This is a genomic window from Aquamicrobium lusatiense (genome assembly GCF_014201615.1).
In the GTDB taxonomy this organism is placed as follows: Bacteria; Pseudomonadota; Alphaproteobacteria; order Rhizobiales; family Rhizobiaceae; genus Mesorhizobium; species Mesorhizobium lusatiense.
This window is the reverse complement of sequence record NZ_JACHEU010000002.1, coordinates 111,960-168,291: the sequence shown is the minus strand read 5'-3', so window position 1 is coordinate 168,291 and position 56,332 is coordinate 111,960. Positions and strand designations below refer to the sequence as shown.

Below are 56,332 nucleotides of genomic sequence, written 5' to 3'. Positions count from 1 at the left end.
CAGCTTCTTGCGCAGTTTGGAGATGTGGCTCTCGACCACGTTCTCCTCCACCTCGTCATCGAAGATGCCGTAGATGGCGTTGAACACCTGGGTCTTGGTGACGCGCCGGCCGCTGTTGGCGGCCAGATATTCCAGAATGCGGCGCTCGCGGCGCGGCAGCGGCAGGGGCTGACCGTCGATCTCGGGATCGCGCCCGTCCATGAAGATGCGCATCCGGCCGACCTCGGTGTAATCGGGCTCGGTCTCGGCACGGCGGCGTATGGCGCTGATGCGCGCCAGAATCTCGCGGATGTGGACGGGTTTGCGCACCACATCGTCGACGCCGGATTCAAACAGCTTCAGGGTATTTTCCAGCGAGTTGTGTTCGCTGAGCGCGATCACCGGAGCGCCGGTGCGGCCACGGATCTGGCGCGGCGATACGCTGCCTTCGCGGCAATCGCCGATCAGGAAGGCGCTGACGGAGCGAAGGTCATCCTCCCGCGCACTCGTCACCCACTCGTCGAAGTCGTCCGGCGCGAAGCCCGTGCAGGCAACGCCTTCCCTGTCAAAAAGTGAGTTGAAGCCCGCAGTTACGAGTTCGCGTTCGTCCACGACAACGATCATCGGCCCGCCTTCCGAATCAATTTCAATAACCCCAAAAAAAGGGTTAACGGCCGGTCTGAATCCTGACCAACCTTCAATTTTTGCGACCATAATTTTGGGGAGTGATAAACGCTGAGGTTGTGGCGTTATTTTTGGGATTTTGACCCGTTTCAGCGCAATTTCGACCAGAATGCCCTGATCGGCTACAACTCACTGGCGGCAGAAGCTGCGTGCGTTGTCCGTCCACTTGCCGAAGCCGACCGCCACCATGTTGGTGATGACACGGCAAATATAGGTCTTCTGCGCGGGGTCGTTATCGGGGCCGGCATGGTAACGCGCCACCGCCATCGACCAGGTGGAGTGGCGGGCATGGAGGCTGAGCAGAAAGCGGGCGGCGTAATCCACGTTGCGGCGCGGATCGAGCATGTCCTCGATGCTTCTGAACTGGTTTCCGTGGTAATGATGATTGATCTGCATGCAGCCCAGATCGATCAGCCTGCGCCCCTCGCGTTTGGCTTCATGAAAGGCCGAAACGGCTTCGGTGCGATTTTTCGGAAACAGCGCTTTCCCTTCTATATTCAGGGCGTTGGGTTGCAGGCTGCCCTTTCTTCCGGTCTCCGTCAGCCCGACGGCATAGAGGATGCCGGCGGGAATATCGTAGCGTTGCGAGGCCCGCAATATCTCCTTCTCGCAGGAGTTCGTGGCTGCTTTTGCCGGCGCAGCCGACAGATCATATATAGAGATCGCCAGCATTGCCGCCGCGAGAAGACGCAGCTGGCGTGCCGATTTTCTCATGTCTGTCTGCATTGTTTCCGGATGCATGTCGTTCCCCCCGGGAGCTGTCATGGCCCGATTGTCCGGACTGAAAATCAGAAGTTTGCCGATCCGGCATGTTCATTTCCGCAGGGCGACCGGCAGGTGTCGCTGTTGCGGAAGGCTGCAAGATCGTCACCTTTCCGATGTCGAAGCCGAGATCGCGCATGGCGCGCGTGATGGTTTCACTGTCCGACGAAAGCCGATGCCATCCCTCATGCGTGTCGGGAATGATTTCAACCATGAGTTGATTTCCCGACAGATGCAGGCGGGCGCTGATCATGCCGAGTTCAGCCGGATGCAGCTCGATCCGCAGGCTTTGGGCCGGGCCTGAGGGTTTTGGAGCGGAAAAAGACGCCGCCGATTGCAGGGATTGGGTCTGCCGAACACTTTCTTCGCCCGCCAGCACCTCGACCAGAGCCGCAACCGTTGGGTTTACGTTTACGGAAGCAGGAGCGGCGAAGGTCTGCACGGACGTTACCGTCACGCGCTCGGGACGTGTTTCGTGGAGAGTTTCGTCGGGCAGCTGATCGGGAAGCGATGCGGACAGCTCCGGTACAGGTTTTCCGGCAGAAGTCGGGGCGCTATCGGTCGTGCCGCCATCCATGATCAGCGCGGCGCGTTCAGGTCTGGTGTCCGTGCGGATGCCGGAAACCGCGCGTTCCGGTTGGTCGGGCTTAGGCGCTTGCGTGATCCCGATCCCGTCTTCCGGCACTGTGTCTGCGGGGAGGTTTTCCTCGCCGGTCGCGGCCGCACGTTCGACGTCACGCAGGCTGATCAGCAATGGCAGACAGTCGCCTATTGCTCCGACATGGACCGGATAGCCCTGCGGTCCGGCGGGAGAAACTGTGTCGATGGAGGCTTCGCTGTAGGTGTCTGCGATATCCTCCGCGGCGTCGGATTTTTCCGGACCGGGAATAGCTCTGGCCTTTGCTGGAGAGCCGGTGTCGTTCCGCGCCGAACCATTGCCGGCGTCGATCAGGCCGTCAAAGGAGCCGGTCTCTTTTGCTTCACCCTTTTTGGGTGCCGCGGTGGGGTGAGCGGATGGCGCAACCGTGGTTTGACCTATGCTGGTATTCATAGCGGGGCTGTTCCAAGCAACTGGTCGATCTTTCCAATGGCGCGTCGCGTTCTGGAGATTGCCTCATCCGTCTGGTCTGGTTTCGCAGGCGGCTGCGCGTCCAGTGCGATGGCGGGGGAGGCCGCTTCAGACGGTGCAGGGGCAGGCGTGTTTCCGGCTGATGCCGGTTCGGGCATGATGCCTTCAACGAGCGGCAATTCAGCCTCATCCTGTGCGGTGATCGCATGAGGAGCGGGTGTTGCGGGATTTTGCTTTGCCGCCTTTGCAGGAGGCGAAGCAAAGACACCAGCCGGCGGTGCGATCACTTCGCTGGTGACGGTACGCACGGCATCGAGCAGCATCCGATCGCCGGGGGAAAGCTGGTTTCGATCGATGCCGCGCAGCTTCTTTGCCAGGTCTTCTACCGGTTCGTCCGCCACTTTGGACAATCCGGAATAGAGCTGCGTGCGGGCATCGTTGCTGCCTGCCTCGCCCTTGCCGGATTTCGCTTTTGCGGCGGAGAAGGCCGACAGCTGGGCAAGCCCCTCGATCGCTGCTCCGCGTGCGATCCGCAACCAGATCACATGCCTGCGCTCCGCATCCATCATCGAAACGATTTCGTCGAGCTTGTCGCGGCCGATGACGGCATCGAAAGCGACCGCACCGGTCACAAAGGAATCCGCAAACTGGCTCGCATAGGGCGAATGCAGGAAACGCGCCACATACTGGGTTGAAGCGCGGGTGAAACGCTCCGCATCCGACATGCTCACCGCGATGGCGATGGAGCGGCGCAATGCGGCTTCCTCGACCAAAGTGCCGGGAGCCAGAAGCCGCGCCCGGTCGAGCAGTTCCAGCGCTGTTTCCGGCTGTTCCCGCGCCAGAAGCGATCCTTTGACGAGGCACACGAAGGTGACGATGTCATCGGAAAGCGCGTTCATCTCGATGCTGTCGAATGCTTTCAGGGCGGCGGCCGGGTCGCCTTCCAGATAGGACATTACCGCATCCGCCAGCGCCCGATCAGCCTTGTCGAGAGTGAGGCGGGCAATGGCTTCCTGCAAGGTGGCGGGGTTGCCGCCGCTCATGCCGTAGACCAGAAGCGCGCGAAAATTGCGTGGTTCGGAATATGCATCGGTGCCGGCCTGCCGCAGGCGCGCGTCGGTGAGTTCGAGCAGCTTGGCCTGCATCGGCAGTGCGGCATGGTCGCCGCCGGCGATCCGGTCCTGCACCAGCTGCAATGAGCGCACCAGCTGGAAGGGCTGCAGACCTTCGTTTGCAGGCGCTGCATGGGCAGGCAGGGCAAGACCGATACCCGCCGCGCAGATCAGCCAAAGGGACAGGCGAAACCTTCTCATCCCTCAGGCTCCAGAAGGATGGCGATGCGGCGGTTGACGGCTGCGAAAGGATCGGCGGCGTTTCGCGGCATTCTGTCGGCAAAGCCGGAGACTTCCTTAATGCGCTTTTCGTCGATGCCGCCTCGCAGCAGCATGTAATAGGCGGCGTGGGCGCGTGCCGTCGAGAGGCGCCAGTTGTCATAGGAGCCCCTGCGGAACGGGCGGGCGTCGGTGTGGCCCTGTATCGAAAGTTTGCCTTTCTGTGCGCTGAGGATCTTGCCGATCTTGTCCATGGCGATCACCAGTTCGCGCCGGGGCGTTGCGGCGCCGATCTCGAACATGCCGAAATCGAGCTGGTCGGTTATGGTGAGCACCACGCCGCCCTCGGTGGCTTCCACGGAAATGCCGTCGCCGATCTTGTCGCCCGAGCCGAAAGCCTGTTCGATCTTGCCGCGGATTTCGGCTGCCGCCTGTTCAGCCTGCTGCGCGCGGTCAGCTCCCGCCTCGGCGGCCATGGCCGGAGCTGCCGTTTCCTGCAGAGCTTGCTTTGAGGCTGTTTCTGCGGGACCTTCGTCACTGCTTTTTGGGGCTGCAGCGTCAGTCGGGGCTTCCCGCTGTGCCGTCTCCGCTTTCGGGGCCTCCGCGCTTGCCTCGGCCAGCGGGTCGGTCATTTCCTGAGACCAGAAATCGGGAGCGAAGGGATCGCGGTAGAACTCGCCGCCGGAAGCGCCGGAGGCTGGTCCCGCATTCTGCCTGCCGCCATCGCCTTTTTCGCTGACGTTCTGCATCTGCCCGGTTTCGGCCGCGATTTCGGCCAGCACGGCATACGGGTTGGCAAACAGGGCTTCGTCCGGTGACAGCAGAGCCGACCCCGGGCCTTCCATCTCGTTGCGTTCGGCAGACGAACCGGGATTGCCTACACCTTCGACGCCTGTCGTCGCATGGGCTTCGAGAGGATCGTTTTCCGCCCGTCCCGAAGAACCGGGACCGGTGCCGAGATCTTCAAGGCCCTTGCGGTTGGCGTTGCGGTCGATCAGCTTGATCGGGTTGAAGTAGCTCGCCACCGCTGCCCGCGTCTGTTCATTGGCGGCATTGATCAGCCACATGACCAGAAAGAAACACATCATCGCGGTCATGAAATCGGCGAATGCGATTTTCCAGACGCCGCCGTGATGCGCTTCGTCCTCATCGTGCCTGCGGCGCACGATGATGATTTCCTGCCGTGGTTCGGTGGTTTCGTTGCTGCTCATGACAGCATTCCGGAGAGTGCCGCCGACCATTCGTTCATGCGGGTTTCGATGACGGTTTCATCGATGGAAACGGTCAGGTCGAAGCCGGGGGCTTCGGTGAAGGCCAGCCTGCCGGCGCGTTCTCCCAGCATCTTGCTGAAGGTTTCAAACAGATGGGCGGGGCCGCGCACCTCTATGCGTATGGCCTCTGTGTCGGCAAGCGTGGCGGCGACCGTTCTGGCAAGCTCGGCCAGCGAGCGCTCGCGCAGCGTTTCGGTGAGCACGCCGCCTATGGTGCGGGCAGCAGCAGCGCCCATCGCCTCGCAAAGCTGATCCTGCAACTGGTCCATGCGCGCCGAGACAAGTTCGCCGAGGTCCGTGCCGAGGCTTTGCAGGAGGGCCTGCGCCTCAAGCGCTGCGTTTTCGCGTTCCACTGCCAGCTGGGCCGCATGTTCCTGCGCCATGCGTTCTCCAAGCTCCGCTTCCGCCCGGAAAACTGCCTGAGCGATCAGCGCATCGACGTCCGGCGCGGCCACTCGCGCTTCGGCCGAGGCATGGACAGGTTCATGCCGGGCGTTGTCATTGGACCGGCCGAAATCGGGCAGGAAATCCCAGAGAGCGGCTGCGGACATCAGGCGGCAGCCTCTGAAACGGTGGAAGCTGCTTCAGCGGCAGCCCATTTGCGCAGAATCTGGGCGGTGCGTTCTTCATTGAGGTCGACCATACGGGCAAGGCGCTCCTGCGGGGCGGGGCGAAGCCGGCGGCTGATGTCGTCGATCGGGGCAGGGGAGGTTGCGCCCATATTGGTGAGCGCGGGCGGCTCTTCTGCGCCGGCGGCCATGTCGGGCGTCGGCAGCGAGCGCTGCACGTCCTCGAAGCTTGGGGCTGCAAGGGCTGTCACAGGCTTCGCAGTCAAGGCCGCCGCCATGGGCCGAAGGCCGAAGAAGGCGACGAGGAAGGCAACGGCCACAAACGCCGTCGCATTGATGAGGGTGCCGGTATATTTGCCCATCGCGTCCATGACACCGGGCTGAGGCAGCGCTTCGCCGTCGAGACCATCGATGAACTCCACCGCCGACACGTCGATGACGTCGCCGCGCTTTTCATCAAAGCCGGTGGCCGATGCGACGACCTTGCGGATTTCCGCCACGCGCTCATCAAACTGCTGCGGCGTTGCATTTTCTCCGAGAATCGACAGCAGCCGGTGCTGGTTGACGACCACAGCGACCGACATGCGGTCGACCGTATAGCCGTTCGAGATGGTGGCGACGCGGCGCGAATTGATCTCGTAATTGGTGATTTCCTCGCGCCGGTCGTTCTGCGAGCTGGACTGCGGCCCGTCGGAGCTGACCGCCTGCGTTTCGGGCAGGTTCTGCTCGACGCTGGTGGGCGAAGCGGTCTGGCGCTGGCTGCTCGCTTCGTTATTGCGCACGCTCTGAACCGAACGCTCCACGCGCGAGGCCGGATCGAAGATGGTTTCCTCGATCTGTCGGGTGTCGGTGTTGACGTTGGCTTTCACGCTGGCGCGGAAATTGTCGGTGCCGAGATAGGGGGTCAGCGCGCGGCGGATGTTGTCTTCGATCTGCGCCTCTACGGTCTGCTCCACGCCAAGCGAGCGGACGGCGCTGGTGTTGGAAGGATCGTCGCCGGCAGCCAACAGGTTGCCGGCAGAATCAAGCACGGTCACCTTTTCCGCGCCCAGGCCGGGAACGGCGGCCGCAACCAGATGACGGATCGAGCGCGCTGTCTTGCTGCCGTCGGTTCCGGCGTAGCGGATCACTACCGAGGCCGATGGCTGCTGCTCTTCGCGGCGGAAATTGGCGCGCTCCGACATGACGATATGAACGCGCGCCGCCTTGATGCCGGCCAGCGACTGGATGGAGCGGGCGATTTCACCTTCCAGTGCGCGAACGCGGGTGATCTGCTGCATGAAGGAGGTGAGGCCGAGCGACCCGACATTGTCGAACAGCTCGTAGCCGGCATTGGCGCTGTTGGGCAGGCCCTTTTCGGCCAGCAGCATGCGGGCGCGGGCGGTGTTGCCGGATGCCACCAGAACGCTGGTGCCATCGGAGCCCACATCGAAGGCGATGCCGGCTTCGCCCAGAACCATGCCGATCTGGCTCACGTCCTGCCGCTCCAGCCCGACATAGAGCGTTTCGTAAGCGGGGCGGTTCAGATAGATCGAGCCGACCACGATCGTGGCCATGATCACAGCCGCCATGGCGCCCATCAGCGTCAGGCGCTTCGTGCCAAAACCCTTGAGGTTTTCGATGATTGTCTGGATCTGTTCCGGCACTGCCCCACGGCTCCCGCATATTGGCCCGTTCAGAGCCTAGCTGCCGAAGCTTGTGCGAAAATGAAATCGGGCCGCCTGTGCAGCGGCCCGTTCATGCCGGAGTGGGGGCGCTTACCGTCAGCCCTTGAACAGGGCGAGGATGTTCTGCGAATTGGTGTTGGCGATCGAGAGCGACTGGATGCCGAGCTGCTGCTGAACCTGAAGCGCCTGAAGGCGGGTCGATTCCTTGTTCATGTCGGCATCGACAAGCTGGCCGACGCCCTTTTCGATGGAATCCATCAGCTTGGACACGAAATCCTTCTGCATGTCGATGCGGGCTTTGGCAGCGCCAAGCTCTGCCGCCGCATTGGTCATCTTGCCCAAAGCCGATTCGATGTCGGTGAGCAGATTGTCGAACTTGGTGGATTCGTCGGCACCGGTCACGCCGGCAAGGTTGTTCAGGTCGATGTTGAGGATCGACACACCGGAGGCGGTGCCCGTGGTGTCGAGGATGCCTGTTCCCGCGGCGGGTGGCGTCACGCCGGAATCGATCAGCCTGATATTGGTGAATTCGATGTCGATGGTGGTGGTGGAGACCGCACCGCCGGAATCACGGTTATAGGCCGAGATGATCGAAACCTTGCCGGTGGCGCCGGTCGTCTGGAGAAGATTGGAGCCGGCATAGGAAGCGCCGCCGATGCTGTCACGCAGCTGGGCGACGTAGGTGTCGATCTCGGCCTGGATCTTGGCGCGCTCCTCGACGCCCGAAGCCTTCGCGAGCAGCACCTTCTGCTTGATCTTGTCGACAACCGTATGGGCGGAATTCATTGCTGTATAGGCGGTGTCGACCTTGCCGGCTCCGAGGCCCAGTGCATCCTGAACCACGGAATTGGCCTGATTGTCGGAGCGCATGGTGGTGGCGATCGACCAGTAGGCGGCGTTGTCGCTGGCGTCGGCGACGCGATAGCCCGTCGATATACGGGCTTGTGTCTGCTCGAGAGCCTTGTTCGTCGCGCTCAGGCTTTGCAAAGCCGTCATTGCGGATGCATTCGTCATGATGCTCGACACTGGTGCTACCCCTCGGTCAACAGGCGTTCCGTTCGCCACGTGGCGAAACTTTCGGTTAACCATAATTACGAATTCGTGGTTAACAGACGATTAAAGCGGGCGGCGTGGGGTGGCAGAAAAAGAAAGGCCGCGCTTGCGAAGAAGCGCGGCCCTTCAGTTTTCAGAGTTCCGGCCGTGGCCGGACTGCTTTTAGCGGAACAGCGACAGGATCTGCTGCGAGTTGCCGTTGGCGATCGACAGCGACTGGATACCGAGCTGCTGCTGGACCTGAAGGGCCTGCAGACGGGTCGATTCCTTGTTCATGTCGGCATCGACGAGCTGGCCAACGCCCTTGTCGATCGAGTCGGAAAGGCTCGACACGAAGGAGGACTGCAGGTCGATGCGGGCCTTGGCGGCGCCGAGTTCGGCAGCACCGGTCGACATGGAGCTGAGAGCTTTTTCGATGTCGGTCAGCATGTTGTCGAAGGCTGCCGACTCGGTCGAGACGTCGCCGGCCGTGTAGCCTGTGACACCGGTCAGATCGGAAACGCTCAGGTTGAGGATGCTCTTGGTCGAGGCCGTTCCATCCTTGTCGAGCGTGCCGGTGCGGGCATCGGCAGCGGTCGGGTTGCTGTCGATCAGGCGGGTTTTGCTGAAGTCGACGTCGATCGTGCCGGTGGTGACGGCGCCGGTGTCATCGCGATTGTAGGAGGTGATGACGTTCAGCTGGGTGGCAGTGCCGGCGGAATCGGTCTTCAGCAGGTTGGAGCCGGCGTAGTTGGCGCCGCCGATATTGTCCTTGAGCTGTGCCTGGTAGGTGGCGATCTCGGCCTGGATCTTGGCGCGGTCTTCCGTGCCGGCTGTCTTGGCCAGCAGGACCTTTTCCTTGATCTTGTCGACCACCTCGATGGCCTTGTTCATGGCCGTGTAGGCGGTGTCGATCTTGCCGGCGCCGAGGCCGAGCGAGTCCTGAACGACCGAATTGGCCTTGTTGTCCGAACGCATGGTGGTGGCGATCGACCAGTAGGCGGCGTTGTCGGAAGCGGTGGCGACGCGGTAGCCGGTGGAAATGCGGCTCTGCGTGGTCTCGAGCGCCTTGTTGGTGGCGTTCAGGCTCTGAAGCGCGGTCAAAGCCGAGGAATTGGTCATGATGCTGGCCATGGATACACATACCCTGATTTTACTGGAAATCTGACATACCGGGTCGACCGGTATGACGGTACGGCATCATGCCAATGATCTGCTAAGCGCGATCACCCGCCATTTCCGGAACTATGGCGGAAAGTTGCTTCGAAAAGCATAAGCAACATGGTTAACAGATGGTAAGTGCTGCTTTTTTCGGTTCAGCTGAACGATCGCACCAGCGAGCCGACAAGCAGGTTCCAGCCATCGATCAGCACGAAGAACAGAAGCTTGAACGGCAGGGAAACCACCGTGGGCGGCAGCATCATCATGCCCATGGCCATAGTGATGGTGGCCACGATCAGGTCGATGACGAGGAAGGGCAACACGATCAGGAAACCGATCTCGAAGCCGCGCCTGATCTCGGAAATCATAAAGGCCGGCACCAGAATGCGCAGATCGACCTCTTCGCGCGAAACGGTCTGTCCGCGCTCGCGGGCAAGGTCGGCGAACAGGTCGAAATCCTTGTCGCGCACATTCTCCAGCATGAAGGTTCGGAACGGATCGGCGATCTTGCCCATCGCCTCGGCCTGTTCGATCCGGTTGTCCATCAGTGGCTGGACACCTTCGTTCCAGGCGCGGTCGAAGGTGGGCGCCATGACATAGAAGGTCATGAACAGCGACAGCGAGATCAGGATCAGGTTGGCGGGGGTGGATTGCAGGCCGATGCCTGCGCGCAGGATCGAGAAAGCGATGATGAAGCGGGTGAAGCTCGTCACCATGATGAGCAGGCCGGGCGCCACCGACAGCACGGTAATCAGGCCGAACATCTGGATGATGGTGCCGACCGTGGAGCCGCTCATCTGGCCGATGCCGCCGAGATCGATCTGCTGCGCCAGCGCGCTGCCGGTCATGACAAACAGGCCTGCGACGGCCACAAGAACTGTGCCGGCAAGTGCCGAAGGTTTCACTCGAACAGGCGTTTTCATTCGAACACGAGCGTCCTGATCAGCACGTCGCGGACCCTGCCGTCGGTGCGCAGCATGGCTCTCTCACGCAGGTCCGCCTTGAGGTGCTGGAGTCCGCTCGGGCCTTCCGCCTGATGCATCTTCAGGGTGCGCATGAAGGCCAGAAGATCCTGATGGACTATCGCGGCCGTCTCTGTCGGCAATTCCTTTTCGATCAGCAGTGAAACGTCCATGCGCACCCATATGTCCATGGGGGCGGCCATGTTGGTGGTGATCGGCGGCAGGTCCTGCGTGATCAGCTTCAGGCCGGACGTGGCGATAGCCGGCTGGGATGCCGTCTGCGCGGCGGGTGGTTGCGGCGCCTGTGGCTGCTGGCTCTTCAGATAGACGCCCGCACCCCAGCCGATGCCGAGCGCCGCGACTGTGAGACCGGCCAGCATCGCGATCTGGAGGATGATCGACGGACCCTTCTGCGTCGGTGCGGGTGCGGTATCTGCCATCGCCATGGTGTTTTCCCTAGAACGGCAGGACCTGATCCAGGATCTGCTGGCCATAGGCCGGCTGCTGGATCTCGGAGATGCGCCCGCGTCCGCCGTAGGAGATGCGGGCTTCGGCAATGCGCTCGTAGGAAATGGTGTTCTTCGCGCCGATGTCGGATGGGCGCACAATGCCGGCGATATGCAGGACGCGCAGCTCGGCGTTGACGCGCACTTCCTGCGATCCCTTGATCATCAGATTGCCGTTGGGCAGCACTTCCGTCACCACGGCGGCGACGTTGAGCGTAATGGTCTCCGACCGTTCGGTCGCGCCGTCCGCATTGGTGACGGTCTTCGATTTCAGGCTGCCATCGCCGGAACCGCCGGTCGAGGATCCGTCCCAGCCGACATCGGCCTCGAAACCCAGTGTCCGGCTGGCGGTGCGGCTGCGGTCGTTCTGGTTCTTGAAGCGGGCGCGGTCGTTGATCTTGATGTTGACGGTGAGAATGTCGCCGGCGCGCAGCGCGCGCGGATCGGTGAACAGGCGGCTCTGGCGATCGTCCCACAAGGAGAAGCGCTTGACCGGCTTGGCCGGCGTTTCCGGATACTGGTAGACCGAGACGCTGCCGCCCTCGATGCCGGAACCGACCGGCGACAGCGCCGGTTCCTTGTTGACCTCGCGCAGGTCCGTGGCGCAGCCGGCCAGCGCCGAACAAGCGAGGATGAGTGCGAGCCTTCGCATCATGAGGGGTCCGTCCTGCGTGCTGCGCTGGCCATGACGCTGGTGAGAATGGCCGCGGCCTTCTGGTTCATTTCGTTGAGGATGACGCTGGCCTTGCGGGCATCCAGCTTCATCAGGATCGCTGCGGCCAGATCCGTCTCGACCATGGCGAGACGCTCGGCGGCGGCATCGGGCTTCATGCCGGCATAGATGGAGACGACGCTTTCCTCAGCGCGGGCGAGAAACAGCTCGCGGCGCTTGAGCCATGTCTCATATTCGGCCCGCTTCTCTTCCAGCGCCCTGATGCGCTTGTCGACCTCGCCCTGCAACTGCTTCAATTCTTCGGCCTGCAGCGCGTAGCGGCGGTCGCGCGCGGCATCGGCGATGTTGGAGCAAAAGCGCTGCACCTCGCTGGCGTCCCGGTCGAGGTCAGGGGCAGGAGTCGGTGCGGGGGACAGTGCGGTCGCGGCGGCGGGTGATGGGGCAGCCTCACGCTCCAGTTCCTGAGGTGCGACCGTCTCCGGCGCGCCCGGCAGCACCTGACGGATTTCCGCCGCTGTCGCCGGAACAATCAGTGTTGCGGCGAGCGCTGCATAGAGAAGGAGAGAACGGCGGGGTTTGATCACGGACATGGTCACTGCACCACGAGATCGGCCTGAAGGGCGCCGGCAGTCTTTATGCCTTGCAGGATGGCGATGATGCCGTCGGGCTTCACACCAAGGCGATTGAGCCCTGAAACGAGTGTTTGCAGATCAGGCCCGTCAAGCATGGCGACCCGCGCATCGGGCGTGAAGATGCCGATCGCGGTGTCCGGTTCCACTGCCGTGACACCCTTGGAGAAGGGTTCCGGCTGGACGATGCGCGGCGCTTCGGTGATGCGCACGGTCAGCGTTCCGTGGCTGATGGCGACGCGTGAGATGCGCACCTGATTGCCGATGACGATGGTGCCGGTGCGCTCGTCTATCACCACGCGTGCCGGGGTGTCGGACTGAATGACGAGATTTTCGATCTCCGCGTAGAAGCGGGCGACCGATATGTTCTTCGGCTTGCGGATGGAGACGGTGCGTGCATCCTGCTCGGCGGCGACGCGAACTCCGAAACGCTGGCGCGTATAGGCGTTGATGGCGTCGGCGATGCGCACCGCGGTCGAGAAATCGGGATTGCGCAATTGCAGGGTAAGAATGGCCTGATCCCCGAATTCGGCTGCCACCGAGCGCTCGACGATGGCGCCGTTTGGCACGCGGCCGGCGGTCGGAACGCCCTGCGTCACCTGCTCGGCCTGCCCCTGCGCGTTGAAACCGGAGACGATCACCGGACCCTGACCGACCGCATAGATCTCGCCATCCGCCGCTTTCAGCGGGGTCATGATCAGCGTGCCGCCGGCCAGCGAGGTGGCGTCGCCCATGGATGAGACGGTCACATCGATGCGCGCGCCGGACTGCACGAAGGGCGGCATGTTGGCGGTGACGATGACGGCGGCGACGTTGCGTGCGCGTGCGCTGCCGCCTTCGGTGGCGATGCCGAGATTTTCCAGCATGGCGCGGATCGACTGCTCGGTGAAGGGCGAGTTGCGCAGCGTGTCGCCCGAGCCGGCAAGGCCGATGACGAGGCCGTAGCCGACGAGCTGGTTGTCGCGGGCGCTCTGCAATTGCGCGACGTCCTTGATGCGCGCCGCGATCTGTCCCGGCGGCAGATTGCTGGGAGCGGGCGCGACCTGAAACATGCGGGCGGTCTCGGCCGGATCGTAATCGTCGTCTATCGGCCCGCCTTTCTGGGCGGCGATGGCGCGTTTTTGCTCCCGCGTCAGCCCGTCGGCCATCAGCGGCTGCAACGGCATCAACACTGCCAGGGCAAGGATGACGGCGCGCTTCATGCGTCCACCCTGACGCTGCCGTCTTCCATGACCGTGCCGGTCAGCACCTTGCCGCTGTCGATGTTGCGCACCTTCACCACATCGCCGGGCGAACCGGGTTGCAGGGTCACGGCGGCAATCGAAATGGTGAGCCCGCCCGCGACGAAGCTCACCTGAACCGTCGCCCCTTGCTCAAGCATCCAGGCGGAGCGCACCGCGGAGACGGGAATGTAGCGACCGGGCAGCAGGGTGCGGCGGGCGACCTTGCCATCGAGCTCGGGAAGCGTGGTGGCAACGGCGGCGGGCTTCACCTTGCCCGGAACCAGCGTCACCTCTTTCAGGGTGCCGGCGCTGATCGTCTCGCCCGGATAGATCACGCGGTTCGGGATCAGCACGACCTCCTGCGCCCGTGCCGCCGTCCAAGCAGGCACGCAGGCCGCCGTCGCCATGGCGGCGGCGATGATGGTGCGGCGAAGGGCAGACGAGGATGAGCGCGTGGCAGGCATGGCAGCTTACCTGAGGTTCTTCGAAACGGTCGAGGCCATTTCGTCGGCCGCCTGAATGACCTTGGAGTTCATCTCATAGGCGCGCTGCGCCGAGATCAGTTCCGTGATTTCCTTGACCGGATCGACGTTCGAGCTTTCCAGATGGCCCTGTTCGATGGTGGCGAAGCCCGGATCGCCGGGAACGCCGGTGATGGCCTGCCCCGAAGCGGGGGTTTCCTGAAAGAGGTTTTCACCAAGCGGCGCCAGACCGGCTTCATTGGCGAAATTGGCGATCTGGAGCTGGCCGAGTTCCTGCAGGGCGGCCGCATCCTCGAACCGGGCGAAGACCTGTCCGGTCTTGTTAACGATGATCTCGACCGCATCCGAAGGCACGTTGATGGCCGGGATGACCGCGGCGCCGTCCAGCGTCACGAGCTGTCCCTCGCCATTGGTGTTGAAGGCGCCGGCGCGGGTGTAGAGCGTGCCGCCGTCGCTGCCTTCGATCTGGAACCAGCCCTTGCCGACGAGCGCGAGGTCGAAATTGTTGCCGGTACTGGTGAGCGGCCCCTGTATGTGAACATTGCGTACCGCAGCCGTCTTGACGCCGAGGCCGATAGACACGCCTTCCGGCACGATCGAAGCGTTGGCGCGGTTCGGCACGCCGGGCGCGCGGTCGACCTGATAGAGCAGGTCGGAGAACTCGGCGCGGGCGCGCTTGTAGCCGGTGGTGTTGATGTTGGCGATGTTGTTGGCGATGACTTCCAGATTGGTCTGCTGGGCGTTCATGCCGGTGGCGGCGATGGCGAGTGCTTTCACGGTGCGGCTCCTAGATGCTCATCCGGCTGACTTCGAGATAGGCGCTGACGATCTTGTCGCGGATGGCTACGGCGGCCTGCAGCGTCTGCTGGGCGCTCATCACCGCATCCACCACCTGACGCGTGTCGGCATTGCCCTTCAGTGCCTCGACCGACAGTGCTTCGGCGTTTTCGAGCTTGCCCACGGAACTCGACGCCGCCTTTGCCAGCGCATCGGCGAAGGAAGCGCCGGCGGTTGTGCCGGACTGCGAAAGCGAGGTCGCGGATGTTTCGGAGGTAAGTGCGGGCGTGAGGCGAAGCGCCCCGACAGGACCGATCATCACGGTGTCCTCATCAGGTCGATGGTCATGGAGATCAGGTCGCGGGCCTGACGGATGACCTGAAGATTGGCCTCATAGGAGCGGTTGGCTTCCGTCATGTCGGCCATTTCGATCAGCACGTTAACGTTCGGCAGCTTGACGTAGCCGTTCTCGTCGGCAGCTATGTTGCCGGGCTCGAATTCCAGCCGGAAAGCGCTCGGGTCGCGGTCGATCGCGCCGACGTCGACCAGCGATCCGCCGGATACGCGGTCCAGTTCCGAAACGAAGGTGACGGTCTTGCGCTGATAGGGATCGGCACCGGGAAAATTGCCGGTCGACTGGGCGTTGGCGAGGTTTTCCGAAACCACGCGCAGACGCTCCGACTGGGCACCGAGACCCGATGCGGCGATCCTGAGGGTGGCGGTAAGAGCGTCCATGTTCGTCAACCTTTCGAGACGGACAGGAGCATGCCGTGGAAGGCCTTGACGATCGCCGTGTTCATTTCAAAGGCGCGGCGCACCTCACCGGCTTTCATCAGCTCGTTTTCGACGACGACGGTGTTCTTCGAGGGCAGGAGCGCGCCGTTGTATTCCTGCGCCTGCGTGCGGAAGGAAGCTTCAGTCGCGCCAAAGCCCATATGGCCGGGCTGGGTCGAGCCCAGCGTCATGCCGGTCCGGTCCAGAACCTTCTCAAATGGCTCGACGTCACGCGCCAGATAGCCCGGCGTGTTGACGTTGGCGATGTTGCCGGCGATTGCGGTCTGACGCACGGCCAGCCATTGCGACTGCCTCGTGGCGAGATCGAACAGGTTGACGGGCTCCATGGGGCTCTCCGGTATTCTTGCCCATGGTAAGCATCCAGTCTTGCGCGGGCCTTGCGCCCGGCGGTCAGTTGGAAAGCTCGATCACCTGGTCCCTGCTGGTCAGCAGGACCCATTTGCCACTCCGGTTTTCAATGGAAGCGACGCGGCTGGAATCCGGAAGCCGGGAGCCGGCCTGCACCACCCACAGGCCGGCATCGTCCTCGATCATGGCCCGCCCGTTGGCGACGTGGACCAGCCGGAACTCGGTGGCTGCGCCCGGAAATGGCTGCTCATCAGGGCCGGGCGGGTCCGCGATGGCATCGGAGGCGATGGTGGCAGTGCTAAACATGTCGATATCGCCGGGCAGTTCAACGATGTCGCGCAGGGGCACAACGGGGTCGGCGTCGGCGACCAGCCTGCCGGAATTGCTGCCCTGTCCGCCAAGCCTCATGGCCCGGACGCCAAACTGTTCCTGATTGAAGAAAATGTACCAGGGAAACAGCGCGCAGGTCAGGCCGAGCGCAGCGCCCAGCGCGGCGATGATGAGGTCGCCGCGCCGGTCGGGCCGCTCGATTCTGGGAAAGGCTGCGGGTGGCGGAGCAGGCCAGCTCTCGGGGATTTTGACAGGCGCTTCGGCCGGTTTCCTGCGCCGTGAGAACAGGCCGTTAAGCAGTGAGGCGCGGCTGGCTTCCGCTTCCTCCTCGGCCCTTGCTTTGGCCAGCAGGTTTTGCAGCAGGGCTTCGGTGCGCTGGCGCTCACTGGGCATGGCTGCCTCTCAGATGGCGCGCCAGATCGGAGAAGGCATCGGCGCTGGCCGGATCGGAGGGCGATTGCCGCAGCGCCTCGTAGATCACCGGCACCTGCGTGACGGCGAGGTCCAGTTCCGGATCGGCGCCGGCCTGATAGGCACCCAGCAGGCGGATGTCGCGGGTGTCCTCGAAGCGGGCGATCATCGCCTTCAGCTGCGTCACCAGCACGCGCTGCTCGGGCGTCCATGCCCGTCCGGCAAGCCGCGAGATCGAGGCCAGCGGATCGACGGAGGGCAGCCGGCCCTGTTCGGCGATGGCGCGGTCGAGCACGACATGGCCATCGAGAATGCCGCGCACGGAATCGGCAATGGGGTCGTTGTGATCGTCACCGTCGACCAGCACCGAGATGATGGCGGTGATGGAGCCTGCGCCCTCGGCGCCCGGACCGGCGCGCTCCAGAAGCCGGGGCAGTTCGGTGAACACGGAGGCGGGATAGCCGCGCGCCACGGGCGGCTCGCCGGTGCCGGTTGCAACCTCACGCAAGGCATGGGCGAAACGGGTGATCGAATCCAGAATCAGAAGCACCCGGTCGCCGCGATCGCGGAAATATTCGGCCACGCGCATGGCCGTGTCCGGCGCGCGGCGGCGCATCATGGCGCTTTCGTCGCTGGTGGCTACGACCGCCACGGTCTTGGCCATGTTCGTGGCGCCCAGCGTGTCCTCAAGGAATTCACGCACCTCGCGCCCGCGCTCGCCGATAAGGGCGACGACCACGGTGTCGAAGGCATCCGCGCCGGCCAGCATGGCGAGCAGGGTGGACTTGCCGACGCCGGAACCGGCGAAAACGCCGAGGCGCTGGCCGAAGCAGAGCGGGGTGAAAATGTCGATGACGCGCACGCCGGTGTGGAAGCCGGTGCCGACGCGCTGGCGCTCCATCGCACCCGGAGTGCGTTCGGGGCCGCCGGCGTCTTCGGACCCGCGCAACAGGGGTGCGCCGGCATCGATGGGGCGGGCGAGAGCGTCGATCGCGCGTCCGCGCCACGACGGGTCGGGTACGATGGCGAGCGGCCCGCGCCGGAACACTGCGTCGCCGATGCCGGCATCCGCGTTGCGCTCGAAGGGGGCCACCACCACCTCGCCGCGCGCGATGTGGACGACCTCGCCCAGTGAACCACCTTTCCGGCCACGATGTTCCACCAGATCGCCGAGCCGGGCCAGTTCGCTCAGGCCGCCGACCTTGTAATGAGTGGAGGAAACCTCGCTGATGCGCCCGCCATGGCGGATCAGTTCCGACGGCTCTTCAAAGCGTTTCCAGATGTGTTCGAGCAATGCCAGCTTGTTGACGGGCGAGGGGCCACGTTCGGAAAGCCTGACGAGTGCATGGTCCTGCCTCATATTCGGTGGCCGCTACTTGGGACCGAGGGCCTTGATCGCCTCGTCGACGGAACTGCCCGCCTCGCGGATCATGGCCGACATGTTCTCAAAGGCGCGCTGCACCTGAATGAGACGCATCATTTCCAGCATGGGGTTGACGTTCGACTGTTCCACGAAGCCCTGCGCCACGCCCACATCCTGTCTGTCGACGATGGGCTGCGGTGCAGTATGTGCGAGGATGCCGGAATTTCCGACACGCTGGAAATCGGCCCCCGGCTCGAAGGCAAACAGGCCAAGCGCTGCCACGAGGCGTCCATCCTGCGTGAGGGTGCCGTCGGCACCGGCTTCGGGCGGCCCATCGTTGGGATCGAGCTGGATGGGCGCGCCACCGGCATCGAGCACCGGATGGCCTTCCACCGTGACCAGCGCACCGGAATTGGCAAGGGTGAAGCGTCCGTCGCGGGTCATCACCGTGCCGGCCGGCGTTGCGATGCCGAACCAGGCATCGCCCTGAATGGCGAAATCCAGCGGATTGCCGGTCTCCACCTTGCTGCCATTGGACGTGGACATGAAGGTGGTGCCGGAGGATGCAAAGGAGACAGACCGGGGACCGGTGCCGGAAACGACATCCTCGAACTTCACCCCGCTGGCGCGGAAGCCGACGGTGGAGGCATTGGCGACATTGTCGGCGATGGTGTTGAGCCGCCGCTCCAGCGCAACCTGCGAGGAAAGGGCGACATAGAGGCTGTCCTGCATGGCGTTCTATCTCGACTTCAGCTGTTGCATCGCCATCAGCAGGTCGGTCGAGACGCCGATGGTCGCCGGCTGGGCGAACAGGATGCTGGCGGCACTGACCGCGGTGGAGGGGTTGGCGGCGTCGTGCAGGCTGGTGAAGCGGGTGAGGAACTTCTCCAGCTTGGCCGGGTTGGCGAAGTCCTCGATGTTCATTCTGGACTCGAACAGCTTCACCTGCCGATCGATATCGGCCTTGGCGAAGGATTCCGGCAGGCCGAAAGCCGTGCGCACCACGCTTGCCAGCGCCTTGTCGGCCAGCACCTGATACCAGTCGGTGATGTCGCCGGCCTTGCGCTGGAAATAGAGCGCCAGCCGCACGCCCTCATTGCTGTTGCCGGCGTCTTCCTCCAGCGTCTGGCGCAGATATTTGTCGACGACATTCTCCTGCGTTGGCACCCATGTGGTGGCCTTTTCACCCAAGCCGGCGAAATCGAACGCGCTGGCAAGGGCAGCGTAACGCTTGTCTTCCATGGTGTTGGCAAAGCTCGCCGGATCGGACGCGCCGCCTTCCAGCACCTTGCGGATGGTTTCCGGGCTCTCGGTTTCGGGATCGAGCGCATAGGCGCGCAGGGCATAGTCATAAAGCCTTGCATCGGCGAAGAGATCATCGATCGACTTCACGTCCGCGATCTTGCTCATGTAGTAGTCGGTCTCGGCCTGGACGATCTCCGGATCGACGCTGTCGATGCTGGCCTGAATGGCATAGTTACCGGTCGTTGCCTGCTGCGCCTTGTTGTAGATCATCGCTGCATCGCCGTGCTTGGCGAAGTTGAAGGTCGAGACGAATTCTGCGTAGCGCTTGTCGGTCAGCTTGTTGGCGAAGCTGTCGGGATCGGTGACGCCTTCCTTCAGCGCCTTGACCATGAAGGCGCGGGCGTAGCTCATGTCCTGAAGACCGAACGCCTTCATGGCATATTTGAACAGCCGGTCGTCCTTCACGAACTCGTCGATCGAGCTGACCTTGCCGATGTTTTCAAGATAATATTTCGTTTCGCGGTCGACCGTCGGCTGACGCTCGATGCGGTCGATCGCCTTCGGGATGTCCCGCGCAATCAGCTTGTAACTGACGAAAGTGCTCAACACGACATGCCTCCGGCCGAAGCTGCATGGCATGAAGAGTAGGCGCACTTCCTTGCGCGAAGCTGAATCGGCTTTTTCGCCGGTCTGACAGCCCGTGCGTCACGGATTCAAGCCTCACACAAGGCACGCGCGCTAATCAGTGTGCCTGATGTGAGAAGCGGAAGGACGAACCGTGGGCATTCTGATCGGATTTGTGGTCACGCTCGGCTGCGTTCTGGGCGGCTTCATGGCCATGGGCGGTCATCTCCATGTGCTCATGCAGCCGTGGGAGCTGGTCATCATCGGCGGTGCTGCGCTCGGTGCGTTTCTCGTCGCCAATCCCATGAAGACGGTCAAGGACACCGGCCGCGCCATCATGGAAGCCATCCGGCAGTCGGTGCCGAGCGAGCGCGAATATCTGGAGACGCTGGGCGTTCTGCACAGCCTGATGCGCGAGCTGCGCTCGAAGTCGCGCAGCGAGGTCGAGGCTCATATCGACAACCCGGAAGAATCGGCGATCTTCCAGGCATTTCCCACCGTTCTGAAGAACAAGGATCTCACCAACTTCATCTGCGACTACTGCCGCATCATCATCATCGGCAATGCGCGCTCCTACGAAATCGAAGCGCTGATGGACGAGGAAATCCAGACGATCCGCGCCGACAAGCTCAAGGCCTATCACTCCATGGTGGCGGTGGGCGATGCGCTGCCGGCGCTGGGCATCGTCGCGGCCGTTCTGGGCGTGGTGAAGGCGATGGGCGCGCTCGACCAGTCGCCCGAGATTCTGGGCGGGCTGATCGGCGCGGCGCTGGTGGGAACCTTCCTCGGCATCTTCCTCTCCTATGCCGTGGTCGGCCCCGTGGCCTCCAAGATCAAGGTCGTGCGCGAGAAGCAGAACCGCCTCTACATCATCGTCAAGCAGACGCTTCTGGCCTACATGAACGGCTCGCTGCCGCAGGTGGCGATCGAGTTCGGCCGCAAGACGATTTCTTCCTACGACCGTCCCTCCATCGATGCGGTGGAGCAGAGCACCATGAATGCTGTCATTGCCGAGAAGAAGGCAGCCTGATGAACAGCTTTCCGAGCGAGACGGCATCATGAGCAGTCCGGCAAGCCCGGCCGGCACCCGTTCGCTGATCCTTGAGCGGCTGCTCGGCGACAGCGGCGACGCCGGGCAGGTCATCGGCGCAGGCCGCTCGATGGCCGAGCGCGCGCTGCCCTTCGTCATGAAGCGGCTGGCCGAGGAAATCGGCGCGCCGGTGACGGTCGACCTGCAATCGGTAGAAGTGGCGCGGGTGGCGGAAGCGCGGGCGGTATCAGGCTCCTGCTATGCCATGACGACCGTGGCATCGACGATTTCCTCCGATGCCATGACCATGGTGATGGATGCGGTGGCTGTTTCGGTTCTGGTCTGCACCCTGTTCGGCGGCGATCCCGAGCAGCCGGTGGCGACGATCGACAGGGATTTTTCCCCGGTCGAAATCGACGTGGCGACGCTGGTTTTTCAGGAACTGGCCACGGTTCTCAATGGCACCGGACGGCGTTCGCTGGAACTGAAGCTGCCGGTTCCGCGCGCCGTGACGGGGCTGGAAGCGAGCCGGCGGGTGCTGCGCGACGGGCCGGCCGTACGCATCGTGTTTGCGTTGTCGACACCGGCGGAGCGGGGCACGGTTGTCATCACCATTCCGCAGCGCGTGCTGTTGTCGCGCAACCCGGCCGAGGTCGATGCGGAAGACAATTCGCGCTGGCAGGCGCATTTCTCCGAGGAGGTGAAGCGCTCGACCATTTCGCTGGAGGCGACGATGCCTCTGGCGCGCCTGACGCTCGGCCAGCTTGCGGGATGGCGTGTCGGCGATGTCATCGAGCTTGGCGATATGGCGCAGACGCAGGCCCGCCTCGCCACCCGCGACCGCACCCTGTTCGTATGCGAGTTCGGCAAGCTCGGGAACAATTACACGGTGCGCATCAAGCGGCCTCACGACGAGGCGCAGGATTTCATGGATGGGCTCGTGCAGGAGTGATCCGCGCGGGCAGCAGGAGACTATGAGTATGACGAAGGCCAATGCAGAAGCCCTGAACCACGGCCAGAATCCCGGTCAGGACGAGCAGCTCGACCGCGCCATCGAGGAACTGCGCGGCGTGCTTCAGCAGGAGGAGCAGGAACCGCAGGCGGCCTCTTCCACGGCCGCTGCTGCCAGCAGTGTCATCATGGACATTCCGGTGGAGGTGCAGATCGTGCTTGGCAGCACCGAAATGTCCGTGTCCGAGCTGATGACGCTGCAGAAGGGTTCCACGGTGGCCCTGGACCGACGCATCGGTGAGCCGATCGATCTGGTGGTCAACGGTCGCCGCATCGCACGTGGTGAGATCACCGTTCTGGAAAACGACTCCTCGCGTTTCGCCATCCGCCTGACCGAAATCGTCACCACAAAGGGCTCGTGAGGACGGGCATGGGGCATCGCGCCGATAGCAGGCAGGAAGGGACCGCATGACGATGTCGCTGACGCTGACCCGGCCCCAGAAGGCGGCGGCCATACTCGTCGCCATGGGCAAGCCTGCCGCCGGAAAACTGCTGAAATTCTTCAAGCAGGAAGAGCTGAAGTCGCTGATCGATGCAGCGCGCCTTCTGCGCACCATCCCGCAGGCCGACCTCGAAAAAATCGTGGCCGAGTTCGAGGCGGAATTCACCGAAGGGGCCGGCCTGCTCGACTCGGGCGACCAGATGGACACGCTGCTCAACGAGACGCTGTCGCCCGAAGAGGTGAGCGCCATCATGGAAGGCAGGCAGGAGAACAAGCCTGCCGGACCTCTGCCGGTCTGGCCACAGGTGGAGAAACTCGATGCCGCGCGCATCGGCGCCTTCCTTGCGGGCGAACATCCACAGACGGGCGCTCTGGTGCTGTCGCGATTGTCGTCGCCGCTCGCCGCGCAGGTTCTGCTGACACTGGAAAAGCCGCTGCGCTCGGAGATCATGAAGCGCATGGTCACCATGGCCAGCGCCCCGCAGGCGGCGATGCGGATCGTAGAGAACCAGATACGCGCCCGGCTGCTCGACGGCATGTCCGGCAAGGACACGTCGACCGGGCAGGCACGGCTTGCCAGCGTGCTCAACGAGATGGACAAAGCCCAGCTCGACGAGGTGATCCAGGATCTGGAAGCGGCAGGCACGCCCGATCTCGCGGGCGTGAAGGCACGAGTGTTCTCATTCGATGACATGCACCTGCTCACCCAGAAGGCGCGGGTTCTGGTTTTCGACGGATTGTCGAGCGACGTGGTGACGCTGGCTCTGCGCGGCGCGCCGGAAGAGCTGACCGAGGCGGTTCTTTCGTCGATCGGCGCACGCACCCGGCGCATGATCGAATCCGAGCTTTCAATGGGTTCAGAAGGGATCCCGCTGGCCGACATCATGCAGGCGCGCAAGACGATTGCTTCGGCCACGGTGCGTCTGTCCCGCGAAGGGGCTTTCGAGCTTCCGGCAGCACAGATCCCCGGCGAAGAGACATGACTGGCTGAACCATGGCCGAGGGCGTCGACAAGGATTCCAAAACCGAGGAAGCGACCGAAAAGAAGATCCGCGACACCATCGAAAAGGGCAAGCTGCCCCACTCAAAGGAAACGGCGATCTTCGCATCCTTTGTCGCGATCCTTGCCTTTACCGTGTTCTATGCGCGCGATGCGGCGATGGAACTGGGCATGTTCCTGTCCATGTTTCTGGAAAAGCCGGATGCCTGGCCGCTGGCCACGGAAACGGATGTCATCGAGCTCTATCGCTCCGTGATGATGGAAATCGGCCGTGCGGTGGCCGCACTTCTGGTGCTGCTTGTCGTGGCGGGCATCGTCGCTTCCGTCGGCCAGAACATGCCGCGCTTCGTGGGCGAGCGTATCCGGCCGCAAGCCTCGCGCATTTCGCTCGTGCAGGGCTGGAAGCGGATGTTCGGCGTGCAGGGCTTCGTGGAGTTCCTCAAGTCGGTCGCCAAGGTGGGCTTTGCCATTCTGGTTCTTGTGATCGTGCTCTCCGACAGCGTCAGCCGGATCTTGTCCGGCATGCTCACCAATCCTGTCGAGTTCGCCTCGGTGATCCGCGGCTTTGCCGTCGATATTCTGATCGCCATCGTTTTCGTGATGGGGGCGATCGCTGCCGCCGACTTCATCTGGCAGCGCTTCCACTGGAAGCAGGATCTGCGCATGACGCGTCAGGAGGTCAAGGACGAACTGAAGCAGTCCGAAGGCGATCCGATCGTGAAGTCGCGCATCCGCTCGGTGGCGCGCGACCGGGCGCGGCGGCGCATGATGGCGGCCGTGCCGCGCGCCACGCTGATCATCGCCAACCCGACCCACTACGCCATTGCGCTGAAATATGTGCGCGAGGAGGATTCCGCTCCTCTGGTTCTGGCCAAGGGGCAGGATCTGGTTGCGCTGAAGATCCGCGAACTGGCCGAAGCCAACGGTATTCCCGTGTTTGAGGACGTTGCGCTCGCCCGCTCCATGTACAAGCAAGTTTCAGTGGATAGCGTGATCCCGCAGCAATTCTATCAGGCCGTCGCCGAACTGGTGCGGATCGTCTATTCCAACAAGGCCAGACCCCGGCAGGTGACATGATCAGGCAGCCGCACGCAGAAACCCGCGAAAGCATCGTCGCCAGAGCGATCCAGCAGGTCGTCGGCGAACTGCGCCTCGTTGATGTCGCCGACTACATCGCCTTTATCCGGCTGGAACAGTTTGGCTGCGTCTCCGATCTCGTGGATTCGGCTGCCGAACTCTACTTCATGCCCGGAACGCTCAGGCTCGGCCACGGCGGCGAGGCCTTTGTCGACTGGGGCGGCAGTCCGCGCATCGTGCTCGATCTGGAGCTCAGGCCGGCCGGGGTGACCGTGTATTTCCAGCTCACGCTTGAAGAAAACCACGCTTCCGTAGTGGTCAACTACGTCGCGTTCGAGACAGCGGCGGAGGATCCGCAGATCAACACGGAAATGCTGCGCAAGGCGGTGGAGCAGGCGCGTATCAGACCCGCGCTTGCGCTCGATGCAGAAGAAGGCCGATCTATTCGATAAGGCCGAGCCTGAGGGCCTTGGCCACTGCCTGCGTGCGGCTGACGGCATTCAGCTTCTGCGCCGACTGCGTGAGATACTGATTGGTGGTGTGCACCGAAAGCTTGAGAATGCGGGCGATTTCCTCGCTCGTATAGCCGTTGGCGGTGAGCTTCAGGCATTCCAGCTCGCGGCGTGTCATTGCCCGGGTCAGGCTGGCGGAAGCGGGGCGCAGGCGGGTGACTTCCGAAAACAGCGAAAAGCATTTGCTGTGAACTTCGAACAGCAGGTTCTGATCGATATTCGTGCAGGGGCCGGCAAACACCACCAGCCCACACTGGTTCCGCTCGGCGTGGACGGGGAAGGCAATGCCGGAGGTGCCGGCTATGATCGGTTCGATCTGCGTAACCCAGCAAAGCGCGCCGAGACGTTCCGCGGCCGGGCTTTGCGGTCCTTCGCTCCACCACAAGGGCTCCGTCGAGGTGCGGACATGGCGCACCAGATGCTCGATATTGCCGGTTACGCTCTTCGCGAAACCGGCGCCCGGATGATCGGAATCGAGGCAGGGAACCAGCTTTGCCCGCTCCTGCATGAGCGGGGCGAGAAAGACCGCGAATGAGGTGGCGTTGATCTCCTGTGCCATCCATCGGCAGCGCCGCACGGCATCGGAAATCGTCAGCGCATGCTCGCCACCCTGCGGCCAGACGATTGCCTGACGCCCGGGCTGGTCGTTAACAGGGGTTGCGTCGATCGGTGTAAGGGCTGCGTGGATCAAATGATGCCGCTCCTGATCGCGGTTGCGATCGCCATCGCCCGGTTGCTGGCCGAGAATTTCTGAATTGCGTGGGTGATGTAGCTGTTGACCGTGTTGGACGACACGCCAAGAATAACTGCGACTTCATCCGTCGTCTTGCCTTCCGAAACCCAGAACAGGCATTCCCGCTCGCGGTCGGAGAGAGGGTCCTGTGCCGTGTCGCCGGTCACGAGATGGGCCGCGCGCGACAGTGCATAGCAGCATTCCATCTGGGTGCGCGCCAGCGCGGCCAGATCGATCTGCCCCGGCTGCTCGGAGGAAAACAGGATGAAAAGGCGCTGGCTGCCCACATTGAGGGTCAGCGAATAGATTTCCGCATGGCCGAGAACGGTGAGCAGCTTTGCCTCTTCGCCGTTGATCAATGCGCCGGTTCCGGGCGCCGCGGCAGAAATCAGGGCCGAAGGGCGCATTCCGGGCGTTGCGGTCCATGGTCCCTGCGCCAGCGTGGCAATAAGCTGCCGGCCGATCAGTTCGATGACGTCGAATTTCCAGTTCGAGGCGACGATGCGGGCCTGATTGCGCGCTTCGCCATGGGAAATCGCTACAAGCATGTAGCTGTCAGCGCCGGTATTGGCGGCGGCATTCATGAGGAAACCGGTCAGTTCCCCGCGCGAGGTGAGGCGGCCTTTCAGCGTGTCGGCTTCCGAAGATGCAACGGCTTTGTTCATGACAGTCTTCTGGCCAGAATCGGTCGTTCGCCGTGGAGGAAACACGGCGGGCGGATACGCATCACAATCACGTTGGACGCCGGAATTTGGGAACACATGCTGCCGGGAACGCACTGGGCACCGGCAATGCCCGACCGGGCGACTCCGTCGGGGGACGCGAAGGCCATCGCGCCTTGCGGCAGGCATTTCGCCCGCTGCTTCAGACTTCAGATTGCTCGCCCCGCCCCCGCAGGATCGACTGATTCGTGGTTAATCTACCCCCAGTTGAATCCCACATCAAATGGGAATTGACAAAAAGTCGCTTCGGAGTCCTCGCTGCGACTCGCAAGGCCTTCATTTGCGGATTCATACCGTCCGGGAACGTCGGAAAATCGCTTGCCGGGGTGTCTAATGCACCGCCTGACGAGGCCGCTTAACGTCGCCTGGGGAACTTCGTCATTCCAGCCGGTACGGCACTGGTGAGCGCAGATCGTGATCGACGTGCAGGCGCCGTTTGAAGGGCGGGCTGGCGCGCTGGTCGCAACTGGCGCGCTCGCAGATGCGGCAGGAAATGCCGATCGGATCGAAAGCGGCACGGTTGTTCAGATCGAGGCCGTCCGCATAGACAAAGTCGCCGGCATAAGCGACCTCGCAGCCGAGCGCGATGGCGTAGCGCCTTCGCGACGCGTTGAAGCCGCCGCCGGACTTGGCGATTTCGGTCGCCACGCACAGATAACGCACGCCGTCCGGCGTCTCGGCCAGTTGCCTGATGATGCGGCCGGGCAGCTCGAAGGACTGGTGCACGTTCCACAAGGGGCAGGCGGCGCCAAAGCGGGCGAATTGAAGCTTGGCGGCGCTGTGGCGCTTGGTGATGTTGCCGGCCCGGTCGAAGCGGGCGAAGAAGACGGGCACGCCTTTCATGCCGGGGCGTTGCAGCGTGGAAAGGCGGTGCGCCACCTGTTCGAGGCTCGCGCCGAAGCGGGCGGCCAGCAGTTCCAGATCGTGGCGCAACTCGCGCGCGGCGGTGACAAAGCTCTGGTAGGGCAGGGTGACGGCCCCGGCGAAATAGTTGCGCAGGCCGATGCGGCAGATTTCGACTGATTCCGGTGAGCGGAATTCGGCGCGGCGCGCGATGGTGTCGATCTCCGTCTTCAGTTCCAGCGAGGCAATCTGGTAGGCCATCTGGAAATGGCGCGTTGACGCGGGCGAATAGGCGTTCAGGTAGAGAAGCCTGGAAGCGGGATCGTAGCGGCGCAGGACTTCCTCGCCTTCCGCCGCCTTGAGGATGCGCACGCCGTGGCGCATTTCCAGATGGGCGGCGAGTGCCGCACCCGTTTCCGCCTCCGGAATGCCGATTGAGTGGGCCAGCTTCTCGCCGGCCATGTCAATCTCGTGGATGTAGTTGTCCATGAAATGGAAGAAGTCGCGCACTTCCTCGTAAGGCGTGGGGTCGGCCAGTCCGCTGGTGCGCGACATCTGGTCGAAACCGGCAAGCTGTTCGCTGTTGCGGCGATAGGCCTGATGGCAGGCCACCAGCGCGTGGGCGAGGCCCGGCGCATTCTGCACCACAAGCTTGAGTTCCTGCATGCCGGGCGAATAGTTTTCAAACAGCGGATCGGCCAGTGCTTCGGAAAGCGCGGATAAAAGCCGGTCGCTGCTGCCGGCCGAAAGCTCCGACATCTCGATCTGGAATTTCTCGGCCAGCGCCAGCAGCACCGTGGCCGAAACCGGGCGCTGATTGTTCTCGATCTGGTTCAGATAGCTGGTCGAGATGCCCAGCCGTTCGGCGAAGGCGGCTTGCGTGTGGCCGTGGGCGAGGCGGGATTCGCGTACCTTGCGGCCGATATAGAGCTTGCCTGTTGACATGTTCGCATTTTCACAATTCGCAATTTGCAAAATTCTATACTATGCAAATCCACCCGTTCCAGCATTTTCTTGGGGAGCGCCTGGCTCTATCGGAATGGAAACAAAGCCGGCTCAGGCTGCCGGCGAGGGAGAGACCATGCCGACACCGCTTTTCGTGCCTGTTCTCCGCAGCTTTGGGGAGGGCCACTGATGCGCAACGTTCTCGAGCAACTGGAGGCGCGCCGCGCCGAAGCCCGTCTTGGCGGCGGCCAGCGGCGCATCGATGCCCAGCACGCCAAGGGCAAGCTGACGGCGCGCGAGCGCGTCGAGGTTCTGCTGGACGAGGGCTCCTTCGAGGAGTTCGACATGTATGTCACCCACCGCGCCACCGATTTCGGCATGGCGAGCCAGAAGGTGGCGGGCGACGGCGTGGTGACCGGCTGGGGAACCATCAACGGCCGGCTGGTCTATGTGTTTTCGCAGGATTTCACCGTGCTCGGCGGTTCGCTGTCGGAAACCCATGCGCAGAAGATCTGCAAGATCATGGACATGGCCGTGAAGAACGGCGCGCCGGTGATCGGCCTCAACGATTCCGGCGGCGCGCGCATTCAGGAAGGTGTTGCATCGCTCGCCGGCTATGCCGACGTGTTCAAGCGCAATGTCGACGCGTCGGGCGTGGTGCCACAGATTTCGGTGATCATGGGCCCCTGCGCTGGAGGCGCGGTCTACTCGCCGGCGATGACCGATTTCATCTTCATGGTGCGCGACTCGTCCTACATGTTCGTCACAGGGCCGGACGTGGTGAAGACCGTTACCAACGAGATCGTGACGGCCGAGGAACTGGGCGGCGCGCGAACGCACACGCAGAAATCCTCCGTGGCCGACGGCGCGTTCGAGAACGATGTCGAGGCGCTGGAGGGCGTGCGCAAGCTGTTCGACTACCTGCCGCTCAACAGCCGCGAGAAGCCGCCGGTCCGACCCTTCCATGACGATCCGGCGCGCGTCGACATGAAGCTCGACACGCTGGTGCCGGATTCGGCCAACAAGCCCTACGACATGAAGGAGCTGATCGCGGCGATTGCCGACGAGGGCGACTTCTTCGAGGTTCAGGAAGCGTTCGCGAAGAACATCATCACCTGCCTGATGCGCATCGAGGGGCAGACGGTGGGCGTTGTCGCCAACCAGCCCATGGTGCTGGCCGGCTGCCTCGACATCGATTCCTCGCGCAAGGCCGCGCGCTTCGTGCGCTTCTGCGACGCCTTCAACATCCCGCTCCTGACGCTGGTGGACGTGCCCGGCTTCCTGCCCGGCACGGCGCAGGAATATGGCGGCGTCATCAAGCATGGCGCGAAGCTTCTGTTCGCCTATGCGCAGGCGACCGTGCCGATGGTGACGCTGATCACCCGCAAGGCTTATGGCGGGGCCTATGACGTCATGGCCTCCAAGCACATCGGCGCCGACATCAACTATGCCTGGCCGACGGCCGAGATCGCGGTGATGGGCGCCAAGGGCGCGACCGAGATCCTCTACCGCTCGGAACTGGGCGATGCGGAAAAGATCTCCGCGCGCACGGCCGAATATGAAGAGCGTTTCGCCAATCCGTTCGTCGCAGCCGAGCGCGGCTTCATCGACGAGGTGATCATGCCGCATTCCTCGCGCCGCCGCATCGCGCGTGCCTTTGCAGCACTGCGCAACAAGCGCGTGGAAGGTCCGTGGCGCAAGCATGACACGATGCCTCTGTGAGAGCGGGGCCGGAGGAGCGATGAACAAGCCGAAGCTGACGCCGGAGGCGGCCCGAAAGGACCACTGGCAGATGCTGCGCTTCATGGCGCTGAACGCAGCGCTTGGCGCGCTGATCGGGGCGCTGACGGCCATCGCCATCATCTGGCTCGACATTGGCGGCATCGGCGCACGCATAGACCGGGCGGCAAATCCGGTCATCCCGATATTGCTGCTGGTTGCGCCTTTCGCCTTCGTGTTCGGCGGCGTGGTCACCGCTTCCGCACTTCTGACGATGCCTTACGAGAAGAAATTCAAAGACTGATTTGGGGACTGGAGACGGGCTGATGTTCAAGAAGATCCTCATTGCCAATCGCGGCGAAATCGCCTGTCGGGTCATCCGCACCGCGAAGAAGCTGGGTATCAAAACCGTCGCCGTCTATTCGGACGCCGACCGCGATGCGCTGCACGTGCGTCAGGCCGATGAGGCGGTGCATATAGGTCCCGCGCCCTCGTCGCAGTCCTACATCGTCATCGACAAAATCCTCGAAGCCATCCGCAAGACAGGCGCTGATGCCGTCCACCCCGGCTATGGCTTCCTGTCGGAAAACGCGGCTTTCGCCGAGGCGCTGGAGCAGGAAGGCGTCGCCTTCATCGGCCCGCCGGTGAAAGCCATCGAGGCGATGGGCGACAAGATCACCTCCAAGAAGCTGGCGGCGGAAGCGGGCGTTTCCACCGTGCCCGGCCATATGGGGCTCATAGAGGATGCCGATGAGGCGGTGCGCATCGCCTCCCAGATCGGCTATCCGGTGATGATCAAGGCCTCCGCCGGCGGTGGCGGCAAGGGCATGCGCATCGCGTGGAACGATGCCGAGGCGCGCGAGGGCTTCCAGTCGTCGAAGAACGAGGCGAAATCCTCCTTCGGCGACGACCGGATCTTCATCGAGAAATTCGTCACCCAGCCGCGCCATATCGAGATTCAGGTGCTGGGCGACAAGCACGGCACCATTCTCTACCTCGGCGAGCGCGAATGTTCGATCCAGCGCCGCAACCAGAAAGTCATCGAGGAGGCCCCGTCGCCCTTCCTCGATGAGGCGACACGAAAAGCCATGGGTGAGCAGGCCGTGGCACTGTCGCGCGCGGTCGGCTATTTTTCGGCCGGCACGGTCGAGTTCATCGTCGATGGCGACCGCAATTTCTACTTCCTTGAAATGAACACCCGCCTTCAGGTCGAGCATCCGGTGACGGAGCTGATCACCGGTATCGATCTGGTGGAGGAGATGATCCGGGTTGCGGCCGGCGAGAAGCTGCGCATCGCGCAGGGCGACGTGAAGCTGAACGGCTGGGCCATCGAAAGCCGCCTCTATGCCGAAGACCCCTATCGCAACTTCCTGCCCTCCATCGGCCGCCTGACGCGCTATCGCCCGCCGGCGGAAGGCAGAAGCGACGATGACACCATCATCCGCAACGACACCGGCGTGTTCGAGGGCGGCGAGATTTCCATGCATTACGACCCCATGATCGCCAAGCTGTGCGCGTGGGCGCCGGATCGCCTCGGCGCCATCGAGGCCATGGGCCGCGCGCTGGACGATTTCGAGGTCGAGGGCATCGGCCACAATCTGCCGTTCCTGTCGGCGGTGATGGATCAGCAGCGCTTCCGGGACGGGCGGCTGACCACCGCCTACATCGCCGAGGAATTTCCCGACGGTTTTGGCGGCGTCACCGCAGGCGAGCGTCAGGCGCGCCGGCTGGCGGCGGTCGCCACCTTCATCCATCTGCGGCTTGCGCGCCGCGCGGCGCAGATTTCCGGCGTGCTCGCCAACCATCCGCGCAGCATCGGCGCAGACTGGGTGGCGACAGTTGCCGATCATGAATTCGCGCTCGCCGTGACTGAAGGTGCCGCCAGCGACACGATAGCCTTCGCGGATGGTGAGAGTGTCGCTGTTGCGAGCGAGTGGCTGCCCGGCTCCACCCATGCGGTTTTCGTGGTGGATGGCGAGGTGATGGGCGTGAAGATCACGCTCAACGGCTCCTCGATGCACCTGCGCTGGCGCGGCATCGATGCGAAAGCCTATGTGCGCAGCCCCCGCGTCGCGGAACTGGCCAGGCTGATGCCGGTCAAGCTTCCGCCCGATACGTCGAAGATGCTTCTGTGTCCGATGCCGGGCGTGGTCACCTCCATCGCCGTTCACGAAGGTGACGAGGTGCAGGAAGGACAGGCGCTGGCCACCGTCGAGGCGATGAAGATGGAAAACGTGCTGCGCGCCGAAAAGGCCGGCAAGGTCAGCCGCGTTGCCGTCGAGCCGGGTGCCAGCCTTGCCGTCGACGAACTGATCCTCGAATTCGAATAGGCAGGGAATTGTGATGAGCGATCCGAAGCCCGACCCCAATATCGAGAAATGGCGCACCCTGGCCGAAAAGGAGGTCAGGCGCGATCCCGATACGCTGGTTTGGAACACGCCGGAAGGCATTCCCGTCAAGCCGCTCTACACGGCCGACGATCTGGATGGTGTCAATCATCTCGGCAGCCTGCCGGGCTTCGCGCCCTTCGTGCGCGGTCCGCGCGCCACCATGTATGCGGGGCGTCCATGGACGATCCGCCAGTATGCGGGTTTCTCCACGGCGGAGGAATCCAACGCCTTCTACCGCAAGGCGCTGGCGGCGGGCCAGCAGGGCGTGTCGGTCGCCTTCGACCTTGCCACCCATCGCGGCTATGACAGCGACCATCCGCGCGTGGTCGGCGATGTCGGCAAGGCAGGCGTCGCCATCGATTCCGTCGAGGACATGAAGATCCTGTTCGAGGGCATTCCGCTCGACCAGATTTCCGTCTCGATGACCATGAACGGCGCGGTCATTCCCGTGCTCGCTAACTTCATCGTGGCCGGTGAAGAGCAGGGCGTGCCGCGTGAAAAACTGTCGGGCACCATCCAGAACGATATTCTCAAGGAGTTCATGGTCCGCAACACCTACATCTATCCGCCCGAGCCTTCGATGCGGATTATCGCGGACATCATCGAATACACGGCGAAGGAGATGCCGAAGTTCAACTCCATCTCCATTTCCGGCTATCACATGCAGGAAGCCGGCGCGACGCTGGTGCAGGAACTGGCATTCACGCTGGCCGACGGGCGCGAATATGTGCGGGCGGCGCTGAAGAAGGGCCTCGATGTCGATGAGTTTGCCGGGCGGCTCTCCTTCTTCTTCGCCATCGGCATGAACTTCTTCATGGAAGCGGCCAAGCTGCGCGCCGCGCGCCTGTTGTGGACGCGCATCATGCAGGAGTTCGAGCCGAAAAAGCCGTCCTCGCTGATGCTGCGCACCCATTGCCAGACCTCCGGCGTGTCGCTGCAGGAGCAGGACCCCTACAACAATGTCGTGCGCACCGCCTATGAGGCGCTGGCGGCGGCACTCGGCGGCACGCAGTCGCTGCACACCAACTCCTTCGACGAGGCGATCGCGCTGCCGACTGAATTTTCGGCGCGCATTGCCCGCAACACCCAGCTCATCCTCCAGCACGAGACGGGCGTGACGAAGGTGGTCGATCCGCTGGCCGGCTCCTACTATGTCGAGAGCCTGACCAATGAGCTTGCCGATGCAGCGTGGAAGCTGATCGAAGAGGTCGAGGCGATGGGCGGCATGACCAAGGCGGTCAATGACGGCCTGCCGAAGCGCCTGATCGAGGAGGCGGCGACCCGCAAGCAGGCGGCCATCGACCGCGGCGACGAGGTGATCGTCGGCGTCAACAAGTACCGCCTCGAAACCGAGGACGAGATCGACATTCTCGACATCGACAACAAGGCGGTGCGCGAGGCGCAGATCGCCCGCATCGAGCGCACCAGACGCCAGCGCGACCCGAAGAAGGCCGAGGCAACGCTGGACCGGCTGCGCGAGGTGGCGCGCTCGGGGCAGGGCAACATCCTCGAAGCCGCCGTGGAGGCGGCGCGGGCGCGCGCCACGCTCGGCGAAATTTCCGATGCCCTGCGCGATGCCTTCGGCGATCACTCGGCCGTGCCGAAAGTGGTGAGCAAGGTCTACGGCCCCGCCTATGAGGGCGAGCCGGAATATGAGAATCTGGTCGACCGGCTGGATCAGTTCTCGAAGGCGCTGGGCGCTTCACCCCGCATCATGGTCGCCAAGCTCGGGCAGGACGGGCACGATCGCGGCGCCAAGGTCATCGCCTCGGCCTTCGGCGATCTCGGCTTCGAGGTCATCGCCGGCCCGCTGTTCCAGACGCCGGAGGAGGCGGCCGATCTCGCGGTGAAGTCGAAGGTGCAGGTGGTCGGCATGTCGTCGCTGGCGGCAGGGCACAAGACGCTGGCCCCGCAACTGGTGGAGGCGCTGAAGGCGCGGGGTGCAAGCGAGGTCATCGTCGTGGTCGGGGGCGTCATCCCGCGTCAGGACTACCAGTATCTGCTCGACCATGGCGTGGCCGCCGTGTTCGGCCCCGGCACCAATGTGCTGGATGCCGCGCGCGCCGTGCTCGACCTCATGGAAGGCAAGCGCCGCAACATCTGACCCGGCGGGGAGGCGGCCGGCGTCAGCTCTTGCCGGCGCGCAGGCGCTTCACCTGTCTGAAGCCGCGGCGAAGGGCGGTGAGCGCGGCCCCTGCGGCGATGATCCACAGCGCTGCCACCAGCACCTCGTTGCGGCCGTCCCACAGGAACCCGAACACCGAAAGCAGGGCCGCGCCTGTCACCACTGCCATGCGGTGCTGCTTGGCCATGGGGCCGCAGAAGTCGCTTGCCACGCCATTGGCGCGGCCAAGCTCGCGCACATAGGCGGTGAGCACGGCGAATGCGGCAGCCGCCCAGCCGAGCCCAGGCTCGCCGATCCCGTAGCCGATGCCGGCGAAGATCATGATGTCGGCGGCGCGGTCGGGGAATTCATTCCAGAACGGCCCGTCCGCTTCTGCCTTGCCGCCTTCCACCGCGACCATGCCGTCAAACAGGTTGCACAACAGGCGCAACTGGCAAAACAGGGCCGCCGCAATCAGCAACACGATGCGGGCTGCGCCTTCATTCGCGCCGGAGAAGAAAAAGGCGATGCCGGCCAGCGCGGCCATGACCATGCTGGCCTGCGAGATCGCGTTGGGCGTGATCGACATGTGAACCATGCGCTTTGCCATGGTCTGGGCCCAGCGCGTGTCGCGGCTGGCCAGCGGCCTGCGGTGGCCTTTTTCCATGATCGTCAGTCCTTGCCGGTTGTGATGTTCAGCGCCGCCTTCATGACAGCGACCACCAGTAGCGCGTGAGGTGGAAGAAGACGGGCGCCGAGAAGACGACCGAATCCAGCCGGTCGATCAGCCCGCCATGCCCGTCGATCAGATGGCCCCAGTCCTTGACGCCGCGATCACGCTTGATCGCCGACATCACCAGCCCGCCGAAGAAGCCCATCATGGCAATGACGAAGGCCATGATGCCGGCCTGAACGGGCGTGAACGGCGTGATCCACCACAGGCCCGCCCCAATTAGAGTTGCCGAGGCGACGCCGCCGACAAACCCCTCGACTGTTTTTGAAGGCGAAAGGTTGGGCGCGATCTTCGTGCGGCCGAAGAGCTTGCCCCACACATATTGCAGCACGTCGCTCAATTGCACGACGATGACGAGGAAGGCGATCAGCAGGACGTTGCGGCCCTCGAAGCCCGGAATGTTCAGGGTCAGCAGCGCCGGCACATGCGAGGCGCAGAACACGCAGATCATCAGCGCCCATTGCAGCTCGGCGATGCGGACGAGGAAGTTGTGGGTGTCGCCACGGATCACCGCGATGATCGGCATCAAAAGGAACGCATAGACCGGGATGAACACGCTGAAGATGCCGTACTCCTCTTTCCACAACAGGAAATACTGAAGCGGCACGACGACGAAGAAGGCCGTCGCCAGTGCCCAGTGGTCGGCGCGGCGGGTGTTGGTCAGCGTCACGAATTCGCGCAGGGCGGCGAAGGAGCAGAAGGCGAACAGTACCAGCACCCCGACGCGTCCGGCGATGAAGGCGATGGCGATGAGGATCGCCATGATCCACCAGGCGTTGATGCGTGCGTTCAGGTTTTCGATGGTGCTGTTGGAGCCGTCCGGGGAAAGCCGCCATTGCAGGATGCGCCCGACGAGCGAGGCCAGCACCAGCACGCCGCCGATACCGAGCAGCAGCAGAAACATGTCATGCCAGGTGGTGCTCATTGGGCATTACCCTCCACTTTTGGGCCCTCCGCTTTGGGCGCCAGCGCGAGCAGGGCGGCCTGCGCGCGTTCGATGAAGGCTTCCTTGTCCTCGCCGGCCTGAAGGCGAAGCGGCGGGCCGAAGGTGGTGGTGCAGATCAGCGGAACCGGCACGAATTCGCCCTTCGGCATGACCCGGTTGAGATTGGCGATCCACACCGGCACGAGGTCGACGTCGGGGCGGGCGCTCGCCAGATGAAACAGCCCTGTCTTGAACGGCAGCAGGGGCAGGTCCGTCTGGTTGCGGGTGCCTTCGGGAAAGAAGATCAGCGAGGCGTGTTCGTCCAGCGCTTCTGCCATCATTTCGATGGGGTCGTTGTCGCGTTCCTCGCGCACGCGCTGAATGAGCACGGCGTTGAAGACATCCTGACCGATGAAGCGCCTCAGTGGCGACTTCAGCCAGTAGTCGGCGCCGGCGACAGGGCGCACGCGCCGCCGCAGGCGCGGCGGCAGCACCGCCCATATCAGAATGAAGTCGCCGTGACTGGCGTGGTTGGCGAAGTAGACCGATTGCCGGCGTGGCGGGCCGTTCTCATCCCAGATCGCCCTGACGGCCGTGACTGCCCGCGCAAACAGCAGAACAACCCCGGCAAAGAGGTCCGCCATGAATGCTTTCATTCTGTTTCCTGCTCGTCGTCCAGGGAAGCATCTGATGGCGCGGGGGCAACGCCGAAGGAGCCAAACCGGGATCAGCTTCGAATCCGGGTTCGCAACCTATTGCAGAACCCTGCGCTATGCCAAGCGCAGGGGAGGCGTCCTGCACCGGTTTTACGGTTCTTGATACTAATGCAGTGGAGTTGCAGGCGCGGCTGTGTAATGGCCATCCATTTTCGCGAGGGTCGGGCTCCGAAACTACGATTGGATTGCACGATAGTGGATGCGGCACAGTCGGCAACGATCAATGCAAAGCCTGAACACAATGTCCCATACCGCCGCTGCCGAAAACCACAAGCTGAGGCTGCGCCGCGATCCGCGCTGGAAGAGCGCGATCATACTGGCGGCGAGCGGTCTTGCCGCCATCTTGACGGGCCTGCATCTGCCGCCGGAAATGGCCGTCGCGGCGGGCCTGGGCGTGTTCTGCATCGGTATGTGGGCGACGGCGGCGGTGCCGGAATATCTGCCTGCGCTTGTCTTCTTCGTGGTCGCGATCGTCCTGCAGGTGGCATCGCCGCAGGTGGTGCTGGGCGCGTTCCAGTCATCCACGCTGTGGCTTTTGTTCGGCGGCATGGTGATGGGCAGTTCCATCCGCTTCACCGGGCTCGGGCAGCGCATGGCGTCGCTGCTTGCCGGCGTGCTGGGGCGCCGGTACGGCAGCGTGATCGCTGGCGTCGTCGCCTTCAGCCTCGCGCTTGCGTTCTTCCTGCCATCCTCGATGGGGCGCATCGTGCTGCTGGTGCCGATCATCCTGTCGCTGGCAGACCATATGGGTTACGGCGAAGGATCGGCGGGGCGCACCGGCATGCTGATGGCAGGGGCTTTCGGAACCTGCATCCCAGCCTATGCCATCTTGCCGGCCAATACGCCCAACATGATCCTCGCCGGCACGGCGGAAAGCCTCTACGGGTTCCGCATCGGCTATTTCGACTATCTGGTGCTGCATTTCCCGGTGCTGGGTGCCGGCAAGGCGGCAGCGCTCGTCGGCCTCATCCTGTGGATGTTTCCCGATCGCGCGCCGCTGCGTGCTGCCTCCGATGTCGGGGCCGCCCAGCCGCTGAGCCGGCGCGAACGGCATCTTGCCGTCCTTCTCGTCGTTTCGCTGCTCCTGTGGTTGACCGATGCCTTGCATCATGTGTCGCCGGGCTGGATCGCGCTGGCGGGCGCCATCTGGTGCCTGTGGCCCGGCAGCGGCCTGACGTCGCCCAAATGCCTCAACGAAGAGATCAATTATGCGACCCTGTTCTTCGTTGCCGGCATCATGGGGCTGGGGGCGGTCATCGCCTCCACCGGGCTTGGCGAAACCATCGTGGCGGCGCTCGGCGAACATGCCGGCTTCGCTCCGGACCAAGCATTCCACAACGTCGCCGCCCTTCTGGCGATCTCGTCGCTGGTGGCTGCCGTCACCAATCTGCCGGGCGTGCCGGCGGTGCTCACGCCGGGTGCCGGGCATCTCGCCGCCGTCACCGGCCTGCCGCTCGCAACCATCCTGATGACGCAGGTGCTGGCTTTCTCCAGCGTGCTCCTGCCCTATCAGGCGCCGCCGCTGGTCACGGCCACCCAGATCGCCGATCTGGCCCCGCGCGCGGTGACGCGGCTGTGTCTGGCGCTTTTTGCGGTAACGGTGCTGGTGCTGCTGCCGCTCGATCTGGCATGGTGGCATGTGCTGGGCATGTTCCGGCAGGGCTGAACAGCGGTTACGGCGAGGCAGGCAGATATGGAGATCCATCAGCTCAAAACTTTCATAGCCGTGGCGTGCGAGGGCAGCATAACCCGCGCGTCGGAACGGCTTTATCTGAGCCAGCCTGCCGTCAGTGCTCACATCAAGGCCATCGAGGACACGCTCGGCCTGACGCTCTTCGCCCGCACGCCGCGCGGAATGACGCTGACGCCCGATGGCGAGCGGCTGCTTGCCAGAGCGGAGCAGACCCTGCAGGCACACCGGGAACTGATCGAGGAAGCGACACGCATAAGGGGGCAGCTGAGCGGCAGGCTGCGCATAGGCGGCGGTAGCAATTCGGGCACTGACGCCGTCGGGCGGTTGTTGATGCGGCTATCGGAGCGATACCCCGAAGTCGAGGTGGATCTGGAGCATGGCCATTCCCTCGACGTGCTGGACGGCATTCGAAGCGGCAGGCTGGACGCCGGGTTCTACAACGAGCCGGCAGACCCGCCTGAAGATATGAAAACGATCCAGGTCGGCGGCTTCGCCATTTATCTGGCTGCGCCGGCGGGGCTGTTGCCGGTTTCGGACGAGCCGGACTGGCAGGCCATGGCGGAACTGCCGTGGATATACCCCACCGTCGGCGCATCCTGCTGCGGCCACGCGGCGGAAAGCCTGTTTCGCCGCTATCAGTTCCGGCCGCGCAGGACGATCGGCATCGACAGGGAAAAGGTGACGCGATCTCTGATCGCCGGAGGTGTCGGCATCGGGCTCCTGCATGCCGATACAGCCAGGCAGGCGAGGCAGGACGGCGAGGTCGACGTGATCTGTCAGGTGGGTGACGAGGTCAGGGTGATGTTCGCTTTCCTGCAATCACGCGCGCAGGACCCGTTGCTGATCGCCGCGGCAAACCTTCTCGAAGCAGCATGATGGCTTGCGCCGCAGCACAAGGGCACCGGGATCGCGTCGGTGCTGATTTTCGAAGAAGGGTGATCGTCAGACGTAATCCTGCCCCTGACAAGCGCTGCCTGCCAGATGCGCATGGTGAGAAAAACACTCGCCGGATCGGCGTCTAATTAGATGCCTGTTCCTTAATCGGGCGCGCGCGCCGGCTATCCTGAGCATGTCACGGAGACGGTCTCCCGCCGCTCCGTCCACGGACCGAACCGCTCAGGAGACGACAACATGACATCCATTCTCGCTTCCGGCCTGCGCTGGACGAAGCTGGTGACGGCGACCGCGGCACTGGCCACGGCGCTGGTTTCCACCTCCGCCATCGCCGGTCCGACGCTCGACCGCATCAACCAGCGCGGGGCCATCAAGGTCGGCGTCGGCACGACGCCGGGCTTCTTCGCACCGGATTCCAACGGCCGCTGGCAGGGCTTCTTCATCGACTACGGGCGGGCGCTTTCCATCGCCGTATTCGGCGATCCGGAAAAGGTCGAGTTCACCTCGTCCTCGCCGCAGCAGCGTCTGCCGGCACTTCAGGCCGGTGAGTTCGACATCCTGCTTTCGGGCGTCACCGTGACCATCACGCGCGCCTTCCAGCTCGGCTTCCATTTCGGCCCGACCATCTTCTATGACGGGCAGGGGTTGCTGGTGCGCAAGGATCTGGGCGTCGAAAAGGCGGCCGACCTCGACGGCGCCACCATCGGCATCCAGAGCGGCACGACCGGAGAGCTGAACATCGCAGATTTCTTCCGCAAGACCGGCCATAGCTTCACCCCCGTGACCATCGAGGATACCGGCGAATTCATCGCCGCGCTCGAATCCGGCCGCGTCGACGCGATCACGCAGGACAGTTCCGACCTTGTCGGCAAGCTGACGCAGCTCAAGAAGCCGGATGACTATGTCGTTCTGCCCGAGCGCCTGTCGAAGGAACCGCTGGCCCCGGCAATCGCGGGTGGAGACGACCGCTGGCTGGAAATCGTCAACTGGACGGTCAATGCAACCATTCAGGCTGAAGAATGGGGCATCACCAGCCAGAATGTCGACGAGTTTCTCAAGAGCGAGGACCCGGCGATCCAGCGCTTCCTGGGCGTTGACAAGTCGCTGGGCGAGGCGATCGGCCTCGATCCGAAATGGGCCTACAACATCATCAAGACGGTGGGCAATTACGGCGAGATCTTCGACCGCCATCTGAAGCCGCTCGGCTGGGAGCGGGGCTATAACAGCCTGTGGACCGACGGCGGCCTGCTCTATTCGCCGCCGTTCCGCTGAGAGCGGCCGAACAGGCGCTCATGACCACGCATTTCGACATCGCACCGGGCCGTCGGCCCGGTGCTTTCAGCAGGCTGGCGGGCTGGTGGGGTCCCCGGCCTCTGGCGCAGGTCGCCGTCATCGTCGCGGTGATTGCGCTGTTCTACGGGCTCGGATCGACCATCGCCGCCTCCATGGCGCGCATCGGCATCAGCCCCGGCTTCGATTTCCTGTGGCGCTCGGCCAATTTCGAGATCGGCGAGCAGGCCATTTCCTTCAAGGCGGGCGACACCTATGCGCGCGCCATGCTGGTGGGCGTTCTCAACACGCTGAAAGTAGCGCTGCTCGGCTGCGTGCTGGCCACCGTGCTCGGCGTCTTTCTCGGCGTCGCCGGTCTTTCCGGCAATCTGCTGCTTGCCGGCATCGTGCGCTGGTACATCGAGATCGTGCGCAACACGCCGCTGCTGCTCCAGCTCTTCTTCTGGATTTCAGTCGCCAAGGCGCTGCCCGCGCCGCGACAGGCGCTGACGCTGTTCGATGCCGTTTTCCTGAGCGGACGTGGCATTTACGTGCCCGGTCCCGTGGTCGAAGGCGCTTCGGTTTCGACATGGCTCGGCCTTGCCGCCGTGGTGACTGCTTTTGTGGGATCGCTTGTCGTTTCCGCGCGGCGTTCGCAACTCGGTTTGAAACGTGCGCTGCTTGTCATTCCTGGCGCCTTTATCGCGGCAGCGCTCGTCTTCCGGCTCGGCGGTGCGTCCGTGCAGTTCGAGGTGCCGAGGCTGGCCGGCTTCAATATTCGCGGGGGCTGGAGCCTGTCGCCCGAATTCGCTGCATTGCTGACGGGGCTTACCGTGAAGTTCTCCGCTTCAATCGCCGAGATCGTGCGGGCCGGCATCGAATCGGTGAAGCAGGGGCAGTGGGAAGCCGCCCGTGCGCTCGGCCTGCATGAGGGGCAGATCATGCGTCTGGTGGTGCTGCCGCAGGCGCTCCGGGTCATCACGCCGCTGACGACCTCGAACTATCTGGACCTCACCAAGGATTCCAGCCTCGCGGTCGCCATCGGCTATCCCGACCTCGTCAGCGTGGTCAACACCACCGCCAACACCACGGGCCAGGCGTTCGAGGCGCTGATCATCATGATCGCGGTCTATCTGGCGCTCAACCTCGTCCTGTCGGCGCTCATGAACATCTACAACAACCGCGTGGCGCTGCGCGGGGGAGGGCCGGCATGAGCGTGATCGAGGCCGAAACGCAATTCGGTGCCGGTCCCGGAACGGTCAGGCCGCCCCTGCGCGCAAGGCTGGCGGACGGGCTGTTCGGCACGAAGCTCAATACGGCGATCACCATCGTGACCACCGCCTTTCTGGTGTGGACGGTTCCGTCCCTGCTGCGCTGGGCGCTGATCGACGCGACATGGAGCGGTACTTCGGCGGACTGTGCCGCACGCGCCGGGGCCTGCTGGGCCTTCATCGGTACCAAGTTGCGCTTCATCTTCTTCGCCTTCTATCCGCCCGACCTGCACTGGCGGCCGCTGTTCGTCATTCTGCTGCTTCTGGCGCTGGTGACGGCCAGCGTGCTGCCGCGCTTCTGGAACCGGGGTCTGCTGATCGCATGGTTCGGCGCCATCGGCGGCTCGTGGCTTTTGATGAGCGGCTGGCCGGGCGGGCGCATCGTTCCGTCCAACCAGTGGGGCGGCCTGCCCGTCACGCTTCTGGTGTGGACCGTGTGTTTTGCAGTGGCGATGCCGCTCGCCGTGCTTCTGGCGCTGGCGCGGCGCTCGAAGATGGGCGGCCTGCGCACGCTGGCGATCGGCTATATCGAGCTGATGCGCGGCACGCCGATGGTGGCCATCCTCTATGTCGCCATGCTGATCGTGCCGATGGCGCTGCCGGAAGGCATCACCCTCGACAAGACTTTCCGCGCCATGATCATGATCGCGCTGTTCTGGGCCGCCTATCTGGCGGAAGTGGTCCGCGGTGGCTTGCAGACCATTCCGCCCGGCCAGTACGAGGCCGCCACCGCGCTTGGTCTCGGTTACTGGCGCTCGATGCAGCTCGTCATCCTGCCGCAGGCGCTTCGGGTGGTCATTCCCGGCATCGTCAACCTCGCCATCGGCTTCCTGCTCGCAACCTCGCTGCTGGCGGTGATCGGCATCTTCGATCTGCTCAACGCCGCCAAGGCATCCGCCACCGACCCGAAATGGCTGGGCTTCTACGACGAGGCCTATCTGCTGGTGGCGGCAATCTACTTCACCTTCTGCTTCGTCGGGTCCCGTTACAGCCGCAGGCTGGAGCGCCGCCTTTCCGGCCGGCCGCAGCATGGCCGTGGGTGATGCGCAGCTACACCATCGAATTCATGCCAAGGAGACGAGAATGACCGTTCACACCACCGTTCCAAACCTTCCGGTCGTCGACATCGGGCGCTTTCATGAGGGGCCGGAAGAGCGGGCGAAGTTCATCGACGAGCTGCGCGATATCCTGCATGACCACGGCTTCTTCTATCTCACCGGACATGGCGTCGATCCGGACCTGATTTCCGAGGTGGTCGCCACGGCCAAGAAGTTCTTCGCGCTGCCGCTGGATGAGAAGCTGAAGATCGAGATGATCCGGTCGCCGCATTTCCGCGGCTACAACCGCGCCGGCAGCGAGCATACGCGCGGCGAGAAGGACTGGCGCGAGCAGCTCGACATCAACACCGAGGGCGAGGCTGTGGCCAACGTGCCGGAGGACCAGCCATGGCTGCATCTGCGCGGCCCCAACCAGTGGCCGGACCAGGCGCTGCCCGAACTGAAGCCGCTTCTTCTCGCCTATCAGGCGGAGGTCACGCGCATCGGCATCGACGTGCTCAAGGCCATCGCGGTGACGCTCGGCCAGCCGGAGGACGTGTTTGCGCCGATCTACGAGCCGTCGCCGTCGCAGCTTCTGAAGATCATCCGCTATCCCGGCCGGGATGCGGCCGACAGCGATCAGGGCGTCGGCGCGCACAAGGATGGCGGCTTCGTCACCGTTCTGCTGCAGGATACGGTTCCGGGCCTGCGGGTGCGCACCGAGGAAGGCGAGTGGATCGAGGCGCCGCCTGTGCCGGGCACCTTCGTCATCAATACGGGCGAACTGCTGGAACTGGCGACCAACGGCTTCGTGCGCGCCGACGTGCATGACGTGGTGGTGCCGCCGGCCGGCGTGGAGCGCTTCTCGGTCGCCTTCTTCCTCGGCGCGCGCTACGACGCCACCATTCCCGTCATTGATCTCCCCGAAGAACTGCAACGCAAGGAGCGCGGCATCAGCGTCGATCCGCTGAACCCGATCTTCCGCGAGGTTGGCATCAACCACCTGAAAAGCCGCCTGCGCTCCCATCCGGATGTGGCTGAGGCGCATCATGCGCCGCTGGTGGAAAAGCTGTTCGGCAAGGCAGGCTGATCGGCACGGCAAGAAAACGGCTTCCACGACAGGGGCTGCGATTAGCAGCTCTTGTCATTGGAGGAGACGATAGGGGGATGGCTGTTCTTTTCCCGGTTCCGGCCGTCCCCGATGATACCAAAATCCAAGGCTCGCGGCGCGACGCCTGTTTCATCGACAACATTGCGGAAGGAGGCATAAATTGGCCCGTCTTTTCCCCATCCTCGATCTTTCCCTCTTCGAATCCGGCCCGGCGGACCGCACGGCCTTCCTGAGGGATCTGCGCTATGCTGCCCGCGATGTCGGCTTCTTCTATCTCGATGGCCACGGCATAACGCTGGATGAGATCGACCGGCTGTTCGAGCTGTCGCGGCGTTTTTTCGATCTGCCGGAACAGGACAAGCTCGGTATCGAGATGGTGAACTCGTCACAGTTCCGCGGCTATACGCGCGTTGCCGGCGAGCGCACCCGCGGGCAGGCCGACTGGCGCGAGCAGCTGGATTTCGGCATCGAACGCGAGCCGGTGAAGCAGAATGGCGGCCAGCCGGCCTGGACGCGGCTGCACGGGCCGAACCAGTGGCCGCAGGCGCTGCCCGAACTGCGGCCGGCCATTCTCGAATGGCAGTCGAAGGTGGCCGAGGTGGCGATCCGCCTGCTCAAGGCCTTTGCCGTTTCCCTGGAACAGCCGCAAGACGTTTTCGAGCCGATCTATGGCGAGGGTGCCAACCACCGCATGAAGATCGTGCGCTATCCGGGGCGCGAGCAGACCGGAGACGATCAGGGCGTGGGCGCGCACAAGGACGGCGGCTTCCTCACGCTGCTGCTGCAGGACAATGTCGGAGGGCTGCAGGTCGAGTATGACGGCAAATGGGTTGAGGTCGAGCCCGTTCCGGGAACGCTGGTGGTCAATATAGGCGAGCTTCTGGAACTGGCCTCCAACGGCTATCTGCGCGCGACGCTGCACCGCGTGGTAACGCCGCCGCGCGGCGCGGAGCGCTATTCGGTGCCGTTCTTCTTCGGCGCCAGGCTCGACGCCACCATTCCCCTTCTCGACCTTCCCGAGGATCTGGCCGCCGAAGCGAAAGGGCCTGCCAGCGATCCCGAAAATCCGCTGTTTCGCGATGTCGGGGTGAATGTGCTGAAAAGCCGGCTGCGCTCACATCCCGATGTCGCCCGGCGGCATTATTCCGATCTTCTGAAAGCTTCCTGAAGCAAAGGGCAAATCAGCGCTTCTCTCCGCGCGGCCATCGGAAGCGGTGCGCCTTTAACCTCCGATGCCCGGCAGGCCGTTTCAGTTCGAGCCGCGACTGATCCGGCTATGATGGGAAATGGTTGGGAGTTTTACCCGGCAATGCCTCGGAATTTCCGATCCATTGCCCCCAAACATACGATTTTTTCTCTTTCGTTGGCGGACCTAATCTGAAGCAGTCCAGTTACAGGCTGCTGACCGATGATGTCGCCGGTTGTTTCCACCTTCGCCTCGCGCAAAGCGGGTGCTCTGCCCGAAATCGTCACGGAAAGCCTCGCCGGCGATCATCCGCTTCGGGGGTCCGTTCTCATTCTCGGCAATTTCGATGGCCTGCATGTGGGACATCAGCAACTCGTCCACATGGCGCATGGCCTCGCCGGAAAACATCCGGTTTCGGTCATGTCCTGCGAACCCCATCCGCGCAGCTTCTTTGCGACGCAGGATGAGCCCTTCCGGCTGGCGACACCGTCCGCCAAGCGATTGCTGATGGCGCCATATGGGGTGGATTTCATCTACTCGCCCCGTTTCAACCGGTCGTTCGCCGGCATGTCGCCTGCCGAATTCGTGGATGATATTCTCGTGGAGGCTCTGGGCGTGCGGCACGTGATTGCCGGCCCCGATTTCCGGTTCGGCAACAAGCGATCCGGGGACATGCGCATGCTGTCGGAGTTGGGCGCGTTGCGCGGGTTCGGTGTCAGCATCGCGCCGGAGGTCGCACATGCCGGCATCCGGGTCTCTTCCACCCTCATTCGCACGGCGATCCGTTCAGGCGACCTGCGGGGCGCCGCGCGGTTTCTGGGAGGGGGATGGCTGGTCGAAACGAGGCGTCGCGCCGACGGCAGCCTTGAGATGCATCCCGATCTTTGCAAACCCAGAGCCGGTCGATATGCGGGATTTCCGGAGAGGGCCGGGTACCAGCCGGACAGGATTCGCATTGACATAACGCCGGAGGGCGGCTTCATCCCCCTCAGCCCATACCCTCTCCAAAGTGCGCCCGAGATGTGGCGTCTTGAAACACAGGACTGATCAGCCCCGCCATGACAATGCATTCCAGTGCCGAATTGCGGACCGAGAGAGACATGCTCGGCGCCCGCACCCTTCCTGCCGAGTCGCTGTTTGGAATTCATACGCAACGTGCGGTCGAGAATTTCCCGATATCCGGCATCCGCGTCGGTGATTTTCCGGATCTGGTGCGCGCTCTTGCCATGGTGAAGCTGGCTGCTGCGCGGGCCAATCATGATCTCGGTGTTCTGGAAGCTGACAAACTCGATGCGATTGAAGGGGCCTGCCGGCTGCTGATCGGCGGGCAGCATCACGACGCATTCGTCGTCGACATGATCCAGGGTGGGGCGGGCACGTCCACCAACATGAATGCCAATGAGGTGATTGCCAATCTTGGGCTGGACAGGCTGGGCCGCGCCCGTGGCGACTACGCTGCCCTGCATCCGAACGATCATGTGAATAGGTCGCAGTCCACCAATGACGTCTATCCGACAGCGCTGCGCCTTGCCCTCATACTTGCCGCCAATCCGCTGAAGAGCGAGCTTGACCGCCTTATTTCGGCATTGCGTGACAGGGCAACTGCGTTTTCCACTGTGCTCAAGCTTGGCCGCACGCAGCTTCAGGATGCGGTGCCGATGTCGCTGGGCGCGGAATTTTCCGCCTTCGCGACCGGACTTGAGCAGGAAGCGCGGCAGGTGTCGGCAGCGCTTGAAGAGCTGCATGTCGTCAATCTGGGCGGTACGGCGATCGGTACCGGCATCAACACGCCGGCCGGATATTCTCCGGCGGCAATCAGCCATCTTGCAGCGATTTCCGGCTTGCCGGTCACGGCTGCGGCAGATTTCATCGATGCATCGTCCGACATGGGGGCGCTTGTTTCCCTTTCGGGCGCGCTGCGCCGTCTTGCGGTCAGGCTGTCGAAGATGTGCAACGATCTGCGCCTGCTGTCGAGCGGGCCGCGCGCGGGCATTGGCGAGATCGAACTGCCGGCGGTGCAGGCGGGGTCCTCGATCATGCCGGGCAAGGTCAATCCGGTGATCCCGGAGGTGGTGAGCCAGATCGCCTACAGGGTCATCGGCCATGACGTCACGGTCAGCTTCGCGGCCGAGGCCGGTCAGTTGCAGCTCAACGCAATGGAGCCGGTGATCGGCCACAGCCTGCTGGACGCGCTGAAGCTGCTCGCCGCCGGCATGCGTACGCTGACCGATCAGTGCGTGAGCGGGATCAAGGCGCGGCCCGAGCGATGCCGCGCGCTGCTCGACGCCAGCACGGCGATGTGCACGCCCATGGTGCCGGTCATCGGTTATGAACGGGCGGCGGAGCTGGCCGGCGCGACGCTGGCGCAGGGACGCGCTCTGGCGGATCTGGCGGTGGAAGCCGGCTATCTGTCGGTGGAGGACTTCAGCGCGCTCGAAAGGGCAGCCTGTGCCTTGCCGGATGCGGGAAAGGCAAGCCTGTGAGCATTCGCCACCTGCCCGCCAGCGATTACGTGACGCTGCCCTGGAAGAACGGAACCGGATCGACCGATGAAGTGTGCCTGCTTCCCGAAGAGGCGACACGCGACGCGTTCGAGGTGAGGGTCAGCCGGGCGACCATTGCAGAACCCGGGCTGTTTTCCGCGTTTGCGGGGGTGGAGCGCACCATCACCCTGATCGAGGGAGCTGCGCTGTCGCTCGATTTCGGCACGCACAGGGCGGAGCTGGCGCCCCTGCAGCCCTACACTTTCGATTCCGGCCTCACGCCGCACGGGAATCCGACATCCGGCCCGGTGCGGGTTCTCAACGTCATGGCTGCTCGGAATGCGTGGAAGCTGGGGCCGGCGCGCATCCTGACGCGGGGCGAGCATATCGAGACCGCGCAGGAGGAGATGATCGTTCTGTTCGCGGTCAGGGGTGGATGCGAGATCGCGGGATCGTCACAAACGGTCTCTTTGCAAGAAGGCGATAGCGCGCTTCTCGACGAACATGCTTTCGTCGGTCTTTTAGCGGACGCGGCCGTTCTGGCCGTTCCCCTGAAACGCGGACAGGTTCGTGATTGAGGTCAGAGCATCGGGCCGAAAAGTGGACTCCGGTTTTCGGTGATTTCAATGCTTTATTTATCGTTTAGACCGCCTGCATCCGAATGGACGCAGGCGGTCTAAAGGGCATCAATCCAAAGGTCGGGTCTGAAGCGGACCACGAATTTCATTCGGCCCCGGCGCCCTCAGGCGACCGAGGCTTTTTTCATGAAAACCTCGCGGCAACAGTCGATGAAGCGGCGGGCAGGTGCCGACAGCGTTTCCTGCCTGCGATGGGCGATCACGATGGAACTCGGCGCGTTCTGGCCCACCAGCGGCCTGACCACCAGTTTCAGCCCGTCATAGGTCATGTCGGAAGCTGGCTTGGTCACCAGCAGCGCGTAGCCGAGCCCATGCCCGACCATGCCCCGCACCATTTCAAACGAGGCCGAGCGATGGGCGATCAGCGGATTGACGCCGGCCGCGCGCATGATCCCGGCGAAGTAATCGGCGCTCGGTGGCGCGTCGAGCAGCACCATCGGTTCCTCGGCCAGTTCCGTGGGTTCGATTTCCGATTGCGCCGCCAGACGGTGTCCGTCGGGAAGCAGCACATAGGGATGCAGCTCGTCCACCGGGATCTTCACGAGATCGTCGTCCAGATCCATGTCGTAGAGCAGGGCGATCTCGCTCTCGCCGGCCCGCAGGCTTTCGCTGAGGCGGCGCTGGTCGCCCTCGATCAGGCGGATGCCGATACCCTCCATCTTCTCGATCAGCCGCGGCATGATGAAGGGACCGAATGTGTGAAAGCATCCGACGGAGAGCTTTGCCCCGGCGTTCATGCGGGCGGCCGCGAGGGATCTTGCACCGTCGATGCGCGTGGAAGCTCCATAGGCGCGGTTGGCGTAGATCAGCGGCGAACCCGAGCGGGCAATATGCAGGTCACGCACCTCGCATAGGAAAATGTAGTGGGTTCCGACTTTTTCCGAAGAGATCAGCCGACAGTCGAAGGCAACGAGCGGATCGGCAATGCGCGGAGCGCCCGAGGGCATGTTCACCCACTCGGTGCATTCGAACTTGTCGCTGACTTCGTCCCGGAAACGGCCGGCGAATGTGTCCGAGATATAGGACTGGTCGTCCCTGAGGACGTTGACGCACAACACGCCGTTCTCGACGATCTTTGCCGCTGCTGGGCTCAGGTGATGCACGCATACGAGCAAGGTCGGCCAGTCGCTGTCGGCGGATACCGAGGCCATGGCCGAGACGGTAACGCCTGCGCGCCCGACCGCCCCGTCGGTGGTGACGATGTTCACCGTGCAGGCCGCATGGCTCATGCCCTCAAGGAACTTGTTGCGGATGGCCTGTTCAATCTTCGCGTCCAACCCGGCACTCCGTATTTCCAACTGGTTGAATATCCGCCCGGCGGCGGTACTGCTCCAGTATTGTTCCAGTGCGGGGCCAAACACGAAAGAAGGCTTTTCTGGTGTTCTGCCTTTGAAAAAGCGAGGAAGCTCGTTCAGGTGGCAGATTGTGGTGCCGGAATGGGCACCATGCCGGGCAGGGTGCCGCCGTGAATGAGTTCCCGGCAAAACTCCTCGAAGGCTTCCGCAACCCGCGACCGCTTGAGTTCCTTCAGGCTGGCGAGGCCCAGTTTCATCGGCGGGCAATCATCGTCAAGCTCGACATAGGCCAGCGGGCAGCCGTTCTCCGCGCTCATGTTGCGGGGGCGCACCGTCATCATCGAAAAGCCTATTCCCGCCCCGACATAGGAACGCAGGGCAGCCGGCAGGCTGGTTTCGGTGACGATCCTGGGCGCGACGCCGGCGCGTTCGAACAGGGACAGGAAATATTGCCGCGTGAGGGGAAGATCGAGCAGGATGAAAGGCTCGTCCGCCAGTTCCGTCAGCCGCAATCTGGGGCGCGTGGCAAAAGGATGATCCGCCGCCAGCAGCACATAGGTCGGAAGCTCGGCCAATGGCACGAAATCCATGTCGGCGGTCACGCTGAATTCGTAGGTCATCGCCACGTCGATCCGCGCGGTTCTGAGGCCGTCGAGCAACTCGGCCTCGCTGCCTTCGGTGACGTGCATGCGCACGTCCGGATATCTGGCGATGAAGCTCTGCCAGAGCTCCGGTATGATCAGCGGCGTGAAGGTTCGGAAGGAGCCGACATTGATCGGACCCGTGACCGCGCTCATCGTCGCGTTGACGACTTCGTAGAGCCCGTTCGTCGTGCGCAATGCGTTCTTGGCGGCGACAAGCAGCCTTTGTCCGGCAGGCGTCAGCGAAAGGCCCTGTGCATGATGGCGCACGAAGAGCTGCACGCCAAACTCGACTTCCAGATGCGAGATCGCCGCCGAAATCGACGGCTGGGAGATGTTGACCTGTTCGGCTGCGCGCGTGACGCTGCCGGTTTCTCCGGCGGCGACGAAATAGCTCAACTGTCGAAGCGTGAAGCGCATGCTTTTCCCATATGGAGCCGCCGCCCTGGCCAGCACGATTCCGGCGTCAGGTGGCGGGGTGATGATCCAATATTTTGGCTGGCATCCGATAATCCCCTGCATCCATGCAAAAGTCCACCTCCGTGGAAGTGGCCATCATGTTCAAGCCGGGTGGCGGCACACTTGCTGGCGATGTCGAAGCGGAAAGTCCGCAGAACCGTTCATTGCGAAGGATGTCTCCGGTGGGTTTCAAAGTCCGGTTTCCAGCTCGTCAACCAGCCTGCCCAGCAGGGCGTCACAGGCGGCGAGCTGATCCAGTTCGATGAATTCGTCGGGCTTGTGGCCCTGATCCATATGGCCGGGCCCGCAGATCGCCGCCGGAATGCCGAGACGATTGTGGAACAGGCCCGCTTCCGTGCCGAACGCGACCTTGCAGGTGTCTTGATCATGCCCGGCGATGCGGCGCAGCAGCGTAACGATTGCCGAGCCATTGGCCGTGTCGAGGCCCGGATAGGCGTTCACTTCGTCGATGGAGATCGCCGCCTGTGGAAAGGACGGCCTCAGGGGGGCGACGATCCCTTCCGCGCCGTCGCGGATGCCGTCGAGGATCGCCTGCGGATCGTCGCCCGCCAGATTGCGGATCTCGAAATCGATCCGGCAGTGGTCGGGAACGATGTTCAGAACCTGCCCGCCGCTCATCACGCCGGCATGAATGGTGCTGTAGGGGATGTCGTAAGCCGCATCGCGCGCGCCGGTTCGTGCGAGGCGGTCCTGTTCCCGGCGCAGCACGTCCAGAAAATCCGCCCCGATGTGCAGCGCGTTCAGCGCGGTGGGCGCAAGCGCGGAATGGGCGGCATGCCCTGTGCAACAGGCCCGCAAGGCCAGCTTGCCCTTGTGGCCGGTGGCAATGCGCAACCCGGTCGGCTCGCCGACAAGGCAAAGGGCAGGGCGCGGGCTTGCTGTTTCCAGATGATCCAGCAGCCCCCGAACGCCGACGCAGCCAATTTCCTCATCGTAGGAAAAAGCAAGATGAAGCGGCGTTTGCAGATTTCTGCCGGCTGCATCCAGCGCCGTGGCCAGCGCCGAAGCCACGAAGCCCTTCATGTCGGTCGTGCCGCGCCCGTAGGCCCGCCCGTCGGCAATGGAGAGGCGGAACGGATCGCGCGTCCATGCCTGTCCCTCGACGGGCACCACATCGGTGTGGCCTGACAGGATGACGCCGCCACGGTCGCGGGGACCTATGGTGGCGAACAGGTTGGCGCGGGTGCCGTCCGTACTCGTGACCAGTTGCGAAGCGATACCCGCGCCATCCAGAAGGCTGCGCACATAGTCGATGAGGGCAAGGTTCGACTGGCGGCTGACGGTCGGAAAGGCAATCAGCCTGTCGAGAATGTCCAGAGTACGCATCTTGCCGTGTCCGGTAAAGACGGTGCCGCATGCTGAAATGCGGCACCTGCTTCAGTCAGGGAGTTGCACAGCCTGCTGTGCGGTGTGCCGGGCCTCAGAGGTCGCCCGGCACGCCATAGCTCGGTGCGACGGAGGGGTTGAGGGCGCGCGAGACATAGGCTTCCATTTCGCCCTTCCAGCGCTCCCACAATTCGGAAAGCTCGCCGATCGGGTCATGATCGGCCCAGTCGACGCGCAGGTCCGCGATCGCCCATGCTTCCTTGCGGACGAGGAGCATGCCGACGGAATGCACGGGACCTTCTTCGCCGCCTGCTTCTTCTGCCGCACGCATCGCGGCCAGCAGGCGATCGCCGATTCCCTGTCCGGCACTGTCGGAAAAGGCCGCCACCATGGCATCAGGCACGCCCGGATCGGACAGGAGGTTGCCTGCCGCGATGACGCCCGGTGCGGTCGCCACCCGATGGGTCCCGAGCGTGCGCTCGCCGGAAAACGACGCGGTGCTGCCCTGCGCGTCCACCAGCGCAAGCTGGCGATAGTCCAGATGCGGGGCATCGCGCTTCAGCGCTTCCAGCGCATCCGTTGCCGAAAGACCGGAAGCCATGAGGTCCAGCCCTTTCGGCCCCAGCCGCGGGTCGGTGATGTTCTGCGTCGCCACCGTTCCCACGCCGGCCCGGGCATGGGCGCAGCGCGCGGCCACGCAGGGAGAGGAGGAGGACACGGCGATGCCGAACATGCCGGTATCGGGACAGTGGGCGGAAATGGAAAAGGTCATTGCGGCATCCCCTTATGCGGCGTCGGGAATGACGGCGGTTACTTCGATCTCGACGACCCATTCCGGCCGCGCCAGAGCGGGAACCACAATGCCGGTGGAGCAGGGATGCACGCCCTTCATCCACTTGCCCATCTCCTGATAGACGGCCTCGCGGTAACGGATGTCGGTGACATAGACGACGATGCGGCAGATATGCGCCATCTCGCTGCCGGCTTCCTCAAGCAGCATCTTGATGTTTTCCATCGTCTTGGCCGTCTGCTTGCCGGCATCGCCGACATGGAGGCACTCGCGCGTATCCAGATCCTGCGAGACCTGACCGCGCAGAAAAACCATGGTGCCGCGGGCAACGACGCCCTGGCTCAGATCGTTGTCGAGGTTCTGCTCGGGATAGGTCTTCTTGGTGTTGAAGGGACGAAGCCGCTTGTGGATCATGTCGTGGTTTCCGTGTCGCTTGAGGCCCGGATGATCCGGGCGATGGGGCTGGGGTCAGGGGAGGACGGCATCCCTGCGGATGCCGTCCGGAGAGGATCATTCCGCGGCTGCGCGCTTTGCGTGGGTGCCGATGTCGGTCGAGAACCAGCTTGAAATCGCGCTGTCGCCGGCGGAGAGGGTGCGTCCGCCCATGACCCGGTCGGACAGGCCTGCGGCATCCTTGACGAAAGCCAGCGGACCATCCCAGTCGAAGTTCCGGTAGACGGCGGCGAGATGGGCGAAGGGCGGAGACTGCGCGAACAACTGGAAGGTGAGCCGGTGGCCGGCATAATCGGAGTTCAGAAGGTCGCGGGCGAAGGCAAGCAGCTTGCGCCGGTCGTCTGCCACCCATTCCTCATTGATGCTGTAATATTTCTCCAGCCATGGCTTGGTGTCGGGATGCTCGAAGGAGGCAGCATCCGGCGTGACGCAGATCTGGCCGCCGCAGAGCTCGCGGGCGATGTGCATCATTTCGTGCAGTTGCGAGCAGGCCAGCACGCGGCCCGTATAGAGCAGGGACTGGTTGGGCATCATCAGGCCGGCGGGCGAACGTTCGCCAAGCGCGATCGCTGCCGTCAGGTGGGCGTTGATCCCTTCACGGTAGACGGCAAGCTGGGCCAGCTTTTCCTGTACGGCCTGCTGCTTGTCGAGGCCGGTCTGACGCGCATTGAAGAGCGCCGCGCCGATCATCATGTCGGCTACCTTGAGGTTGCGCTGGACGAAGGCGAAGGCCGAATAGCGGTGCAGGGTGGCGCGTATGAATGTCGCCGCCTTGGTGTGGCGATAGAACAGCACGTTCTCCCACGGGATCAGCACGTTGTCGAAAATGACGATCGTGTCGACCTCATCGAACTTGTTGGCCAGCGGGTAGTCCTTTTCCGGAGCACGGCCGGCGAAGCCGGTGCGGCAGATGAACTTCAGGTTCTCGCTGCCGAGATCGCAGATGAAGCCCACGGCGTAGTCGCTGAGGGCATTGTTGCCCCAATTGGCAATCGTCGGCTTCGTGAAGGCCTGATTGGCATAGGCGGCCGCCGTCTCGTATTTCGCGCCGCGAACGATGATGCCCGCATCAGTTTCCTTCACCACATGCAGGAGCATGTCGGGGTCCTGATCCTGAGGCGCTTTCGAGCGGTCGCCCTTCGGGTCGGTGTTTGCCGAAACGTGGAAGGGGTCCTCCCGCAGGACGCGATGGATGTGGGTCTCGATATTCTTCGAGAACTGCGGGTCGACCTCGTTCAGCACGTCCTGACCGTCGAAGAGGGACCACATCTCGCCCACGGTTTCGTCGCCGACACGGGTGACGACGCCGCCGATCTCGTTGAGCATATGATCGGTGGCGCGGCGCTTGGCCCACCAGTCGTCCTGCGTGCGGGGCAGGGCGCTGCCGAGCGCGTTGCGCTCGCCGTCCTGTTCCTCCGTCATGATGTCGCGATGCGCTTCCTCGTGCTGCATGTCGAAGATGCGGGCGCGGATATCCACCAGCGGTTTGAACTGGGGATGGGTGGTGACGTCGTTGACGCGTTCGCCGTTGACCCAGATCCGCCGGCCGTCGCGGATCGAATCCCTGTATTCCTGACCTGTCCTGATCATCAGTTGTCCTTTGCATTGCTGGGAAGTCGTGGCTGGGAAGGCCCAAGGGGGCCTTCGTTCCCGGCCGCTTGCGGGGCGGGGTTCCAGACAGTGGTAACAAGCCGGCGCAGACACCGAAAATAAGGGTTTCCGCAGCCCTGCGGCAGTTTTTCCGATGCCGGAGAAGGCGCTCCGGCATCGGAAGGAGCGGGTTACTTCTTGTGGTCCGTCCAGGCGCCGTCGCGCACTTCCTTGATCTCGATCGAGACCTCTATCCGGGTCTGGCCGTTCTCATCGAAAGTGGTCGTGCCGAGCACGCCGTCATAGCTGATCGCCCGGATGGCCTCGGCCAGCGCCACCTTGTCGTCGATGCCTTTTTCCCGGATCACCGTCAGCAGTATGTTGGTCGCGTCATAGGCGTATTTGGTGTAGGGGCTCGTCGGCTCCGAAAACGCCCTTGCTGCGTAGTCGGCATTCATCTTTTCAAGCTTCGGATTTGACTGCGAGGCCGGATAGCTCACCATGGTGCCTTCCGCGGCCGGTCCGGCCAGGGCAATGAAGTCCGGATCGTAGAAGCCGGAAATGCCGATCATCGGTATGTTCAGCCCCACCTCGGCCATCTGCTTGCGCAGGATGCCCGCCTCGGCGATGACGCCGCCGAAATAGATCGCGTCGGGCGATGCATCGCGCAGCTTGGTCAGCGCCGTGCGGAAATCGACCGTTCCGACAGGGAAGAGCTCCTTGGCGACGATCTCGCCGCCGGCCTCGGTGAAGAAGCCGTCGAATGCCTGCGAGTTGGCGGTGCCGTAGTCGCTGGTGTCGGCAAAAATCGCTATTTTCTTTGCGCCGAGCCCGGTCGCTGCCCAGTCCGCCAGCGGATGGTTTTCGGCAACAAGGGTAGGCGTAACGCGCGTGATCTCGGGGAGATTCTGCTGGGTGATCTGCGGGCTGATGGCGCCCCAGACGATCATCGGCATCTGGGACCGGTGAAAGACCGGCATGGTGGCGAGCGCGACGGGGCTGTTCCAGTGACCAATGGCGGCCACGACATCGGGATCGTTGACCAGCTTGAGGGCGGCGCCGACACCCGTTTGCGGGTCCGAGGCATCGTCAAGCGCCACAGGCTCGACCTGATAGGGGTAATCGGCCGCGTTCGCCTGCTCTATCGCGAGCAGGAAGCCGTTGCGGGCGCCCAGACCCTGCTGGGCATTGCCGCCGCTGACGGGGCCGATGAAACCCAGCTTGATATGCGGCTTGTCCTGCGCGGCGGCAGGCATGATGGCCATGGCCGTCGACAGCATCATTAGTCCCGCCAGCACAGTGCGCCGGCGCATAAGTGATGTTCTCATTATTATTCTCCCGTTCGTTCCCTTGTTCCGGCCGTGCCGATCGCTCGGGCAT

At 63.5% G+C, this 56,332-nt stretch carries 56 protein-coding genes (1 of these 56 running past the window's edge); 20 read left to right on the top strand and 36 right to left on the bottom strand.

The annotated features are described in order from the left end of the window. From HNR59_RS14825 to HNR59_RS14715, 23 genes are all read right to left on the bottom strand, one after another. Positions 1-603 carry the 5' portion of a response regulator transcription factor gene (locus HNR59_RS14825; protein WP_183831796.1) on the bottom strand. The gene continues 66 nt to the left of window position 1, outside the view, so 603 of the gene's 669 nt are visible here — the first part of the coding sequence; it begins with the start codon at positions 601-603; its stop codon lies off the left edge, out of view. A 189-nt stretch (positions 604-792) separates the two neighbouring features. Beyond that, on the bottom strand, positions 793-1,335 hold the full coding sequence (locus HNR59_RS14820) for a transglycosylase SLT domain-containing protein (protein ID WP_246374754.1): 543 nt from the start codon (positions 1,333-1,335) through the stop codon (positions 793-795). Further along, positions 1,313-2,179, bottom strand: coding sequence for a flagellar hook-length control protein FliK (locus HNR59_RS14815; RefSeq protein WP_183831794.1), 867 nt, complete (start codon positions 2,177-2,179; stop codon positions 1,313-1,315). The genes HNR59_RS14820 and HNR59_RS14815 overlap by 23 nt, the downstream gene beginning before the upstream one ends. Positions 2,180-2,472: 293 nt before the next feature. Next, complete coding sequence (locus HNR59_RS14810) at positions 2,473-3,807, bottom strand: chemotaxis protein MotC (protein WP_183831793.1); 1,335 nt, start codon at positions 3,805-3,807, stop codon at positions 2,473-2,475. Beyond that, positions 3,804-5,036, bottom strand: a complete 1,233-nt coding sequence (locus tag HNR59_RS14805) for a MotB family protein (RefSeq protein WP_183831792.1) — start codon at positions 5,034-5,036, stop codon at positions 3,804-3,806. The genes HNR59_RS14810 and HNR59_RS14805 overlap by 4 nt, the downstream gene beginning before the upstream one ends. Beyond that, positions 5,033-5,647: a hypothetical protein gene (locus tag HNR59_RS14800; RefSeq protein WP_183831791.1), complete on the bottom strand. Its 615-nt coding sequence runs from the start codon at positions 5,645-5,647 to the stop codon at positions 5,033-5,035. The genes HNR59_RS14805 and HNR59_RS14800 overlap by 4 nt, the downstream gene beginning before the upstream one ends. Next, the gene (gene fliF / locus HNR59_RS14795; protein WP_183831790.1) at positions 5,647-7,311 is read right to left on the bottom strand and encodes a flagellar basal-body MS-ring/collar protein FliF; all 1,665 of its coding nucleotides are present in this window, start codon (positions 7,309-7,311) and stop codon (positions 5,647-5,649) included. Before fliF ends, HNR59_RS14800 begins: the two co-directional genes overlap by 1 nt. Positions 7,312-7,428: 117 nt before the next feature. Beyond that, positions 7,429-8,358, bottom strand: a complete 930-nt coding sequence (locus HNR59_RS14790; protein WP_183831789.1) for a flagellin N-terminal helical domain-containing protein — start codon at positions 8,356-8,358, stop codon at positions 7,429-7,431. A 189-nt stretch (positions 8,359-8,547) separates the two neighbouring features. Beyond that, a complete protein-coding gene (locus HNR59_RS14785; protein WP_183831788.1) occupies positions 8,548-9,498 on the bottom strand; it encodes a flagellin N-terminal helical domain-containing protein in 951 nt (316 codons plus the stop codon). A gap of 182 nt (positions 9,499-9,680) precedes the next feature. After that, complete coding sequence (gene fliP / locus HNR59_RS14780; protein ID WP_183831974.1) at positions 9,681-10,373, bottom strand: flagellar type III secretion system pore protein FliP; 693 nt, start codon at positions 10,371-10,373, stop codon at positions 9,681-9,683. Between the two features lie 71 nt (positions 10,374-10,444). After that, positions 10,445-10,933 carry a flagellar basal body-associated FliL family protein gene (locus HNR59_RS14775; RefSeq protein WP_246374728.1) on the bottom strand — a complete coding sequence of 163 codons (489 nt, stop codon included), beginning with the start codon at positions 10,931-10,933 and terminating at the stop codon, positions 10,445-10,447. A 10-nt stretch (positions 10,934-10,943) separates the two neighbouring features. Then, positions 10,944-11,648 carry a flagellar basal body L-ring protein FlgH gene (gene flgH, locus HNR59_RS14770; RefSeq protein ID WP_183831787.1) on the bottom strand — a complete coding sequence of 235 codons (705 nt, stop codon included), beginning with the start codon at positions 11,646-11,648 and terminating at the stop codon, positions 10,944-10,946. Continuing rightward, a complete protein-coding gene (locus HNR59_RS14765; RefSeq protein ID WP_183831786.1) occupies positions 11,645-12,256 on the bottom strand; it encodes a MotE family protein in 612 nt (203 codons plus the stop codon). Before HNR59_RS14765 ends, flgH begins: the two co-directional genes overlap by 4 nt. 2 nt (positions 12,257-12,258) lie before the next feature. Continuing rightward, positions 12,259-13,347, bottom strand: a complete 1,089-nt coding sequence (locus HNR59_RS14760) for a flagellar basal body P-ring protein FlgI (protein ID WP_246374750.1) — start codon at positions 13,345-13,347, stop codon at positions 12,259-12,261. Between the two features lie 146 nt (positions 13,348-13,493). Continuing rightward, entirely contained in the window at positions 13,494-13,982 is a 489-nt protein-coding gene (flgA, locus tag HNR59_RS14755) for a flagellar basal body P-ring formation chaperone FlgA (protein WP_183831785.1), read from the bottom strand. A 6-nt stretch (positions 13,983-13,988) separates the two neighbouring features. Continuing rightward, positions 13,989-14,777 (bottom strand): flagellar basal-body rod protein FlgG, encoded by a 789-nt coding sequence (flgG, locus tag HNR59_RS14750; protein ID WP_183831784.1) that lies wholly within the window; start codon positions 14,775-14,777, stop codon positions 13,989-13,991. A gap of 10 nt (positions 14,778-14,787) precedes the next feature. Further along, positions 14,788-15,096, bottom strand: coding sequence for a flagellar hook-basal body complex protein FliE (gene fliE, locus HNR59_RS14745; protein WP_210307369.1), 309 nt, complete (start codon positions 15,094-15,096; stop codon positions 14,788-14,790). Next, on the bottom strand, positions 15,096-15,512 hold the full coding sequence (flgC, locus tag HNR59_RS14740) for a flagellar basal body rod protein FlgC (protein ID WP_183831782.1): 417 nt from the start codon (positions 15,510-15,512) through the stop codon (positions 15,096-15,098). Before flgC ends, fliE begins: the two co-directional genes overlap by 1 nt. A 5-nt stretch (positions 15,513-15,517) precedes the next feature. Further along, on the bottom strand, positions 15,518-15,898 hold the full coding sequence (flgB, locus tag HNR59_RS14735; RefSeq protein ID WP_183831781.1) for a flagellar basal body rod protein FlgB: 381 nt from the start codon (positions 15,896-15,898) through the stop codon (positions 15,518-15,520). Between the two features lie 64 nt (positions 15,899-15,962). Continuing rightward, positions 15,963-16,643 (bottom strand): hypothetical protein, encoded by a 681-nt coding sequence (locus HNR59_RS14730; RefSeq protein WP_183831780.1) that lies wholly within the window; start codon positions 16,641-16,643, stop codon positions 15,963-15,965. After that, complete coding sequence (fliI, locus tag HNR59_RS14725) at positions 16,633-18,021, bottom strand: flagellar protein export ATPase FliI (protein WP_183831779.1); 1,389 nt, start codon at positions 18,019-18,021, stop codon at positions 16,633-16,635. The genes HNR59_RS14730 and fliI overlap by 11 nt, the downstream gene beginning before the upstream one ends. A gap of 12 nt (positions 18,022-18,033) precedes the next feature. Beyond that, positions 18,034-18,756: a flagellar basal-body rod protein FlgF gene (gene flgF / locus HNR59_RS14720; protein ID WP_183831778.1), complete on the bottom strand. Its 723-nt coding sequence runs from the start codon at positions 18,754-18,756 to the stop codon at positions 18,034-18,036. A 6-nt stretch (positions 18,757-18,762) separates the two neighbouring features. Beyond that, on the bottom strand, positions 18,763-19,878 hold the full coding sequence (locus HNR59_RS14715) for a DUF1217 domain-containing protein (protein WP_183831777.1): 1,116 nt from the start codon (positions 19,876-19,878) through the stop codon (positions 18,763-18,765). A gap of 169 nt (positions 19,879-20,047) precedes the next feature. Between HNR59_RS14715 and motA the strand changes: the two genes are divergently transcribed. The 6 genes from motA to HNR59_RS14685 are packed head-to-tail and all read left to right on the top strand — an operon-like array spanning position 20,048 to position 24,905. Next, positions 20,048-20,923, top strand: coding sequence for a flagellar motor stator protein MotA (gene motA / locus HNR59_RS14710; protein ID WP_183831776.1), 876 nt, complete (start codon positions 20,048-20,050; stop codon positions 20,921-20,923). Between the two features lie 28 nt (positions 20,924-20,951). Beyond that, positions 20,952-21,875, top strand: a complete 924-nt coding sequence (locus HNR59_RS14705; RefSeq protein ID WP_183831775.1) for a FliM/FliN family flagellar motor switch protein — start codon at positions 20,952-20,954, stop codon at positions 21,873-21,875. A 22-nt stretch (positions 21,876-21,897) separates the two neighbouring features. Beyond that, the gene (gene fliN, locus HNR59_RS14700) at positions 21,898-22,296 is read left to right on the top strand and encodes a flagellar motor switch protein FliN (RefSeq protein WP_183831774.1); all 399 of its coding nucleotides are present in this window, start codon (positions 21,898-21,900) and stop codon (positions 22,294-22,296) included. Between the two features lie 46 nt (positions 22,297-22,342). Beyond that, positions 22,343-23,359, top strand: a complete 1,017-nt coding sequence (locus HNR59_RS14695; RefSeq protein WP_183831773.1) for a flagellar motor switch protein FliG — start codon at positions 22,343-22,345, stop codon at positions 23,357-23,359. Positions 23,360-23,370: 11 nt separating this feature from the next. Beyond that, on the top strand, positions 23,371-24,453 hold the full coding sequence (flhB, locus tag HNR59_RS14690; RefSeq protein WP_183831772.1) for a flagellar biosynthesis protein FlhB: 1,083 nt from the start codon (positions 23,371-23,373) through the stop codon (positions 24,451-24,453). Beyond that, positions 24,450-24,905, top strand: a complete 456-nt coding sequence (locus tag HNR59_RS14685; RefSeq protein WP_183831771.1) for a hypothetical protein — start codon at positions 24,450-24,452, stop codon at positions 24,903-24,905. Before flhB ends, HNR59_RS14685 begins: the two co-directional genes overlap by 4 nt. Here HNR59_RS14685 and HNR59_RS14680 read toward each other — a convergent pair. The 3 genes from HNR59_RS14680 to HNR59_RS14670 all read right to left on the bottom strand — a co-directional run bounded on the left by HNR59_RS14680 (position 24,895) and on the right by HNR59_RS14670 (position 28,208). After that, positions 24,895-25,656 (bottom strand): helix-turn-helix transcriptional regulator, encoded by a 762-nt coding sequence (locus tag HNR59_RS14680; protein ID WP_246374726.1) that lies wholly within the window; start codon positions 25,654-25,656, stop codon positions 24,895-24,897. The two genes, HNR59_RS14685 and HNR59_RS14680, sit on opposite strands and share 11 nt — an antisense overlap. Then, the gene (locus HNR59_RS14675; protein ID WP_183831770.1) at positions 25,653-26,363 is read right to left on the bottom strand and encodes a helix-turn-helix transcriptional regulator; all 711 of its coding nucleotides are present in this window, start codon (positions 26,361-26,363) and stop codon (positions 25,653-25,655) included. Before HNR59_RS14675 ends, HNR59_RS14680 begins: the two co-directional genes overlap by 4 nt. 435 nt (positions 26,364-26,798) lie before the next feature. Further along, on the bottom strand, positions 26,799-28,208 hold the full coding sequence (locus HNR59_RS14670) for a helix-turn-helix domain-containing protein (protein ID WP_183831769.1): 1,410 nt from the start codon (positions 28,206-28,208) through the stop codon (positions 26,799-26,801). Positions 28,209-28,397: 189 nt separating this feature from the next. Between HNR59_RS14670 and HNR59_RS14665 the strand changes: the two genes are divergently transcribed. Genes HNR59_RS14665 through scpA form a run of 4 tightly spaced genes read left to right on the top strand, consistent with a single transcriptional unit; the run spans position 28,398 to position 34,421 of the window. Beyond that, on the top strand, positions 28,398-29,930 hold the full coding sequence (locus tag HNR59_RS14665) for an acyl-CoA carboxylase subunit beta (protein ID WP_183831768.1): 1,533 nt from the start codon (positions 28,398-28,400) through the stop codon (positions 29,928-29,930). Between the two features lie 19 nt (positions 29,931-29,949). Then, positions 29,950-30,231 (top strand): hypothetical protein, encoded by a 282-nt coding sequence (locus HNR59_RS14660; protein ID WP_239799395.1) that lies wholly within the window; start codon positions 29,950-29,952, stop codon positions 30,229-30,231. A 22-nt stretch (positions 30,232-30,253) separates the two neighbouring features. Further along, positions 30,254-32,257, top strand: a complete 2,004-nt coding sequence (locus HNR59_RS14655) for an acetyl-CoA carboxylase biotin carboxylase subunit (RefSeq protein WP_183831767.1) — start codon at positions 30,254-30,256, stop codon at positions 32,255-32,257. 13 nt (positions 32,258-32,270) lie between these two features. Next, complete coding sequence (gene scpA / locus HNR59_RS14650) at positions 32,271-34,421, top strand: methylmalonyl-CoA mutase (RefSeq protein ID WP_183831766.1); 2,151 nt, start codon at positions 32,271-32,273, stop codon at positions 34,419-34,421. 22 nt (positions 34,422-34,443) lie between these two features. Here the strand turns inward: scpA and HNR59_RS14645 are convergent, their stop codons facing one another. The 3 genes from HNR59_RS14645 to HNR59_RS14635 are packed head-to-tail and all read right to left on the bottom strand — an operon-like array spanning position 34,444 to position 36,735. After that, a complete protein-coding gene (locus HNR59_RS14645) occupies positions 34,444-35,091 on the bottom strand; it encodes a CDP-alcohol phosphatidyltransferase family protein (RefSeq protein ID WP_183831969.1) in 648 nt (215 codons plus the stop codon). 37 nt (positions 35,092-35,128) lie between these two features. Continuing rightward, positions 35,129-36,079: a phosphatidate cytidylyltransferase gene (locus tag HNR59_RS14640; protein WP_183831765.1), complete on the bottom strand. Its 951-nt coding sequence runs from the start codon at positions 36,077-36,079 to the stop codon at positions 35,129-35,131. Then, complete coding sequence (locus HNR59_RS14635; protein WP_183831764.1) at positions 36,076-36,735, bottom strand: lysophospholipid acyltransferase family protein; 660 nt, start codon at positions 36,733-36,735, stop codon at positions 36,076-36,078. Before HNR59_RS14635 ends, HNR59_RS14640 begins: the two co-directional genes overlap by 4 nt. A 301-nt stretch (positions 36,736-37,036) precedes the next feature. Here HNR59_RS14635 and HNR59_RS14630 point away from each other — a divergent pair, with 301 nt between their 5' ends. The 10 genes from HNR59_RS14630 (at position 37,037) to HNR59_RS14585 (ending at position 48,317) form a co-directional block, all read left to right on the top strand. After that, positions 37,037-38,461 carry an SLC13 family permease gene (locus tag HNR59_RS14630; protein WP_183831763.1) on the top strand — a complete coding sequence of 475 codons (1,425 nt, stop codon included), beginning with the start codon at positions 37,037-37,039 and terminating at the stop codon, positions 38,459-38,461. 27 nt (positions 38,462-38,488) lie between these two features. Continuing rightward, positions 38,489-39,364, top strand: coding sequence for a LysR family transcriptional regulator (locus HNR59_RS14625; protein WP_183831762.1), 876 nt, complete (start codon positions 38,489-38,491; stop codon positions 39,362-39,364). A gap of 255 nt (positions 39,365-39,619) precedes the next feature. Further along, positions 39,620-40,654 (top strand): amino acid ABC transporter substrate-binding protein, encoded by a 1,035-nt coding sequence (locus HNR59_RS14620; protein ID WP_183831761.1) that lies wholly within the window; start codon positions 39,620-39,622, stop codon positions 40,652-40,654. 20 nt (positions 40,655-40,674) lie between these two features. After that, positions 40,675-41,865, top strand: coding sequence for an amino acid ABC transporter permease (locus tag HNR59_RS14615; RefSeq protein WP_183831760.1), 1,191 nt, complete (start codon positions 40,675-40,677; stop codon positions 41,863-41,865). Beyond that, positions 41,862-42,965, top strand: a complete 1,104-nt coding sequence (locus tag HNR59_RS14610; RefSeq protein ID WP_183831759.1) for an amino acid ABC transporter permease — start codon at positions 41,862-41,864, stop codon at positions 42,963-42,965. The genes HNR59_RS14615 and HNR59_RS14610 overlap by 4 nt, the downstream gene beginning before the upstream one ends. 40 nt (positions 42,966-43,005) lie before the next feature. After that, positions 43,006-44,049 carry an isopenicillin N synthase family dioxygenase gene (locus HNR59_RS14605; RefSeq protein WP_183831758.1) on the top strand — a complete coding sequence of 348 codons (1,044 nt, stop codon included), beginning with the start codon at positions 43,006-43,008 and terminating at the stop codon, positions 44,047-44,049. Positions 44,050-44,230: 181 nt separating this feature from the next. Continuing rightward, positions 44,231-45,238 carry an isopenicillin N synthase family dioxygenase gene (locus HNR59_RS14600; protein ID WP_183831757.1) on the top strand — a complete coding sequence of 336 codons (1,008 nt, stop codon included), beginning with the start codon at positions 44,231-44,233 and terminating at the stop codon, positions 45,236-45,238. A gap of 240 nt (positions 45,239-45,478) precedes the next feature. After that, positions 45,479-46,303, top strand: a complete 825-nt coding sequence (locus HNR59_RS14595) for a hypothetical protein (RefSeq protein ID WP_183831756.1) — start codon at positions 45,479-45,481, stop codon at positions 46,301-46,303. Positions 46,304-46,314: 11 nt separating this feature from the next. After that, positions 46,315-47,739, top strand: coding sequence for an aspartate ammonia-lyase (locus HNR59_RS14590; protein WP_183831755.1), 1,425 nt, complete (start codon positions 46,315-46,317; stop codon positions 47,737-47,739). Continuing rightward, on the top strand, positions 47,736-48,317 hold the full coding sequence (locus HNR59_RS14585) for a HutD family protein (protein ID WP_183831754.1): 582 nt from the start codon (positions 47,736-47,738) through the stop codon (positions 48,315-48,317). The genes HNR59_RS14590 and HNR59_RS14585 overlap by 4 nt, the downstream gene beginning before the upstream one ends. Before the next feature lie 164 nt (positions 48,318-48,481). Here the strand turns inward: HNR59_RS14585 and HNR59_RS14580 are convergent, their stop codons facing one another. From HNR59_RS14580 to HNR59_RS14550, 7 genes are all read right to left on the bottom strand, one after another. Further along, positions 48,482-49,654, bottom strand: coding sequence for a LysR substrate-binding domain-containing protein (locus HNR59_RS14580; protein WP_183831753.1), 1,173 nt, complete (start codon positions 49,652-49,654; stop codon positions 48,482-48,484). A gap of 134 nt (positions 49,655-49,788) precedes the next feature. After that, a complete protein-coding gene (locus HNR59_RS14575; protein ID WP_183831752.1) occupies positions 49,789-50,733 on the bottom strand; it encodes a LysR family transcriptional regulator in 945 nt (314 codons plus the stop codon). A 228-nt stretch (positions 50,734-50,961) separates the two neighbouring features. After that, the gene (gene argE / locus HNR59_RS14570) at positions 50,962-52,119 is read right to left on the bottom strand and encodes an acetylornithine deacetylase (protein WP_183831751.1); all 1,158 of its coding nucleotides are present in this window, start codon (positions 52,117-52,119) and stop codon (positions 50,962-50,964) included. Positions 52,120-52,213: 94 nt separating this feature from the next. Further along, a complete protein-coding gene (locus HNR59_RS14565) occupies positions 52,214-52,891 on the bottom strand; it encodes a DUF1028 domain-containing protein (protein WP_183831750.1) in 678 nt (225 codons plus the stop codon). 12 nt (positions 52,892-52,903) lie between these two features. Further along, the gene (locus HNR59_RS14560; protein WP_183831749.1) at positions 52,904-53,323 is read right to left on the bottom strand and encodes a RidA family protein; all 420 of its coding nucleotides are present in this window, start codon (positions 53,321-53,323) and stop codon (positions 52,904-52,906) included. 96 nt (positions 53,324-53,419) lie between these two features. Beyond that, positions 53,420-54,952, bottom strand: a complete 1,533-nt coding sequence (locus HNR59_RS14555; RefSeq protein WP_183831748.1) for a 4-hydroxyphenylacetate 3-hydroxylase family protein — start codon at positions 54,950-54,952, stop codon at positions 53,420-53,422. A gap of 191 nt (positions 54,953-55,143) precedes the next feature. Further along, on the bottom strand, positions 55,144-56,280 hold the full coding sequence (locus tag HNR59_RS14550; protein ID WP_183831747.1) for a branched-chain amino acid ABC transporter substrate-binding protein: 1,137 nt from the start codon (positions 56,278-56,280) through the stop codon (positions 55,144-55,146). Between the last annotated feature and the right edge of the window lie 52 nt (positions 56,281-56,332).

Bases quoted from the DNA above. Each gene is read 5' to 3' on its own strand.
- HNR59_RS14820 (WP_246374754.1), bottom strand. From the start codon at position 1,335: ATGCTGGCGATCTCTATATATGATCTGTCGGCTGCGCCGGCAAAAGCA.
- HNR59_RS14810 (WP_183831793.1), bottom strand. From the start codon at position 3,807: ATGAGAAGGTTTCGCCTGTCCCTTTGGCTGATCTGCGCGGCGGGTATC.
- HNR59_RS14805 (WP_183831792.1), bottom strand. From the start codon at position 5,036: ATGAGCAGCAACGAAACCACCGAACCACGGCAGGAAATCATCATCGTG.
- HNR59_RS14800 (WP_183831791.1), bottom strand. From the start codon at position 5,647: ATGTCCGCAGCCGCTCTCTGGGATTTCCTGCCCGATTTCGGCCGGTCC.
- HNR59_RS14785 (WP_183831788.1), bottom strand. From the start codon at position 9,498: ATGGCCAGCATCATGACCAATTCCTCGGCTTTGACCGCGCTTCAGAGC.
- fliP (WP_183831974.1), bottom strand. From the start codon at position 10,373: ATGACCGGCAGCGCGCTGGCGCAGCAGATCGATCTCGGCGGCATCGGC.
- HNR59_RS14775 (WP_246374728.1), bottom strand. From the start codon at position 10,933: ATGGCGATGGCAGATACCGCACCCGCACCGACGCAGAAGGGTCCGTCG.
- flgH (WP_183831787.1), bottom strand. From the start codon at position 11,648: ATGATGCGAAGGCTCGCACTCATCCTCGCTTGTTCGGCGCTGGCCGGC.
- HNR59_RS14765 (WP_183831786.1), bottom strand. From the start codon at position 12,256: ATGTCCGTGATCAAACCCCGCCGTTCTCTCCTTCTCTATGCAGCGCTC.
- HNR59_RS14760 (WP_246374750.1), bottom strand. From the start codon at position 13,347: ATGTTTCAGGTCGCGCCCGCTCCCAGCAATCTGCCGCCGGGACAGATC.
- flgA (WP_183831785.1), bottom strand. From the start codon at position 13,982: ATGCCTGCCACGCGCTCATCCTCGTCTGCCCTTCGCCGCACCATCATC.
- fliE (WP_210307369.1), bottom strand. From the start codon at position 15,096: ATGATCGGTCCTGTCGGGGCGCTTCGCCTCACGCCCGCACTTACCTCC.
- flgC (WP_183831782.1), bottom strand. From the start codon at position 15,512: ATGGACGCTCTTACCGCCACCCTCAGGATCGCCGCATCGGGTCTCGGT.
- flgB (WP_183831781.1), bottom strand. From the start codon at position 15,898: ATGGAGCCCGTCAACCTGTTCGATCTCGCCACGAGGCAGTCGCAATGG.
- HNR59_RS14730 (WP_183831780.1), bottom strand. From the start codon at position 16,643: ATGCCCAGTGAGCGCCAGCGCACCGAAGCCCTGCTGCAAAACCTGCTG.
- fliI (WP_183831779.1), bottom strand. From the start codon at position 18,021: ATGAGGCAGGACCATGCACTCGTCAGGCTTTCCGAACGTGGCCCCTCG.
- flgF (WP_183831778.1), bottom strand. From the start codon at position 18,756: ATGCAGGACAGCCTCTATGTCGCCCTTTCCTCGCAGGTTGCGCTGGAG.
- HNR59_RS14705 (WP_183831775.1), top strand. From the start codon at position 20,952: ATGAGCAGTCCGGCAAGCCCGGCCGGCACCCGTTCGCTGATCCTTGAG.
- fliN (WP_183831774.1), top strand. From the start codon at position 21,898: ATGAGTATGACGAAGGCCAATGCAGAAGCCCTGAACCACGGCCAGAAT.
- HNR59_RS14695 (WP_183831773.1), top strand. From the start codon at position 22,343: ATGACGATGTCGCTGACGCTGACCCGGCCCCAGAAGGCGGCGGCCATA.
- flhB (WP_183831772.1), top strand. From the start codon at position 23,371: ATGGCCGAGGGCGTCGACAAGGATTCCAAAACCGAGGAAGCGACCGAA.
- HNR59_RS14685 (WP_183831771.1), top strand. From the start codon at position 24,450: ATGATCAGGCAGCCGCACGCAGAAACCCGCGAAAGCATCGTCGCCAGA.
- HNR59_RS14675 (WP_183831770.1), bottom strand. From the start codon at position 26,363: ATGAACAAAGCCGTTGCATCTTCGGAAGCCGACACGCTGAAAGGCCGC.
- HNR59_RS14670 (WP_183831769.1), bottom strand. From the start codon at position 28,208: ATGTCAACAGGCAAGCTCTATATCGGCCGCAAGGTACGCGAATCCCGC.
- HNR59_RS14665 (WP_183831768.1), top strand. From the start codon at position 28,398: ATGCGCAACGTTCTCGAGCAACTGGAGGCGCGCCGCGCCGAAGCCCGT.
- HNR59_RS14660 (WP_239799395.1), top strand. From the start codon at position 29,950: ATGAACAAGCCGAAGCTGACGCCGGAGGCGGCCCGAAAGGACCACTGG.
- HNR59_RS14655 (WP_183831767.1), top strand. From the start codon at position 30,254: ATGTTCAAGAAGATCCTCATTGCCAATCGCGGCGAAATCGCCTGTCGG.
- scpA (WP_183831766.1), top strand. From the start codon at position 32,271: ATGAGCGATCCGAAGCCCGACCCCAATATCGAGAAATGGCGCACCCTG.
- HNR59_RS14640 (WP_183831765.1), bottom strand. From the start codon at position 36,079: ATGAGCACCACCTGGCATGACATGTTTCTGCTGCTGCTCGGTATCGGC.
- HNR59_RS14635 (WP_183831764.1), bottom strand. From the start codon at position 36,735: ATGAAAGCATTCATGGCGGACCTCTTTGCCGGGGTTGTTCTGCTGTTT.
- HNR59_RS14630 (WP_183831763.1), top strand. From the start codon at position 37,037: ATGTCCCATACCGCCGCTGCCGAAAACCACAAGCTGAGGCTGCGCCGC.
- HNR59_RS14625 (WP_183831762.1), top strand. From the start codon at position 38,489: ATGGAGATCCATCAGCTCAAAACTTTCATAGCCGTGGCGTGCGAGGGC.
- HNR59_RS14620 (WP_183831761.1), top strand. From the start codon at position 39,620: ATGACATCCATTCTCGCTTCCGGCCTGCGCTGGACGAAGCTGGTGACG.
- HNR59_RS14615 (WP_183831760.1), top strand. From the start codon at position 40,675: ATGACCACGCATTTCGACATCGCACCGGGCCGTCGGCCCGGTGCTTTC.
- HNR59_RS14610 (WP_183831759.1), top strand. From the start codon at position 41,862: ATGAGCGTGATCGAGGCCGAAACGCAATTCGGTGCCGGTCCCGGAACG.
- HNR59_RS14605 (WP_183831758.1), top strand. From the start codon at position 43,006: ATGACCGTTCACACCACCGTTCCAAACCTTCCGGTCGTCGACATCGGG.
- HNR59_RS14595 (WP_183831756.1), top strand. From the start codon at position 45,479: ATGATGTCGCCGGTTGTTTCCACCTTCGCCTCGCGCAAAGCGGGTGCT.
- HNR59_RS14590 (WP_183831755.1), top strand. From the start codon at position 46,315: ATGACAATGCATTCCAGTGCCGAATTGCGGACCGAGAGAGACATGCTC.
- HNR59_RS14575 (WP_183831752.1), bottom strand. From the start codon at position 50,733: ATGCGCTTCACGCTTCGACAGTTGAGCTATTTCGTCGCCGCCGGAGAA.
- argE (WP_183831751.1), bottom strand. From the start codon at position 52,119: ATGCGTACTCTGGACATTCTCGACAGGCTGATTGCCTTTCCGACCGTC.
- HNR59_RS14565 (WP_183831750.1), bottom strand. From the start codon at position 52,891: ATGACCTTTTCCATTTCCGCCCACTGTCCCGATACCGGCATGTTCGGC.
- HNR59_RS14560 (WP_183831749.1), bottom strand. From the start codon at position 53,323: ATGATCCACAAGCGGCTTCGTCCCTTCAACACCAAGAAGACCTATCCC.
- HNR59_RS14555 (WP_183831748.1), bottom strand. From the start codon at position 54,952: ATGATCAGGACAGGTCAGGAATACAGGGATTCGATCCGCGACGGCCGG.
- HNR59_RS14550 (WP_183831747.1), bottom strand. From the start codon at position 56,280: ATGAGAACATCACTTATGCGCCGGCGCACTGTGCTGGCGGGACTAATG.